Genomic DNA, 57,671 nt, shown 5'->3' on the forward strand with positions numbered 1-57,671 from the left:
CCATTGGAGCAGCCAAAAGCGAAACCACGCTTTGATGTACCTGTGAAACAGGCTTCGGAACAACTTTCTCACGCATATCGGTCACTGGTGCTGTTTGAGCTTGTTCCTGTGTATTAGGCATATACTTCGCTGCAATCGCATAGGATTTTTCAATCAGTTCCAGTTGCTTGTCGGCTTCGGATTTTTCAGCCAGTTGCTTTTCCAATTCCTGAATGCGCCCTTCCATTTCAAGCTGTATTTGGTCGTTCGCTTTCGTTGTCGGTTGCTCGTACCAGTCATTTAACTGTCGGTTTACGTCCTGATAAGCACTTGCCGACGATTGGATTCCCGTTTGTGGAGTGCGATTATTACCCGGTACTTCCTGATTGTCGGACGGAATAGAAGTGTTTACTTCCTGTGCCTTACGGTTTTCTTCCTCTCCGAGCATAAAAGCGAAGTCTTGCAAATTCCGCATTTTTTCATTTTGCTTATTCAGCATGGCTTCCTGCTCATAAGCCGTCCGCTTATCCCCTACGATTGCTTCATCTTTGGGAATAGGCAGTTCGGAGTTGAAACCGTCGGGTTGCTGTTCGTCCTTATCTCCTGAAGGTGCAAAAATGAGCCACATTGACCCGATGAACAGCAAAACAAACAAGGGATAGATAAGCATCTTTTTCCGCTTCTGAATCTCTTGTGGGGTAAGCTCCTTTTTAGGCTTACTCTCTTTCTTTTTTTCGGTAACATCCGGTTTCGGTTCGTTACCTTCATTAGCATTACTCATAATCAAATCTGTTTATTTGGTTTATACTATCTGTTTTTTGCGTATGTTCCAGTTCCAAGCGTTTGATATGTTCTATCTGCATCTGTTCCTGACCGCTTTTCTTCCCCATATTATATATGGAAGAAACTGTCATGTAGATTGAACCCGCACCGAAGACAAAAAGCATTACAAGGATTATGATAATCCGTCCGTCGGGCGTTATCTGCCCTAACAATGACCGCAGACCGTCTTCCACCCAGTCTCTTACGGCTGTAAGTTTATCCTTTATCATGGCTTATCGGTCTATTGTTCGTAAATCCCTGTTTTCGATTATTTCAAAGCGTTCCATAGTGAAACCATGAGGGTTATTGTCACTTCTAACAGAGTTTATCAGCTCACAGCGTGTAACAAGACTCCGCTCTGTTACATTACTAGCCCTGATAATCATTTGCCGGGCATAGGTTATCACCTTATAGGGATAAACATCAAGATTACACGCCACAGAATCGATCTGAATAATTTGATTGATATTACTCGACACAATCCTGTTGTAGTAACCTTTTTCCTGCATATCCTGATAATAACGGAAAGCACTTTTGTCCACAAGAAAGAGTGCCCGGTTGATGTTTGATTCAATGGCACTTTTATCAGGGGATAAAGTGAAGAATAGTTCATGAAACCGCTTGATATGCTCCCTTGCTTCCACTGGACGGTTTTGTGATAAGTCCTGTGAAAGAGCAAGCATAAGCGACTTCCCTTCATCCAAAACATAGATTTTCTGCCGTTGTGCTTCTGCGAAACTGAATGAGTTCCAGACTGCATATCCGGTAATTCCGGCGCACAGTACGACAAACACAATGGCGATAATCCTTATCTGCTTGAAACTTGTTTCAATATTTTTTAATGACTTAAATTCCATTACTTTTTTAGTTTAATAAATTGATTACTTACCAAGCAAGCGACCACCGACATTACCCGCTACCGAGCCAGCAACGCCTCCTGCAATACCGCCTGCCTTAGCTGCTGTTTTATTTACCGCACTTCCGTATGCACCTGCTCCGCCTGATTGGATAATCCAACCCGCAACACTCGGAATAGTGAAGTATCCGATAATTCCAATTATAAGGAATACAATATAGACACCATTTGAGCCGTCAGGGATATAGTTTGGATCTTGCAACAGGGCAATGTCCTGTTGAAGCATCAAAACCTGAATGCGTGCGAGAACCGAAGAAAATATATCCGAAATAGGTAACCACAGATAGACACTTATATAGCGTGCAAGCCATTGGGTCAGCGTTGCCTGAAATCCGTCATAAATGGAAAAGGCAAACGCGATAGGCCCCAGTATGGCAAGCACGACAAGAAAGAATGTCCGTATCGTATCTATGACCAATGCGGAAGCATTGAACAGCAGTTCAAAAAAGTCCCTTATTACCTCCCTGAACCATGCCTTAATATCATACCAAAGCCGTTCGCCCCACATACAAATTATTTCAGGCGTATCGGTAATACCGAGGTCTTTCATTTTTTGGTCGTACACTTCGTCATCAACAAGCCATGCTTTACCCTCACGAACACGAGCTTCATATTCCAACTGGTCTTTTTGCTGCTGATATGCTTTCATGTCGAGTGTCTGGGATTCCAAAATACCATTTGTGCCTTTCACAATGGGACTCATTACCGCATTGATAGTACCTAAAACTATGGTTGGGAAAAACATTATACATAGACCGATTGCAAAAGGACGGAGCAACGGAAATACGTCGATAGGTTCTGCACGGCTTAATGCCTGCCATACTCTGTAAGCCACATAGAACAATGCACCCAGTCCTGCCAACCCTTTTGCAACCCCAATCATGTTGCTGCAAAGAGGTATCATGTCTTGGTACAGATTCGCAAGAATCTGATGTAGATTATCAAAATTCATATCTAACTACATTTATTTGATTACCAATATCTTTCGGCAGGACTGCCATATAACGATAATACTCTGTCTGTATCGTTCTTTTCTTTGGCACGGATATACGAAACAGATATACTCTTTTGGGTATAATACTTCGTCAGGTTACGATAATCCAACATTTTGTTATAAATCTGGTCTATCGCATCCATACGTTCCTTATCAGATAGTGAAAGCCCATTACTTCCGGTAACAATGTTTTTCAAATCCGTTACCAATGCGCCCCCTTCTTCCAGTAGTTTAGCGTAACCTGTTGAGATTGCAGCCAGTTCATTCGGAGTAAAGTTTGGATCACCCACCATTTTGTTAAATCCGGTAACGTAGATATCGGTAATCTCGCTTACCATTTCGATAGTCTTTTTTACCTTTCGGGCATCCTTAACCAGATTGTGAACGGACTTCAAAGCATCGTAATATTCTTTACCCTGTTTGTAGATTTTGATGCTTTCCTGTACGTTGTTTATCATGTTGGTAGCTGTTGTAGTTCCTTGCACTGCACTTACGATATTCTGTACAAGATTGGTCGGATCAGTTACTACCCACTGTGCTTTCGCCTGAAAGGAGAATAGGCTAAGTGCCACTACAAGGCACATAAATATTCGTTTCATACTTTTTACTTTTAAATGATTATTGATTTTGTGTACCTTAATCGTACACTCTTTTGTATTCGCCTTCGGTAGTAAGCAGAAGCATATCCCGCTCATCATCGTAGGCAATGCGTATCATACCGTAGAAATAGAAAAAGGTAATCCCCCAGCTTTGGCATAAAGGGACGGTAAACGCCGTATCGTGTTTGTAAATAAACTGCAACCGGAATCGACTACCGTCATGGAATACTTTAAGTCCGGGGGAACCGCAAAGACTTTCCCATGTTCCGCATATCTCATAGATTGGAAATTGGGTACGCACTTGCAGTGCCGAATATGGCTTACTTGTTTTTCTTTTCATGGCGTTACTCCTGTCGTTTGCTCTCGGCAATTTGTTTAATCGCCAGTTCCATATTTCCGTCCAGTTTTTCGGCAAGTTGCATCACTTCCAGTTTTTCGGATTCTTCCGTCGTGTACGTGTAATATTCTTCCAAACTTACTTCCGTAGCATAGACAGCACTTTGCACACCACCCAAACCGAACCAGACTTCTTTGTATTTACGACTGGGAACATTGGACATATTGATAGAGAGTACCTGCGACTTTTCCTTTTCGGTCAATCCGAGCAACGCTTGTATTGAATCAAATTTGTTCATATACTTGCGTTGGTCTAACAGGATTTTACAATCGCTGTTATTGATAATACTCTCCTTTACGATAGGCGAAGCGATAATATCATCGACCTCCTGCGTAACAACGATTGCCTCGCCAAAGAACTTACGAACAGTCTTAAAGAGGTACTTAATGTACTCTGCCATACCTTCTTTAGCAATCGCCTTCCATGCTTCTTCGATTAATATCATCTTACGGATGCCCTGCAAACGACGCATTTTATTGATGAACACTTCCATGATTATGATCGTAACCACCGGAAATAGGATTTTATGGTCTTTTATCGCGTCTATTTCAAAGACAATGAAGCGTTTAGATAATAAATCCAGTTGCTTATCCGAGTTCAACAGGAAGTCGTATTCGCCCCCACGATAGTACGGCTCAAGCACGTTCAGGAAGTTGGCAATATCGAAATCCTTTTCACGTACGTTCTTTTCTTCCAGTGTTTTCCGGTAGTCATCACGGACGAACTCATAGAATGTATTGAAAGACGGCTCCAACTTGCGGTTGCTTTTCAACTTTTCTATATACTGGCTGACAGCATTGGAAAGGGCAACTTCTTCCGCCCGTGAAGGCGGCTCGTTATCCCTTTTCCACAGGGTAAGGATCAGCGTTTTTATACTCTCACGCTTCTCAATATCGAAGACATTATCGTCGGTGTAAAATGGATTAAATGCAATCGGATTTTGCTCCGTGTACGTAAAATATACCCCGTCCTGACCATTGGTTCGCCTGTTAATGAGGTTACATAAACCCTGATACGAGTTTCCGGTATCAACAAGGACTATGTGCGTTCCCTGCTCATAGTATTGGCGTACCATGTGGTTGGTAAAAAAAGATTTACCGCTTCCGCTCGGCCCAAGAATGAATTTATTACGGTTCGTAATAATTCCTTTTTTCATGGGCAGATCGGAAATGTCCACATGGAGCGGTTTACCCGAAACCCTGTCTGCCATTTTGATACCGAACGGACTGGGCGAACTCCGGTAGTTTGTTTCTTCAGTAAAGAAGCAAAGGGCAGGTTCGATGAATGTATAGAACGCTTCTTCCGCCGGAAAATCCCCACTATTGCCGGGCATTCCTGCCCAGTACAAAGTAGCGGCATCCACTGTATTGTGGCGTGGTTTACATTCCATAAGAGCCAACTGGCTACCCACGTCATTACGGATATGTTTCAGTTCTTCTACATCATCACTCCACGCCAATACGTTGAAGTGCGCCCTGATTGAAGTCAGCCCGAAGCTGTGTGCTTCGTTTAGATATTGGTCAATCCACTCTTTATTTATTTGGTTTCCACGACTATACCTTGATAGCGACTGCATATTCCTTGCACTCTTTTCAAACTTTCGCAGGTTTTCCGCACTATCTTCAATAAACAGATATTGGTTGTAGATATGGTCGCATGACAAGAGCAACCCGACAGGAGAAGCGAACGACAAACGACAGTCGCTTCTATCGGTCGATAGTTTTTCATACCGCATATCCGTTCCGATCCGTCCCGGCAGGTCTTCCGCATCCGAAAGCGTATGCAGGCAAACGTGTTTGTTTCCCACACGAAGCCCGTCAGCTCCCAGTTCCAAATCTTCCAAGCAAGTTGTATCGTCGAGCGACAAGGAGAAATATTTTTCAATAAGTCCCGGCTTTTCGCCTGTTCCCGTAATCTCGTCCGAACTGATACGGGTAAGCGTAACAAATCCGCTATCATTCATTATCCGCTCAAACTGCCCGACGGCTTCCAAAAATTTCACACTGGTATCCTTATTGACTTCTTTGGGAATAATGTTTCCACGACAAAGCGATGAGAAGCTGCTTTGCATTCTCATACGCTCCTTTGTTGTTTTAGTCAGGAACAGGAAACACGAGTGATTCAGGAACGGTCGTTCGTTGAAGTGCTTTTCAAAACTACGGGATAAAAAACTCATATCGTCCTTATCGGTTGCAGGTTTATATGTTTCACGCACAAACCAATCCTGCTTATGCACCACACAGTATTCGGGAAGGACTTTTACCGCTTTCGCCCAAGACGAATGAATCGCTTCGTATTCGGTATTGGTCACGGTAAACAGTTCCGGCAGTTCCACATGGTAGGCTACCGTAATATCCGCATCTTTGGAAATAATGCAGTCATGTTCGACAGCCAGTAATGGGAACTTACTTTCGATAGTCGCCGCTTTCATTATATTACGCATACGCTACCTCCTTTCTTTTTCTTTTGAAAAGGCGGTGCGGAGTTTTCCTGTTAATCAAATAGCGGGGATGCTGTTTGACAGCCATGAGTTTCATTAAGCCATGTTCCCCGTACTTCTGATTCAGGTTAAAGGTCATCCATACCAATACCGATGCAGCAATTACACCGAAGCCAATGCAAATCCACTGGTCAATGCCAACCATATACATGATGACAAAAACCACGAAAACAGCAAGTAAGCCCCCTGCAAAAATGAAAAGGTATTGCGATTTCAAACCCTTGAACTCCACACTCTTGCCTATTCCTTTATTAATATTGAACTCCATAACTTTTTCTGTATGAAGCTGATTAAAGGAAGAAGGAACGTAGAATGGTAGCGGCTACAATCAAGAATATACAAGCACCAAACCAACTGGCAGCGGTTTTGCTTGTGTCGGGATCACCGGAACTGAATTTTCCGTACACCTTTACACCCCCGATTAAGCCTACAACGGCTCCGATTGCGTAAATCAATTTCGTCCCCGGATCGAAATAACTGGTTACCATGTTGGTAGCTTCGGTAATACCGCCAATCCCGTTACCTTGTGCGAATGCGCTTGAAACAGCAGCCAAGATGAAGGCTGCCGACATAAGAATTTTTTTCTTTGTCATAATGAGAAATTGTTTAAAAATGGTATCGGGGTGGATAGTCCCGATACCGGGTTGATAAATCTTGTTACTATTGAATTTTTTTAGTGGTGGCTATCTCCTTTAGCCGTAATCTCTTTCTTTCATTTTTTCTTTGTTTTTACATTATTAATACTCGCTTATGCAAAATCCCTGATATTAAAATTATCGGGAGCTTTCTTTCCGCTTCCGGTTGTTCCGGCTTCTTTATCTTTCCGTTCATAGAAAGCCGAAAGGCTTTCAGCCATAAGGTCGGTAACGATTCTTTTTGCATCGGGCTTACCTGAAACCACCTGTTCAAACATATCGGTCTGTCGTATTTCCAACAGGGTATTTCCCGCCCTTTGCTTTTGTTCGGGAGTTGCTTCGTCCGTTTTATTTACTGTGCGAATAGCATTTCCCAAATCGTCGAACTGAACACCTGATGCGAGTACGGCTTGTGCCGTTCCTTCCACTTCTTCGGTTTCTTCTTCCTCGTCTTCCGGCTCATCTTTGTTTACTTCCGTCGTTTCATATTCGAGCGGATAATCTATATTCATTGGTTCGTTATCTTCATCCGGTGGAGTATCGGAAAACGCTTCGTCCAATTCTTCCTGCGGTACTTCCGGCGACAGATTCACCTCGTTAGGCGGAGCAAATATATCGGGTTTTTCTTCCTGATTCTCAGATTTTGGCGAGGTGGCAGTGTGTGGCTCCGATATGGCAGCAAGTGGCGTCGATGCACTTAAATCAAACCTGCTTTTTCCGACAATATCCGACTTCAATCGCCCTGTTTCTTGGATTGTAGAACCTTGACCGATAATGTTCTTTTTTCGCTTTTTTCCGGCTCTTGCCCATAGAAAATAAATTCCAACGAAAAGGGCGTACAGCACAACTACGGTTATGAATATCTTTTCCATGATTGGTTATAATAAGTCCTTTCGTGATTCCGAATAGATATTGTTTATCTCATCCTTATATTCTTTCAGATGTTCCTTCAGCACGGTATCTACATATCCGCCAATGGTAATGTTATCCAATGCTTTGGTAAGTTTCATTATCTTGGAATGGGTATCATGGCTGATATACACGCAGTCCCGTTTTTTAATTTCATTCCGGCAGATGAATTTTTCTTTGTAACTCAATTTCTTGTTTTCATCATTAGGCACGACAATCATTTGCACTTCCTGTTCTTCGTCCTGAACAGGTTTTTCACTCTCATTTTGTTTCATTTGCTTTCTATGCCTGATTGCTTTGGGTATCATTACCACTGCAAGCACTATCAGGCAACACGCTATAACACCTATCATTATCGTGTTATCGTTGTATAAAATCGGATTGAGTATCATATTTTTTGATTTTAAGGGGTTAAGTAATCGTCGTCTTCAACATCTTTATTATAAATCTCTTTTATCTCATCTTGGTAAGTGTCGAAGTGATGCGACAGCACATTATCAATGTAACTGAATATCGAAACATCTTTCTTACCTAATGCCTGTACAACCTTTGCTATCCGTTTGTGGTATTTCTCACGGATACTGACCAGTTTTCCGCTTCGTGTAGGGATACCTGCATCCGTAAGGAACAGGCTTTCGTAATCGGGCAATTTACTCCGTTTACGCTTTGGTTCCTCACGAGGAGTTTCTTCCTGAACGACTTCCGTTTTTTCAGGTTCCACGCTTTCCGCTTCCTGTTTCTTTTCGTGTTCAGGAACTAATGCTCTGGGTATGGAACTCGGATTGTTCCGGCGTTCCTTATTCTTAAATGAGGATATGACAAAACTTGCGTCAATCTCATTCAGGTTTACTTCTTCTTTCTTCTTCGCCATAACCTATTATTTTAGAGTTTCCAACATTTCATCTATCAGGGCATCGAGGTTACTCCCCCTTACCAGTGCCTTATCCGCAGGGAATAATGTAGAACGGAACAGGGCTTTGTGGTTTACCGACTGCTCCCGACGAAACCGTTTACTGTCGGGCAGGAATGTTTTGAAAAGCGGGAAACCCAATTTATCAATCACATCTTCATAAACTTCGTAGAGTTCGGTTTTCTCCCGACCATCGACGAGATTCCAAAGTAGATATAGCCCTTTGATTTTTGCTTTGCCGGGCGTAATCAGGGCATCATTAACCGTAATTACATATTGCAGGGTGCTTTCCAGTACCAACCTGTCAGCACTGATCGGAGCAATAATGTAATCCATGAGTGAAAGTGTGTGTACAACCGCCGGATTGTTGATTGTTCCGGGCAGGTCGAAGAATACGAAGTCAGGCTTCAATACTTCGATTACTTCCTGTGCATCTTCCATTGCGTTTTCAGGGCTGCTCTCTATAACTTCATAAGCCTTTTTACCCAATGCGGAAAACTGTTCGTAAGCCATGAGCTTGTAATGGTCATCATCCATCGACATTTTTATATCACGCTCACGCATTTCCGCAATCGAGTGTTGCGGGAAGTCGCAGTCAATCACGGCTACGTTATAGCCTTTCACATAGTGCAGGTAAGAAGCTACCAACACAGTCAGGGTTGTTTTTCCGGCTCCGCCCTTTTGGGTGCTGAAAGCCACGTTCAAAGTTTTCTTTTCCATTACTTCAAAATTTTAATTGTTGAACATTGATATATCGTTTTATTAATCATTCGACAGATTGATTGACTGTTTGATTTTCCGCTTAATTGCTAAATCAATCAATCGCTTTATCAGTTTATCAATCTATCAATCGACCGCTCGTTTGATTATTTGCAAAATCAGTCGATTGGAAAATCGCTCGGTCTATTTATTAATCGCTTACTTTTTTGATTGCCCGAATAATTGATTTTACAATCGTCTTATTGCCTGATTACGCTATCGAGTAATAAATCACTGGGCAAATAAACGCCTAAAAATTCTCCCGCACACTACTTTTTCACGAGGTGGCAGCAAGTGGCGTCGGTATGGCAGCAAGTGGCGTCGATGCGTGGAATACAGCACGTTACTTTAGCCTGTAACTTTGCAGCATGAAACGTCGGGAGGTATTCGACCGCCATTTTAGCTCGTTTCCCTCGCATTCATATCTGTCCCTGTTCAGGACAGATTTTATTTGCGACATGGCAAATAGCAAGCTGTATTTTTTGCTGCACGGAAACCGTTTTGCAGCAAAAAATGCTTGCCCCACAAGGGGGACGCAAACCCTCCGAAGTCGGGTTGCTTAAAGAATCATTTCGGGCAATGATTGATTGGCGGCGGATGCCGAAACGACGGATTGTACCACTAAAAAAATCCGACGTATGAATGAAAATGCAAAAAACTCCCCGAAACGGGGAAAAGGGGGGCGTTCCCCCAAGAATGATCCGGCTGCTTACCGTTACTCGGTAAACTTCACGGCTGTCGAACACGCCCGGTTCCTCACTATGTTTGAGCAATCAGGGCTGCAATCTATGGCACGTTTTATCGCTGCCCGTGTATTCGGGGACGAGTTTCGTGTGGTAAAAATAGACCGTTCCGCTATGGAATATGTTACCAAACTCACTTCTTTTTACGCACAATTCCGCTCCGTTGGAACAAATTACAACCAAGTCGTAAAGGAATTGCACAGCAATTTTTCGGAGAAAAAAGCACTCGCACTTCTCTACAAATTGGAGAAAGCGACCATAGAACTGGTCGAAATCGGGAAGAATATTTTGGAATTATCGGAAGAATTTAAGGAAAAATGGTTGCAAAAATAAACATCGGAAGCAACCTGTACGGTGCGTTGGCATACAATCAGGAGAAAGTGGACGAGGGGTTGGGGAAGATACTGGGGAGCAACCTTGTGTTTGAACCTGCCGACGGACAATTCAATGTTTCAGATTGTATGGAAGATTTTATGCAGTTTATTCCGGCTCACTTCCGTACCGAAAAGCCCGTTTTCCATGTATCAATAAACCCGCATCCTGATGACCGCCTGACAAACGACCAACTGGCGGACATCGGACGGGAATACATGGAGAAACTGGGATACGGCAATCAACCCTACCTTATTTTCAAGCATGAGGACATTGGACGGGAACACATACATATCGTATCGCTTCGGGTAGATAGCGAAGGGAAGAAAATCGACGGCTACAAAGAACATGAACGAAGCAAGGAGATAACCGAACAGTTGGAACGTAAATATAATCTGCATCCTGCGGAGGGACAGAAACGTGGGGAGCAATGGGAACTTACCCCTGTTGATGTTTCAAAAGGCGATTTGAAAAAGCAGATTGCTTCGGTTATCAAACCGTTAGCTTCTATGTATCACTTTCAGAGTATGGGAGAATATAAAGCAGTTCTTTCCTTATATAATATTAATGTAGAGGAACTGAAAGGCGAAGCAAAAGGGAAACCGTATCGGGGATTACTGTATTCGGCAATGGACAGCGAGGGCAATAAGGTCGGTAATCCGCTGAAGTCTTCTATTTTCGGCAAATCGGTCGGTTATGACGGGCTTGAAAAACGTATGGAGAAATCAGCCGAACGCATAAAAACTAAAAACCAGAAGGCGCATACGCTGAAAGCGGTGTCGGAAGCTAAACAGGGCAGCCAAAATGAAAGCGAGTTCCGAGCGAAGTTAAGGCAGCAGGGTATTGATGTTCTGTTCAGGCGCAACGACGAAGGTCGGATTTATGGTACTACTTTCATAGACCATACGACACGTACCGTTTTGAACGGTTCACGACTGGGCAAAGACTATTCCGCTAATGTTTTCAACGACCTGTATGGTGGAAAACAAGAACAGGCACAAGAGCCAGTTAAAGACACCCGTCTTTCCGATGTCTACAAAAACACCGAACAGCCAAGTACGCAACATGAGAATAGCCACAATTCCGATAGTATAACGGGAGGACTTTTCTCAATTCTTGCTCCGGAACCGGAAAATCACCCGAAAGATGATATGCCATTACCACGCCGTAAGAAAAAGAAGAAGCGTAGGTATGGTCGGCAGATGTAGAGATAGGTAAATGGGCTTACATTTTAATCTCATTCACTTTCTCTATTACCATTTGTTTTAAAACATCTGGCGTAATTTGAACTCCTTTTGAAAGGAGTTCTTTAATGCATTGCTTTTCTATTTTTTTTATTCTTTGTTTGACGGCTAAATCCCTGATTTTTTCAACAATCTGCATATAACGTTCGTTTGAAATAATTGTAATTATTGCTTTTTCTGGCACGTCATTGATAATCTCATTCAAAATAAATTCATCTTTCAATTCAAAAAAGTCATCATACCAATCTAAAGAATTGTTGAAAAGATAAATTACATACTCATTTAATATTATGTGATATGGATTTTTTGATAAGTTATCAAAAAACTCAAATGTTGCATCTTTGTTTTCAATTTTCTCTGCCTTAATAGTAGCTAATGGAATACAATCAAATATATCTTTGCATGCTTCAATCATCTTAATCCAGTCTTTTTCACTTTGTGAAATCTTGTTATTCATATAGGTAGGCAAGAATAAATCCAAGTTAAATCGTAAGCGTTCTTCCAATTCAGGAGATAATTGGAAATGTGCATATACGGGTTGCTTAGAGATTGAAGCTCGCCAAATATTGGATTGAATTAAAAGTTGAAAAGCAATTGATGATATTTTTTTACAGTTAAGTTTGTAATGTCCATTTTCAAAATCAATCCTCTCAAAATTTTGCTCATATTTTTCATCTTCTATCTTTTGAGTTATCTCTGTTGCATAAATACTTTCAACAACTCCTAATCTTTTTTCACATCCTCTACAAAGAATAAAATCTTCTTTGATTCCAGTGTCTCCTTGATTTTTGCTATAATCCTGTTCAGGGTTAGTCGTTATTAAATAACCATTTTCCTCTCCACGTTTTCCGATTTGTGATGCCAGCAAAAAGGCAGAAGTTATATGTGACCCTGTCTGATCGGCTTCTTTTTCATTACATAATTTACATTTCATATCTATTCTAATTAGAATTTTGGTAGCGTTTATCTATTTCTACCATTATATCAAAGATCTGTTTGAAGTAATCAAATGCCTTTGATTTTGCTATCTCAAACTGATGCGTTTGGGCAAAAGCGAAAGACGGAACACTTATTTTTTGTATTGGAATTGATTCTCCTTTTGTCATAGCTTCTTTTGCATCATTTAGGTTCCCCATAAATCCACTAAATGTAGGTGGGGCATCTTTAATTATTTTTGCTGCTTCTGCATGAGAATAAGGATTGCGAAATTCGTTTTTGAGATTCACCAATTTCTTTCGTTCATCTTCTGTTATGATATTTTTTTTGACAGCGAGATTTATGGTTTCATGTAATACTTTCCCGTCATATAACTTTTTGGCTTCTTCGAGTTTTATCTCAAAATCAGGATTGCCAATATAATATCCTTTCATATAGAAGTCCATTAAAGCAACTTTAATCATCCTTTCCAATAAATGATTGGTAGTAAAAATACTCGATTGATTCAATTCCAATAATAAACAATTTAGATTTTCATAAATTAAAGTATTTAAGTTGCAGAATAAAATAAAATGATATTCATAAAATGGATTCAGTTCAGCCGTGTTTTTAATAATTTTATCATTGAAAAATTTTGCTTTGGAGAGTATTATTTCTTTGATTGTTTCCATGCTTGATCGTATTTCACTTAATTTCTACAAAGATACAACATAGCAGGAACTTAACTGTCGTTTTAAGTATTTAGTTTCCAACATCAACGCCACACACTGCCAAACCGAAGCCACATGCTGCCAGCTTGTTTCAAACTCCCCAATCTTCGGATTATACCCTATAATTTCGCATTTCAAACATTTTAAATTTTATAGAAATGCAACAAGAAGACGATTTAAGAGGACTTGCCAAAGTCATGGAATTTATGCGAGCAATCAGCATAATCTTTGTAGTGATAAACATTTATTGGTTCTGCTATTTCGCATTGCGGGAATGGGGAATAAACATTTCGGTAGTTGATAAGATACTACTGAACTTTGACCGGACTGCCGGACTATTCGGCAATATTCTCTACACGAAATTATTCGCCATTATTTTCCTTGCCCTTTCCTGTTTAGGAACTAAGGGCGTTAAAGAGGAAAAAATCACTTGGCCGAAAATCTATGTTTTTCTGACAATCGGTTTTATCCTGTTCTTTATGAACTGGTGGATACTCGACCTGCCGTTACCCGCATCGGCAACAATAGGTTTTTATATCCTGACAATGGCAGCAGGTTATCTGTTCCTATTGGTTGGCGGATTATGGATGAGCCGTTTGCTAAAAAACAATATGTTCGACGACGTTTTCAATTTGGAGAACGAGAGTTTTATGCAGGAAACACGGTTATTGCAGAGTGAATATTCTGTGAACTTGCCTACAAAGTTTTGGTACAAGAAAAAGGAATGGCGGGGTTGGATAAACGTAGTAAATCCTTTCCGTGCCAGTATCGTGTTAGGTACTCCGGGTAGTGGTAAATCATACGCCGTTGTTAATCAGTATATAAAACAGCAAATTGAAAAAGGATTTTCGATGTACTTGTATGATTTTAAATTTCCAGACCTTTCTACTATCGCCTATAACCATTTATTAAATAATCAATTAGGCTACAAGAAAATTCCAACGTTTTATGTGATAAACTTCGACGATCCGTCCCGCTCGCACAGATGCAATCCTATCAACCCGTCTTTCATGGAAGACATTAGCGATGCTTACGAATCGAGTTATACAATTATGCTTAACCTCAATAAAACGTGGGTGCAGAAGCAGGGAGACTTCTTTGTGGAATCTCCGATTATTTTGTTTGCTTCGATAATTTGGTATCTCCGCATTTATAAGGACGGAAAGTATTGTACTTTTCCTCATGCGATAGAGTTTCTAAACAAACGATATGAAGATATTTTCCCTATTTTGACCTCATATCCCGAACTGGAAAATTATCTAAGTCCTTTCATGGATGCGTGGTTGGGCGGTGCGGCTGACCAATTAATGGGGCAGATAGCCAGCGCCAAAATCCCACTATCCCGTATGATTTCACCCCAGTTGTATTGGGTTATGAGTGGCGATGAATTTACTTTGGATATAAACAATCCTGACGATCCGAAAGTGTTGGTTGTCGGGAACAATCCTGATAGGCAAAATATCTACGGAGCAGCGTTAGGGCTTTATAACTCCCGTATTGTGAAGCTAATAAACAAAAAGGGACAGTTAAAGAGTTCGGTCGTAATTGACGAGCTGCCCACAATCTATTTTAAGGGCTTAGATAATTTGATAGCAACAGCCCGTAGTAATAAAGTAGCGGTACTTTTAGGCTTTCAGGACTTTTCTCAATTAACAAGGGATTACGGCGACAAGGAAGCGAAAGTTGTGATGAACACCGTAGGAAATCTTTTCTCCGGTCAAGTGGTTGGCGAAACTGCAAAAACACTTTCCGACCGTTTCGGTAAAGTATTGCAGAAACGCCAGTCTATGACTATCAACCGTAACGATAAATCGACTTCTATTTCTACACAAATGGATAGCCTGATTCCACCGTCAAAAATCAGCAACTTAACACAAGGGATGTTTGTCGGAGCGATTGCGGACAATTTCGATGAGCGTATCGAGCAGAAGATTTTCCATTGTGAAATTGTTGTGGATAATGCAAAGGTAGCTGCTGAAACAAAGGCTTATCAATCCATTCCAATTATTACCGATTTTACGGACGAAAATGGAGTTAATCAGATGAAAGAACAAATTCAACTCAACTACAATCGTATCAAAGAGGAAACGAAACAGATTGTCGCTGAAGAATTGCAAAGAATTAAGGACGATCCGGCATTGGCTCATTTATTACAGCAGCAGGAATAATCCTATACATATATATAATGTAAGAGAGCCGGAAATTCGGCTCTTTATTTTTATTCCATAACGCCACATGCTGCCATATCGAAGCCACATACTGCCACCCTTATAAAATTCGACTGTCACCCTGCTGATTAGGACTACTTTTATTCTGCATTAATATTGATGCAGAACAAAAAATAGTTTAATCATGGATGAAAAATTAAATCCGAAAGACAAAGTTCTCCTGATGCGGGATGAAGGAGAAGGTAACAAACTCAAAGTAGTGAAAGGCATTGATAAGAAAGGAAAGATTGATGCCGTTGATCCCATGAAGGCGAAAGAAACCGATTTTCTCAAAATTGACAAGCACGCCGATCCTCTCGAAAACTTTTTCAAGAACTTTTTTAATCAGGCAAAGAACCCGTCGCATACAGGCTTTTATGCAGTTACGGTTGATATGCTTGATAAAGTTCTATCGCTTAGTGATAAGGAGTTGGAAAAGTTTCGTATTGATCCGAGAGATTACCTGAATAAAGAACAGGAGCAATCAACAAAGGAAACTCAAAAAGAAGTCGTACCCGAAAAAAAAGAAGAAAAAATGGATTCAACAACCGAGCAGAAGACTGAATTTAAGCAATTCGACACAAGCCGTATTCCTGAAAGTGAATATCAGAAATACGGTATCAAGCCCGAAAATTTGGAGGGCGAACTCAAAGCCATGAGTTACGGATACAAATCCCCGCACTTGGTAGATATTAACCCCAAAATAGAGGGTGTGGACTATCCGATGAAAGCCCGTCTGTCATTGGAAGAACAGCCGGACGGCAGTCTGAAATTTGTTCCCCACCCGCAGCAACAGCAGGTAGATTTGGAGAAACCGTTTCAGGGTATTATGCTCCCGAACGATGTAAAGGAAAACTTATTGGCGACGGGTAACAGTGGTCGTGTGGTCGAACTGGAACCAAGACCGGGCGAAAAAGTACCATCGCTTATTTCTATTGACAAGCTGACTAATCGTTTGGAAGCCGTACCACTTGATAAACTTACAGTTTCCCAAAATCTAAAAGGTGTTGAGTTATCTCCTGAACAACAACAGGCACTAAAAGAGGGAAAGAAAGTATTAGTCGAGGGCATGACCTCTAAAAACACAATCGGTACAGATAATCCCCGAAAGTTTGATGCTTACGTTCAGTTCAATGCTGCCAAAGGCGGTTATGATTTTTCCTATGACGGATTAGACCGCAATAAGTACCAACAGAACAATAAACAGGAACAAAATCAAAATGGGGAGCAACAGAACCAAGTCCGCATTCCTAAAAAACTCTTAGGCGTTGATTTGGATGAAAAGCAGCAGAACTCACTCCGTGAGGGTAAAGCTGTCTATGTTCAGGGCATGATGAAAGACGGACAAGATCAGCCATTCAATGCGTATGTAAAGGTAAACAATGAAAAAGGTAAACTCGACTTTTTCAAATGGAATCCTGATAAAGCTAAAAAGCAAGGTGCGGATGTGAAAGTTGCTGAAGGAAATAAAACACAGGTAGCAGTTAATTCCGAAGGCAAAACCAATGAAGCTACCAAGAATGTAAAGGAACCCCTGAAACAAGGTCAGCAAAAGCCTTCCGAGAGTCAGGATAAAGAACAGAAGCAACAACAAACTGCTAAAAAGCCTGTGAAAAAATCCACAGGACACAAAATGTAATATCAACCACTAAAAAAATCCAATAGTAAATGAAAGTAATAATTGCAGAAAAACCAAGCGTAGCACGTGATATAGCGGCTATCTTTGGTGCGAGTAACCGCAAAGAAGGTTATTTAGAGGGTAACGGGTATTGTGTTACGTGGGCGTTTGGACACCTTATAACATTGGCAATGCCACAGGATTATGGTATCACGGGCTTTCAGACTGAAAACCTACCGATACTTCCCACAGAATTTAAGTTGCTGCCCCGTCAAATCAAAGACGGAAAGGAATACAAACCCGATCCGGGCACAATGAAGCAACTTAAAGTTATCAAAGATTTATTTGGTAAATGCGAGCGTATCGTAGTTGCGACTGATGCAGGGCGCGAGGGAGAGTTAATATTCAGATATATATTTGATTATCTTGAATGTACCAAACCTTTCGACCGTCTTTGGATAAGTTCGCTCACGGATCAGGCTATCCGCAAAGGTTTGGAGAATCTACGTCCGGGAAAAGAATACGACAACCTGTATCGTTCGGCAAAAGCCCGGAGCCAAGCCGATTGGGTTGTCGGAATAAACGCTTCACAAGCCCTTTCTATTTCTGCCGGGTACGGGGTATGGTCGTTAGGACGGGTACAAACTCCCACACTTGCCATGATATGCAGCCGATACCTCGAAAATACAGAGTTCAAACCGCAAACCTATTTTCAGGTAAAACTTCATACGGCAAAAGATGCAACCCAGTTCGCCGCTATTTCTACAGAACGATTTGGCACAAAGCAGGAAGCAGACGAAATAGTAAACCGTGTCCGTTCCGCCGAATCCGTAAACGTGATAAGCGTCGAAAAGAAAGAAGCCAATCAGGAGCCGCCTTTGCTCTACGACCTTACCACATTGCAGAAAGAAGCGAACAGCCGTCATAGTTTTTCGGCAGACAAAACCCTGTCGGTAGCCCAGTCGCTTTACGAAGCGAAGTTCATTTCCTATCCGAGAACGGGAAGCCGTTATATTTCCGATGATGTTTTTGCCGAGATACCTGCCCTTATCGGTCAATTATCCGGTTACGCTCCATTCGGTAACTATGCAAAAACATTGTTAGGAGCAAACCTAAACAATCGTTCGGTAAATGATAAAAAAGTTACTGACCACCATGCCCTGATTATCACGGAAAATATGCCGAACGGTATTTCAGCCGACCAACGTATCATATATGATATGATTGCCGCCCGCCTGTTGGAAGCATTTTCGGGCAAATGCACCAAAGAGAACACAAGTATTACTTTGGATGCTTCGGGCATTTCGTTTTCGGTCAAAGGCAGTATTATCCTTATTCCCGGTTGGCGTGCCGTATTGAACGCTCCCGATGAAGAAAAAGGCGAAGACGATGCTCCGGCACTCCCGTCTTTATCTAATGGCGATGTACTTCCCGTTAACGGAACGGATTTATTGGAGAAACAAACCAAGCCCCGCCCGTTACATACGGAAAGTAGTCTGCTTTCTTCTATGGAAACCTGCGGTAAAGATCTTACCAACGAGGAAGAACGGGAAGCTATCAAAGAATCAGGTATTGGAACACCTGCCACCCGTGCCAGTATCATAGAAACACTGTTTTCCCGTGAATATATTCAGCGTGAAAAGAAATCTCTTGTTCCCACCAATAAAGGATTGGTTGTCTATTTGGCTGTCCGTAATAAAAAGATTGCGGATATCAGCATGACAGGCGAATGGGAAAACGCTTTGAATAAAATAGCAGAGGGGAAAATGGATGCCGATACGTTCCACAAGGGTATTGAAGTATATGCAGCACAAATAACGACTGAATTACTGGAAAGTAAAATCGAAGGGGGTAATCAGCGTGAGAGCTGCCCATGTCCTAAATGCAAAAACGGTCAGGTTGTTTTCTTTCAGAAGGTAGCCAAATGTAATAAGGAAGATTGCGGATTAACCGTGTTCCGGAATAAGTCGGGTAAAGACCTGACCGACGGGCAACTCAAAGACTTGCTTACCAAAGGTAAAACGGGAACTATCAAAGGTTTTAAGAGTAAAGAAAACAAGCCTTTCGATGCTGCCGTAGCTTTTGATGCAGAATATAAAACGATATTTCAATTTGATAATTCTAAAAAGAGGAAGAAATGAAAGTAAATCTGATAGTCTATTTCGCTTATAACGAGAAGCAAGAGAGTGAACATGAAAAGACAACTTCCGATATATTAGATTGTTTTTCGGAATTTTGTGATGATAATGTTTTTGAGTTCCAATGTATTCCCAGAATAGGGGAAGAAATCGTTGCAGAAGACTTGATTAAGAAATGGCTTGAAAATAAAGATTACAAAAAGCCTTGTTCCGAAAGTGAAGTGTGGAATAAAATCTATTCCGTTTTAAAAACCGGAACTTTTAAAGTCACAGGAGTAAGTCATTGTCTTAAAAGCTGTACCGTTGAATGTTCCGAAGTGCAAATGAAAAAATAAGATAAAGTGCTATCTTTGCCACTAAGAAAGTTCATACGCCACAGGTTTGATGAGAAATTGTTAAATCAGGTGCTATTGAATTTTTTTAGTGGTGGCACTGGGGAGGGATACCCCAGTGCCTTTTACATTTCCATATCAATAATTTTACCACTAAAAATTCATAGTATGAAATACAATTCAAATTTAGAGCCTGCGGAAATGTCGTACTTCCGGCTCAATCTATTATCTTATTTACGAGATTCCCACCCCAACAAAGCCAATGATCTTTCATTTATTGCCGGACGTGGGGATATGGCAGCCGAAGCGTACAGCGAAGCCGTTAAAAGCGGCTTAGACCATATTCAGGCAGCCGAAATCGCAAACGAAGCCTTATTCAAAGGCTTACATTTTTCTCCTTATAATGTGATTGTAGAAATTCTTTGGAATGAGTTTTTCGACGAAGTTTCTCCGGGCGAAGCCCAAACAAAGGCGAAAGAATTACTACCTGAATGTCAGGCGGTATTTGCCAAATACAACCTGAATGATGATTATGCCGAAACGACCGAGTACCAGTCGCTCTATACGGAGCTTGTCGGCACAATCCTGATATTGCTCGAAAATGAGTTACAATAAGCGAACTCATTTGCGTCAGAATATTGATGCAATAAAGTTAGCGTTAAGGCTCGACAAGGAACAAAAAAAGGCAACTCCTGAAGAACGGGAAATACTCGCCAAATATTCAGGCTTCGGAGGAATTAAAGCAATCCTTAACCCTGCCGACAAACCCGAAGATATTCAGCGGTGGTCTAAATCCGAAGTCGAGCTTTTTCCGTTGGTGCAGGAACTCCACGAGGTACTCCGTGAAAGTTCGCCCACACCGGAAGTCTACAAACGCTATGTCAGTTCCCTGAAAACTTCTATCCTTACAGCATTCTACACACCTAAGCCTGTTATTGATGCGTTGGCGGATGCACTAAAAGATAGCGGCATAACACCGACACGTTTTTTAGAACCCAGTGCCGGAACAGGTGCTTTTATTTCTTCTTTCAAAGAAACTGCACCCGAAGCCAAAGTAACCAGTTTTGAAAAAGATTTATTGACAGGTAAAATCCTCTCACACCTCTATCCCGATGACAAAGTTCGGATTGAGGGTTATGAAAAAATGGAAGGACGGTACTCACAGCATTTTGATGTGGTTGCATCCAATATACCTTTTGGCGATGTTTCGGTATTCGATCCGTTATTATCCAACCATGAAATACCCGCCGTCAAGCAATCGACACAGGCGATACACAACTACTTTTTTGTAAAAAGTGTTATGTCGGCCAGAGAGGGCGGGATAATCGCCTTTATTACCAGTCAGGGCGTACTTAATTCGGAACAAAACAAACCGATACGGGAATACCTGATGAACACCTGCGATGTTGTTTCAGCCATACGCCTGCCCAATAACCTGTTTTCCGACCATGCCGGAACAGAAGTCGGTAGCGACCTTATTATCCTGCAACGGAATAATAAAAATATCGTTCCGAGCCAAAGGCAACAGGATTTTATCGAATCACGCAAGTTATCTAATGGAATATCCATTAATAACCTATTTCGTGATTTTGACAGGGTTGTGCAGACCAGTTCAAAGATAGATACTGATCCATACGGTAAACCCGCTATTGTTTTTACTCACGAGGGTGGAGTGGACGGTATCGCCAAAGACCTACGGCAAATGCTGAAAGAAGACTTCTCCCAACATTTAGACTTACAGCGTTATCAAAGCTATGCACAAGAATCGGACATATCCCGAAAAAGTACAGCTCAACTCGATTGGGAAGAAAATGCACTGGGTTTTGAAGATGTTCTTTCGGATGAACAACTGGCTGATATTAAGGAACAGGAACAACCAAAACAGTTTTCAGGTACTCTTTTCGATATGGATGATCCTGCCATTAAAAAAGAGCCGACTACGAAGGCGAAAACCCAGTCCGTAACGCAGGAGCCGTTAATAACACTCTATGACCTTTTCGGGTTTACCCAAGAAGAACGCAGTCAGGTAAGCAAACCTAAAAAACGAGGTAAAAAGTCTAAATCACAAGCAAGCAAACCCAAAGAACTGCCATTTATGGACTGGCGGGAAGAAATGGCGCACAACACCGCACAAGAACGGGAAAAGCTACAACAGGAAACTGCCGAAGCCTATCCCGTATTCGATGCCCGTCGGGAAGAACAACTGGAACGGCTGAAAGAAGAAGCCGAACGGGAACAGCAGGAACGCATGAAACCTGTTCCTTTCCTATTGGAAGATATACCGCCCCATTATCGGGAAGGCTCACTGGTAACGGACGAAAATAATCGTATCGGTTATTTACGTGATTTGAACGGATTTCAGCCGATGTTCCATCCGCTTCAGCTCACCGGAACACAGCAGGCGAAAGCGTCCCTTTACATTGAAATACGGGACACTTATCACCACCTGTATAGCAACGAAGCGACAAGGTTGGAAGCCAATCCCGCATTAAGGGAAATGCTTAACCGACTATATGATGATTTTACCCGTCGTTTCGGAAATATCAACGATGCGAAAAATCTAAGCCTTATTAAAATGGATGCCGGAGGAACGGAAATTCTTTCTCTGGAACGCTATGTAAACGGCAAAGCTGTCAAAGCTGATATATTCCAACAACCGGTTGCTTTCAATCCGAATGAAATAACGTCCGCTGAAAATGCACGGGAAGCCCTGACCGCTTCGCTCAATAAGTATGCAACGGTAAACCTTGAATATATGGCAGGGCTAACGGGTGGTACTTCGGATAAAATACTGGAGGAACTAAAAGGGCAGGTATTCTTCAATCCGATGATAGGCGCTTATGAAATCAAAGACAAGTTCATAAGCGGCAACGTTATTTCCAAAGCAGAATACGTCGAGCAATATTTGGAGAACCACTCCGACCATGAAGCGGCAACAGAATCATTAAAAGCTCTGAAAGAAGCAATACCCCGTCCGATAGCATTTGAGGATTTGGATTTTAATTTCGGGGAACGGTGGATTCCGTCGGGCATTTACAGCAAATACGCTTCACATTTGTTTGATACGAATGTATCGGTGCATTATGCTCAAAGCCGTGATGAGTACACCTTGAAAGCCGACAGCAAAAATATCAAAATATGGGATCAGTACGCTGTTAAGGCAACAAGCCGGACTTTCGACGGCATTGCCCTTATGAAACACGCACTGCATAATACCTCGCCCGATATTACCAAGAAAGTCAATAAGCTGATTGACGGGGAAATAAAAGAGGTCAAGGTGCGTGATTCCGAATCTATACAGCTCGCCAATTCAAAGATTGACGAGATACGGAACGGTTTCGTTGAATGGCTTAACGAACAATCGCCGGAGTTCAAAGACAGACTGGCGGATAAATATAACCGCACGTTTAATTGTTTCGTCCGTCCGGAGTATGACGGAAGCCACCAAGAATTTCCCGGACTTGATTTGAAAGGGTTGGGTATTCCCGACCTGTACAAGAGCCAAAAGGATGCTGTTTGGCTTGATAAACTCAATGGCGGGGGCATAATCGACCATGAGGTTGGCGGTGGTAAAACCTTGATAATGTGCGTAAGCGCCTACGAGAAAAAACGTTTGGGATTGGTAAACAAACCGCTTATTATGGCTCTCAAAGCCAATGTACACGAAATAGCCCAAACTTTCTGTACGGCTTACCCCAATGCGAAAGTGCTGTATCCGGGCAAAGAAGATTTTACACCCACTAAACGGGCGAAGATCTTCAACGAAATGAAGAATAACAACTGGGACGCTATTATTTTAACACACGAACAGTTCGGCATGATACCCCAGTCGCCCGAAATACAGCAACGTATATTACAGGCGGAACTGGATAGCGTTGAAGAAAATCTGGAAGTATTACGGGCACAGGGCAAGGAGATTTCCCGTGCTATGGAAAAAGGCTTAGTTAAAAGACAATTAAACCTTGAAGCCAAACTGGAAAATATTACCTATCAGATTGAGAACCGAAAAGATGATACAGTAGATTTTCGTCTAATGGGTATCGACCACCTGTACGTCGATGAGAGCCACCGATTCAAGAACCTTACCTTTACAACCCGACACGACAGGGTTGCAGGTTTGGGTAATGCCGAAGGCTCACAACGTGCCTTGAATATGCTTTTTGCCCTGCGTACCATTCAGGACAGGACGGGCAAAGATTTGGGAGCAACTTTTCTTTCAGGTACAACCATTTCCAATTCGCTGACGGAGTTATACTTGCTTTTCAAGTATCTCCGGCCAAACGAACTGGAACGACAAGGCATTAATACATTTGATGCGTGGGCAGCCATTTTCGCCAAAAAGTCGATAGACTACGAATTTTCTGTTACCAATGAGATAGTTCAGAAAGAACGCTTCCGGTATTTTATCAAAGTACCCGAATTAGCGGCTTTTTATGCTGAAATCACCGACTATCGTTCTGCGGAGGATATTGGTATCGACCGACCTGTTAAAAACGAAATTCTGCATAATATTCCACCTACTCCCGACCAACAGGAGTTTATTCAGAAGTTAGTAGAGTTCGCCAAAACAGGCAAAGGCGAAATATTGGAACGTGCGCCATTGTCAGAAAAGGAAGAAAAAGCAAAAATGTTGATTGCAACCGACTACGCTCGTAAAATGTCGCTCGATATGCGGCTCATTGATCCCGTTAAATATGGCGATCATGTGGACAACAAGGCTTCGCACGTTGCTAAAATGGTATCGGACTACTACACAAAATTCAAAGACCACAAAGCAACCCAGTTCGTTTTCTCCGATTTAGGAACTTACAAGCCCGGAGAATGGAATCCATGCTCCGAGATAAAGCGTAAACTGGTGGATGACTATGGAATCCCCGCTCACGAAATACGCTTTATTCAGGAAGCCAAAACGGATAAGGCTCGTAAAACCATGATTAAAGACATGAACGAAGGCAAAATCCGTGTACTGTTCGGCTCTACCGAAATGTTAGGAACAGGCGTAAACGCTCAAAAACGATGCGTTGCAATCCACCATTTAGATGCACCTTGGCGACCGTCAGATTTGGAGCAACGGGACGGTCGGGGCATTCGTAAAGGCAACGATATTGCAAAGCTGTATGCTGATAATAAAGTAGATGTTCTTATCTATGCGGTTGAAAAATCATTGGATGCGTACAAGTTTGGTTTACTCCATAACAAACAGCTTTTCATTCGCCAGTTGAAAAACAATTCACTGGGCAGCCGTACCATTGACGAGGGCAGTATGGACGAAAAAGGCGGCATGAACTTTTCCGAGTATGTGGCAATTCTTTCAGGTAATACCGAACTATTGGAGAAAGCACGTTTAGAAAAGAAAATCGCTTCTTTGGAATCCGAACGGCAGGCGTTCATGCGTGGCAAGTCTTCATCTCGTTACAAATTGGAGAGTGTTGTGGCTGATGTAGAGAAAAACAACGGATTTATTAGCCGCATATCTAAGGATATTGAAGCGTTTAACTCCCGTGTTCAGTATCAGCCGGACGGAATTACCCGCCTGAATCCTGTTCAGTTGGACGGATTGCAGGGTAGCAACCCTAAAGAAGTCGGGCTGAAGCTGAATGAAATAGCCGATAAAGCCCGTACACATGGAGCGCATGAGAAAATCGGTACGCTTTACGGTTTTGATTTAATGGTAAAGTCCGAAACCACAGCTAAAGACGGTTTCGATGTGATACAAAACCGCTTCTTTATTAAGGGAGAAGGCGATATTCTTTACAATTATAATCATGGAGTAATGGCTTCCGATCCAAAAACGGCGGCACAAAATTTCCTGAACGCACTTGATACCATGCCTAAACTTTTAGAGAGGTATCAGGCGGATAACGAGAAATTGCAAAAGGATATTCCCGTTCTTAAAGAAGTGGTTGAAGGTACTTGGCGAAAAGAACCAGAACTGAAAGCCCTGAAAGACGATTTAATTAAGTTAGACCGTGAAATTCAACTATCACTTAAACCAATTGAGGAAACCGAAGGAAAGGAGAGCGTGCAGGACAATTCCGTTTCGGTAGGCAATCAAATTCAATCACAAGGGAAAACCGAAACTTCTTTTGTCCAGGACACTCCGTTACCGAACACAATACAGGGAGTGAAAGAAATCATGGGCGATAGGCTTGTTATTGCTTCGGTGGGCAGTAGTCCGCCAAAAGTAGAAAAGAAAGATAGTTCTAAAGGGATTAAACTCTAAGAAAAAAGCGGCTAATGTAATTAGTCGCTTTTTTATATGCGTTTATTTATCAAACAATTCATGAAGTTTCCGTTGAAGTATTTTCTTATCAGGCAACTGGGTTTTATATTCGGATACCATTGTTGGAGATAAATACCTGCTTAAAGCATATTCTACGACTTCGGTATCCTTATCCTTACATAATAAAATCCCAATACTCGGATTCTCGTTAGGCTTTTTTACATCCCGATCTAATGCTTCCAAATAGAAATTTAATTGACCTAAATGTTCCGGTTTGAACTTATCTGCCTTTAATTCAAACGCTATCAAACATTGCAATCCTCTGTGAAAAAAGAGCAAATCAATGTAAAAATCACTATTTCCAACCTGCACTCTGTATTCTTCGCCAACAAATAAAAAGTCTTTACCTAATTCAAGGATAAAATTTCTCATTTGACTAATTAGCCCTTTTTGCAGTTCACTTTCGTTGTGAGATTCTGGCAAACCTAAAAATTCCAGTATGTAACTATCTTTGAAACTGTTTGTTATGTCGGGATGAATTTCTCTCAACACTGTTGAGAGTTTTGCGTTTCCTATCATCGTTCTTTCAAAAAGTCCCGATGATATTTGGCGGTCTAATTCCCTAAAACTATATGATTCTTTTTTGCTGATATTTAGGTAAAACTCTCTTTCTTCAACGGTTTTGCATCTTGAAAAAATGGCTAAATTATGCGACCAACTAATTTCTCTCAACAGTGTTGAGAGTTTTGGATAATCCTTATATGTTTCGTAGAATTGCTTCATTCTCCAAAGGTTCTTATCAGAGAAGCCTTTCAAATCAGGCTCATGCTTGGATAGATAAACAGCCAATTCTTTAACAACTGATTCGCCCCATTTGGAACTATCCAACTGTTTACTTATATATTCCCCGACATTCCAATATAGGTTTATCATTTCCGCATTTACGGTTTTCATAGCGTTGTATTGTGCCTGCCGGATCATCAATACAATTTCGGAAAAATTTTGTTGTTGGCTTAACTGCATATCATTCTAATTAAAGTGCAAAAATACAAATAAATATCTGTAACTCATTATAATTACATTTTCAATAAATTAAAGCCCGTGCCTGTCATCACGACGGTACGGACTTTTGTACAATAATAAAAATTACAAAATGGAAATAGTACAGCTCTCACGGGGTTTCTGAATTTTTATCGTTTTTCCCTTTGTTGAAATTCTCCCTGATAAACTTATGGACATCACTCTCTTTGTAGTAGGTTTTTTTGTAAACTGTTTGAAAAGGCAGTTCGCCTGTACTGCGATAGCGTTGCAACGTTCGTTTACTTATATGGAGTAACTGACACAAATCCTGATTGTCAAGCAATATCTCTCCGTCTAACATATTTCTCCGTTTACTCATTTTATCAAGAGTTTTCTCCTGTTTATCGAAGCGGTACATGATTCGTTCCATCCACGCTTCAAAGTCTTCTTTACTTATATACATAACTATTCGGGTTTTAGATGATATGCCCTATCATGAAGTAATTCTGATTGGACGGATCTTTTATGATTATTTCTTTCTCTCGCATATATTTAATGTAACTTTTGGCGGTGCGTTCCTTTACATCCATTATTTGTTGAATGCGGTCGCATAGGTCGATATAGGTCTGATGTTTTTGTGAATCAAATAATTCACGGGCAACATTTGTCAGTTCTTTTTCTTTCCGTTTCTCTTTTTCTTCTCTCGGTTTTTCGCCTATGTAGATGTGCATTCCCAGTTCCTTATCCCATGAGAATTGCATTAATGGAACATCGAGAGGACTACCGTCCCTTACTTTGAGTGCTTTTACTACTGATATTGAAGGATCACCGTCAAGCTCTATACTTAGAATGGCAGCAGCTTTGCGTTGCAGTTCTGAACCAAGATGTCCTCGTAATTTCAAGCCATTAGGTACATAATGAAGTACGCATACTATACAGGTACGGTATATTCCTGCCAATCTGTATAGTTCGTCCATAATTCTGATACTTTCCACTTCATCATTTGCCGATGATACTAAATCCGCTATTCCGTCAATGACAACCAGACGAATACCCTCATATTCGTAATGGTATTTATCCATACTCTGAACAATGGCTTGCAACCGTTCTTTCCGAGACATTCCCGTAAGGGAGAAAGCTCGTAGTTCTTCCGGCTTTTCGTTCAGTTTGGCACGTTTTAAGAGATTTGATACGTTTTTGAAAAGTTGTACTTCGGATTGTTCCGTATCATAGAGTAGGACAGCCTTGTTATCGGAGTTATCCCGGACATTTACGCCTAATGTATCTATGGTACGATTGTCTTTGATTATCGAACCTGCAATGAGGGCTGCAACATAGTTGCTTTTCCCTGTACCTTCTCCGCCCGTAATACAAAGAATATTTCCTTGCGTTCCCAGTGGTACATCGCCTGCCGATATAACTTCTTCTGCTTTTGCCGGAGGATTGTTGAAATCAATTTCACAGGATTTTAGCATGGTCATTGTTTCGTTATATAGATTATCAAGAAAATCAATGAATAGTTGGCGGAACTCTTTCCGGTTATTTCCTTTACTGAAATAGTCCGTAATATCTTTATCCCTTTTTTCTCCTGAAAGGGGCAGGATAAGTCGTTTTACGCCATATTCCGTCAATGATTTTTCGTGCTTTATCGCTGCATCTATACCTGTTTTATCTGCATCATAGAGCAATACGATATGTTTAAAGCGGAATGTTAGTTTGTAGATTATTCCTGAAGGAATTGTAGAAGTTTCACTATTAAAGCAAATAGCATGAAATCCATGTGCAGCCAGTGTCATTACGTCTTTTTCTCCGCCTGTGATGAACAACGTATCTCCTTTGGCGGGTAATTGTTCCAGTCCGAAACAGTAGCTATCTCCAATGTTACCACCGTATAGAAAACGAACGTCCGAAAATGGGCGGTAGATTTTCATATACCGTTTGCCCATATATCCGAAAATCGGCTCACTTTCTGATGAAGTATAGTAAAATGGTTTATTTTCTTTATTTTCACTTCTAAATTCTTTCAGGGAAACTGTTTTGTAGAATTTCAATATTTCGGACGTAATACCTGATTGCATCCAAAAATCCAGTTCTTTCTGCGTGAATTTTTGTTGTATGATATTATAGGGCTTGTTTTTTTGTGGTTCGGGGTTAGTAGGATTGTTCTTTTGCGGAGTGGACTGTGGAGCATGACTTGTATAATCTGAACTGTCTAATCCTAAAGACATATCCCTATTTATGGTTTTCAGTATTTCAACAAAATCCGCTCCATTGCTACAATCCAATCCTTTTAGTCTACCTACATAGAAAAAGCAATCTCCGCTATAATCATCATTACCGAAGTCTTTTATTTTGTAAACACCATTACGGCGGTCAAAATACACATTGCATGATGCTTTACGGTCTTCGTACAAGGGATTGAGAAAATTACGTCCTATTTTCCATTGTACCGATGAAATATAGTGTTTGAATACGTCCAAACCATTATTTGTCCGTCTTAATAGTTCGTCTTTGTTCAGCATGGAGTTTATGATTGTTTATAAGATCATTCATACATTCATCTGTACTGCGGATTTTCTTTTCATTGAGCATCCGTTTAATTTCAGCAATGGTATAATATGATTTGCCGGAGATAATAGAATAGGATATTAACCGCTTACTGCGTAAACGTTGGAGTGTGCGTTCGCTGATTTTAAGGAATGTGCAAACTTCGTAACTGTCCACCCACATTTCGTCCGGATTGGCAGTATCATCGTCCTGATGATCTATGACGAATTTTGCTATTGCATTGATTTTAGATACCAGTTCTTTGTATGCCTGACTATCTATTGTTATCACTTCCATACTTGCAACTATTTGATTCGCTGCAAAGTTCGGGTGTTTCTTGGCTGTTGATAAAGAGGTCGGTATAAGTTTTTTTGAATATTTTTTTAAAATCGCTTATATACAATGTATTACAAGTGTATTTTTCTCCTTAAAACAGAAAGAAAAAAACAAAAAAGGTCGGTATAGGGTAAATTCCGACTCAAATAAGCATCAAAATCGGATATTTTAGAGTATATACAGAGTAGTATCAACTCAATACCGACCTCTGTATAACTCTTTTTTACATTTTACCCAAACTGCTTATTTGTAATGTGTTACGATTGTGTTTTTCTTTGGAGAACAAGAGGGAAAAATATATAAAGGTCGGTATAGAGTGAATTATAAACTAAAACACCCGATTTGACCTAATTAAGCATCAAATTCGGGTGTTCAACCTTCAATATTATTATTTCCGTCCCATGCGCCGCAACAGGGTGTCTTTTAATTTATCAAGAAATGGTGTAGGAGATACTCGTATTTTTAATTCACTAAAACTACGAGATAAGTTGCTGTCTAATTGAATATTAAAAACATTCTGAATATAGCTGTAAAGTTGTGTCAATGGCACATCTCCGAATATTCCGGCACTGTCCCATGAAATAATTTGTTCCTGTAATTCTACTTTTGTTCCTTTCCATGTTAGTTTGGTGGCAGGAAACCCAAAAGAACCAATTTTTAAGCCGTTATCATTCAAAAGTTCCATTTCGTGCATCAAATAAGCGGAAAGCATATCATTTGCTAAAATTTTAGCTACTTTGAAATCGCAATTTGTTGAAAAATTGGAATCAAATTCATAATTAAATGTTTCGAGGTATTGCTCCATATCGGGCTTATTTCGCAGAAAATAAATAGTATCTAAGCGAGAGGAGCCTGAACGGTAATAACGGATAAAGTCGAGCCGTTTATTGTTGTATTTGTTTATGTCATTTAGTAATTCACACAAATATTCTCGTTGTTTGTCTATACCCGCAGGTCGATTCATTTCAAAGTTATAAACTTTTCGATAGTATATTAAGTGAGAACCCAATCTGGGTTTTACTTCCTTAAAAAACAAGATTTCTTCATCCTCATCTTTAAAATTGTATGATAAGAAAAATGCTTTTAATTGATTAAATGCTTCGAGAAGTACACGGGAAGCCTCTAAAGACTTCGTTATCATACTGACTTCCGAACATTCTATTTGTTCAATCTTTGCATCTACTTCTTTTTTTAGACGGGTAGTAAATTGAATCATATTTTTTCTCTTCCTCTTTTCTTTATACCTTTTTTGGCAACTGATTCACTTGAAAAGCTATCATTTCTTTACCAGAAAACTACACGATAATAGAACATCAAATGCACCTTGTATTTAATTGTATATAAATAAATTGACTTCGTTTTTTACGATTAAGATTTCCGTATCCTTTAATTGCTCTTCATATTCTTTCAGAAAACCATAGATTTTTTCTTCACTATCTGTTAGCTCGATACATTGCGGATGCCGGATAGGGGTTACTTCTGAATGTCCCCATTGTATGTTTTTATGGGTAGATAAATAACCTGCCGAGATATTAAAGCATATAGCCTGTTTTATTTCTGCCAGTTTTGCTTTTTTCAGCATATAATAAGAAAAACCGCTATGAAATAACTTTTGTCTAAAAGTAAGTCCTTTTACTCTTCTACCATGTTCAAAATATATTCGTACTGTAATATTGCTGTTCATTGTTTATCTATTTTAAATGTTGCCCTTTGATTTTTCCATAAATGAGGTGTTTGGGACTTCCGACTATCTGCGAAGCATAAATACCTGTATGCCCTGAAAACAAGTAAGAAACGACACAGGCAATGCCAATATAAATACCACTTTCTGCCCCAAACAATTCTATTCCCATAAGTGTACAGGCAATAGGTGTATTTGTGGCTCCGGCAAACACGGCAACAAATCCCATTCCCGCCAATAATGCCATTGGCAAGGGTATTATACCGAATAATGCGCTGCCTAATGTTGCTCCGATAAAGAACAATGGGGTAACTTCCCCTCCTTTGAATCCTACGCCGATAGTAAATGTTGTGAAAAGAATTTTAGCAAGGAAGTCATACCAACCTTGCTGTATAGAAAAAGATTCGACAATGGTAGGAATTCCAAGTCCAATATACTTTGTTGTGCCTAATCCCCAAACGGCAAGGGCTATTATTGCTCCACCTATAAACGGACGAAGCGGAGCATATTTTATTTTGTTTTTTGCCAGTTTACTCCAAAGGTGTACTGAACGGGAAAACAGCATTGCTGTAAGTCCAAACAAGATACCAACGGCTATTACAAGCAGTATATTTACTACATTCAGTTCGGGGACGAAAGGAATACTGTAATGTGTATGAGCCACTCCCCACAGGTGGCAAGTCAAATGAGCGAAAGCTGCTGCTAAAAAACTCGGTAATATAGCTTCGTATCTCATTCTTCCTACGATAATTACTTCCAATGCAAAGACCGCTCCGGCTAATGGTGTTCCAAATACCGACGCAAATCCCGCACTGATACCAACCATAACCATTATTTTATGGTCACGTTGTTTTAGTTTGAATACGCGGGAAAACTGGTCGGCTATCGCTCCCCCCATTTGTACGGCTGTCCCTTCACGACCTGCCGACCCGCCAAAGAGGTGTGTTATAACTGTTCCGATGTAGATAAGCGGAGCCATCTTAAACGGAATAATATCTTTTGGGGCGTGTATTTCTTCAATCAGGTAATTATTCCCTTTTACAACACTGCTTCCCCAATAATGATACATCAATCCGATAAGCAAACCCGCAATCGGTAACAGGGCAATTATCCATAAATGCGATTCTCTGTAATTTGTTACTAAATCGAGTGATACAAGTAACAGGGCGGATGCCGAACCAATTAACGCCCCTGCTATGATTGTAATTAAAAGCCATTTCAAAAGATAAAACAGTAGTGGAATTTGCTCCACTTTGACCATTAATCTTTTGTAAGAATTGATTTTGTGCATAGATAGTTATTAAACAGAAAGAAAGGCGATTAGCTGATAATCGCCTTTCAATGTGAGATCCTTAATTGTTTTTGAATGTTTTTTTGCCCGCAAATAAAGAGTTCTTGCCTAACTCATGTTCGATACGCATGAACTGGTTGAACTTCTCAATACGCTCACCACGACAACCGCTACCTGTCTTTATATGTCCGGCATTAAGCCCTACGGTCAGGTCTGCAATGAAAGTATCTACCGTTTCGCCACTACGGTGCGAGATAAATGTATTGTAGCCATTCTTATTAGCCAGTTCCATCGTTTCCAATGTTTCACTTACTGTTCCTATCTGATTCAACTTTATCAGTATCGAATTGGCAACACCTTTGTCGATGCCTTCCTGAAGAATGGTTTTGTTCGTGCAAAAGATATCATCGCCCACAAGTTCTATTTTGTTGCCAAGTGTTTTAGTAAGGTTTTGCCAGCCCGTCCAGTCGTTTTCTGCCAGTCCGTCCTCTAATAAGACTATCGGATACTGGCGTACCCACGATTCCCATAGCTTTATCATATCATCGCTTGTGAGTAGCTTGCCTGTACTTTTAAACATTTTGTATTTGCCGTCATCCCACAATTCGCTTGTAGCAGGATCAAGGCAGATACTAATATCGTCGCCGGGCTTGTATCCTGCTTTTGTTATAGCTTCGAGGATAACTTCGACGGCTTCTTCATTCGATTTCAAATCGGGAGCAAAACCGCCTTCATCTCCCACACCTGTACTTAATCCTTTCTTGTTCAGTACAGATTTTAAAGAATGGAATACTTCCTCGCCCATACGGATAGCTTCACGGAATGAAGGGGCATTGTGTGGAGCTATCATGAATTCCTGAAAATCGACATTATTATCGGCGTGTTTACCCCCGTTTATTACATTCATACAGGGGACAGGTAGCAAATAAGCGTTACTGCCACCTAAGTATTGATATAAAGGTGTTTGGGTGCTTAATGCTTTTACCCGTGCATACGCCATTGAAACGGCTAAAATGGCATTTGCTCCAAGTTTTGATTTATTGTTTGTGCCGTCCAAATCAATCATCAAATAATCCAATTCACGTTGAGAGTGAAAACTCTTTCCGACAATTTCATTTGCGATAATTGAATTTACATTATCGACAGCTTTTAGTACGCCTTTGCCCCCATAACGTTTTTTGTCGCCATCACGCAATTCAGTTGCTTCTCTTTCGCCTGTGGATGCTCCACTGGGAACCATCGCACGAGCTTGTGTGCCATCTTCCAGTGTGATACTGGCTTCAACTGTGGGATTACCTCTTGAATCGAGAATTTCCAATGCTTCTACTTTTACAATTTTCATAACATTAATTCTTTATATGTGAATACTTATTGAACATAAACAGATTTAGCCCATACAGAAACTGCATGAGCGATGATGTATATCTATCCTTAGGGAAAATATTTGCTGATAGTAGATATATAAATATAAAAATCCTGCTCATAACCATTGTTGATTAAGTTAAGCAGGAACTATCAGCTACTTTATTAGCGGTTTATAACAGGGGAGTTCCATCCCCTTTGTTGAATAACGGTACAAAGATAAGTAAAAGTTATCAATATATTTAAGGTTGAATAATATATTTATATTTGAAGTGCTAAGAGATATTATCTTATTATTTGGTATTTGACTATCATAACTCCTAAATTGTAGATTTTATTTTCCGTAAGTTCCCATTGTGATTCTTTGGACTGTTCCGGAAATAACGGAACTCCTTTACCGAGAATAACAGGAATGTAAGTTATATACATTTCATCAATCAAGTTCGAAGTAAGAAGTTTTGAAGTCAATTCACCACCACCTACCAATAATATATCTTTACCTTCTTGATTACGAAGTTCGGAAATTCTTTCAATAGTGTTTTCTGTTATGAATTTTATATTTTCTTTTTCACCCCAATTATGGTGCGAAACAACATAAGTCATTTGGCGTGAATACGGCCAAATTATATCCATATTCAGAAACTCACGGTAAGTACGTCCACCCATAATAACAATATCAGTTGAAGCTAATAGTTTCTTGAAACCGTAATCTGTCTTTTCTGGATTTGGAAATTCAATAAGCCACTCCAAGCTACCGTCCGGCTCGGCAATACGTTGGTCAAGCGATGCAGCAATGTAGAGAATAATTTTTTTCATGTTGCTAATATTTACGTGTTATTAACTTCTTTCCAGTTCGCAGATAACACGCAAAAAAGCGTGGAACTTACACAATTCCAATGTAGAGGTACTGGTATACCCTTGAAAGAAACAGGCAAGCCCACGCCATACTTTCGTATAGCATGAACATTGCGCTATCAGTCTCTTTCAAATGAAAATTACCAGTTTTCTACATTGAGACGTTCAGCGAACGCTATGTTATATCTAAACGGACAAATCCGTCAAAATTCTATTTATCTGCCGCAAAGATAGCGAATATGTTTAAGGTAATAAAACTTAGGACAAGTCAATCTTTAGTGCAAGGTGCAAGTATCTATATAATAGATAGACTTGCACCTTGCACTAATCCTAAATGATTCTTATTCAGAATAGTTGTATATTAAAAAATAGTTGTATCTTTGAACCCAAGAGATAGGCAGACAAATAGCAGCCAAGAGCGGTCATAAAAGGGAATCAACAACCTTTTGCTAATTCGTAACCTATGACCTCTTATCCTTATGTAAATAATTGATTTGCAAGACATACCGAGAAAGGTTCATGTACCTCTCTCTCCGCTGGGAAGCAAAGACTTCTAACAGACAAAAGGAGACAAGTCCTGTAAAATCAAGGTTTTACAGGACTTTTTCTTTTATAACTAAGTCACCTGAAAGACCCGAAAAGGACAAAAATAGACACCGTCGGGTTACTAAAAGGTTACTCAAAATCAGGTCGAAAAAATAGTAACCAATTTCCGCATAAGTCCTTGAACTGTCGCGTATTGTCCGCGATTCAACAGCTTGTAATTTTATTATTCACCCTACCTTTGTCTCGATGAGATTTAGGTGCAAAAATTAGAAAATTATGAGTAGTTCATTTAAGATTCTTTTCTACATCAAGAAAAATCAAGTAAACAAGAATGGAAAATGTACCATTATGGTACGCCTTTCCATTAACGGAACAAGGACACAATTCAGTTCTAAACTGGAAATTGAGCCTGAATTATGGGATACAAATGCTGGAAGGGGAAAAGGTAAATCAACGACTATCCTAAGGCTAAATCATCTGTTGAATGATATCCGAACTTCCCTCACAACCACTTATTATGATGTCGAGAAAAAAGAACATGTTACCGGAGAGAAGATCCGTAATATTTTTCTTGGCTACACTACCGAGCAACAAACCTTACTGACCGTTTTTGCCGAACACAATGTCGAAGTAAAAAAGATGGTTGGTATAGGTAAGACCAAAGCTACTTTGGAGAAATACGAGCGAACATACAACCGATTGAAAGATTATCTGGAAACTCGTCATCGGGTTTCTGATATTAGTCTCAGGGAAATCAATCATAGTTTCATTACAGGCTTTGAAACGTATCTTCGGGTTGATTGTAGATGCAACGAAAACACGACGGCGAAATTTATGCAGTTCTTTAAACGAATTGTAATTATAGCACGAAACAATGGATGGATTGTTGGCGATCCGTTTGCAAACTATAAAATTCGGATAAAGAGAGTTGATCGCGGATATCTGACAGAAGATGAACTTCACGAAATCATAAAGAAGAATATGACTTCCGAAAGACTTGAACATGTACGGGATATCTTCATTTTTAGCTGCTACACTGGACTTGCTTATATAGATGTAAAGAATCTCAAAGAAGAAAATATCCGTAAATCGTTTGATGGCTCTCTATGGATTATGACTAAACGCCAAAAGACAAGTACAACGGTTAATGTACCTCTCTTGAAAATTCCATCAATGATATTGAAAAAGTATAGAGGCAAACTAAAGAACGGACAATTACTCCCTGTTTTGAGTAACCAAAAGACAAATTCTTATCTGAAGGAAATTGCCGATTTATGTGGTATTGAAAAGAATCTGACATTTCATCAAGGAAGGCACATGAATTTTCCTTTCCGGCTGATAACAAATAACTTACAAGCGAAATTTCCCTAACAGGTAACGGTTTAGAAATGAGCGAACCCTTATTGTTTACCTTATTTTGCATAATGTACAAAGAACGTCTTTCACCAGCAAATATATAAAAGATTCTTTAGTGGAGAAAAGTATCCGAAATTTTTTTATGATGAAATTTGCGTCCAACTCACTTTAATATCATTTTCACTTATCTTCTGTTTTTATATCCGGCTCCTGCTCGATTATCTCTTTATCAGAACCAAACCAGCGGTAGTGTTGTTACCTTTGTCATTCGAGAATGAACACCATTAAACGAATAAAAAACAAAGTAACCGCCTATGTCCACACTGACCTTTTATCTACGGGCCTCGAGTCTGGGAAATGACACCCCCGGCCGCCTGTGCCTTCGCCTTGTCCACAGGCGCAAGAGTAAAAGTATCTCCACCCCTTACCGCCTGTATCCCTATCAATGGGATATCCTGTCACAGGAAGTGGTCACGGGCAGGGATAATCCACATTCCGACGCTCTGGAAGAAGCGGCGGAGTATATCCACCGGATGCGGGAACGCTTCGAAGCCGTTGCGGATGAGTTTTCCTCCCGCGCCTTCTATACGGCGGAAGAAGTCCTGCATGAACTCTGTCCTCCCCGGCGAAGCAAGGATAGCCTGGCAGGGTATGCTTTACGGTTGTCACGCGGATTGAACAATACAGGACATGAACGTACCGCCCGGGCTTACCTGTCAGCCGTGAACAAACTGCTGGGCTTCGTCCGTGCAGAAGACGTCCGTTTTCGGGATATAACCCCCTCCCTGGTACAGGCCTTTGAGGAAAACCTCAAAAAGAGCGGTAAAAGCCTGAATACCATTTCCTTTTATATGCGTAACCTGCGTGCCCTCTGTTACAAGGCGCAGGATGAAGGACTGGTGCTGTACAGGATGAATCCCTTTAAAGGAGCGTTCACAGGCTTCCATAAGACTGCCAAACGTGCCCTTAATACCGAGCAAATGGGCAAACTGCAAAACCTACCTTACAACCGGTACCTCGAACAAGGCAGGCAGCCTGCGGATGAATCCGAACAAAAGCTGTACACTGCCTGGCGGTATTTTATCTTCTGCTTCCATGCACGGGGCATGTGCTTCGTGGATCTGGCTTACCTACGTAAGGACAACATACGCGGGAACATTATCCGCTATTACCGCAAAAAGACGGGAGGACTGATCGAAGTAAAGATCACCCCGGTGATGCAGTCCGTACTGGACAGCTTTTCGGACGATGTGAAGAACTCCCCTTACCTGTTCCCCGTTATTACGGATACGGGCAAGAAAGAACGCCTGCAATACGAAACAGGCCTTCGCACGCAGAACCTGCGCCTAAAGGAACTGGCACGCAAGGCGGGCATCACTTCTGTACTGACCACCCATGTATCGCGTCACAGCTGGGCCTCGATAGCCAAAGGCGAGAACCTGCCCCTGTGGGTCATCAGCGAAGGGCTGGGACATAACAACCAAAAGACCACCTATACCTACCTGGCGCAACTAGAACGCTCCCGCCTGGATATAGCCAACGAACTGATATGCGCCGCCGTCTGCTCAAGGGCAAGCCCCGTAACAAACGCAATGTATGAACGGAGGAATTATGAGTGAAGAATGAAGAACTAAAAACTAAAAACTAAAAATTAAAAATGATGAGGTGTAAAATGCAAAAAGATACATGATTATGTTAAAGTGTTGGTATGTGGAAGGTTATAACAGCGGATTTTTCCTATCTTTGAGATTCGGTAATAAGGACAAAAAAAATCCGTCACTATACAAGTGACGGAGAGGTGCACCCCGGTAACGTATTCCCTTATATCATACCGTATAGGGGTGTATATAAAATAAAAAGATAAAAGCTTGTGCAACATTTGTCAAACAAGATGAGCGGTAAACAGGGGGAAAAGAAAGGGGAAAGTATTTTAAGCAGAGGCAATTACACCTGCCCGCAGGCAGGCGTTGCGGCCACAGGCAATTTACCCTGTTGTCAAACATTTGTAAAGCGTTTGATAAACAGGGGTATAAGTAAAAACAAGCGGATACAGATCAAACAACACTTAAACAATCACGATTATGGCAAAATTATTGTATGCAGGAGAACACCTGGATTGTCCCAACTACGACAACAGGCATCGTCCTGCCATAGAGGAGAAATTCATGGGACAAGGCCAAAGACAGGAAGTACAGCCCTGGGTCAATAAGATCATGTTCGTGCTGGAAGGGGAAATCGAATATTCAATGGGAGACTCCGGCTACCACATTGCCCGCAGGGGACAATTCCTTTTCCTCCCGGCCAACCGCAGCCTGTGGGTGCGTGCCGTGCAGGAAACGCACCTGGGCATTGTCCGCCTGTACGACAAGATACAGTTGTGCGACTGCTTCCGCCTGGAGAACCTGCTGGCCATAGGACAGGCTAAGTCGGGGCAGAAGAAAGGCAACTCAAAACAGGTTGCCGGAGATCCCGGACCGGGCTTCCTGCTGGAAGTAAACCCGGTAATGGAAAGTTACCTGGAGATGCTGGGCCTGTGCCACCGGGCGGGCCTTAAATGCCGTTACTACAACGAAGGCAAGATACGCGAGCTGATGTTCATCCTTAGGGCTTTCTATCCCAAGGAAGACCTTTACCGCTTCTTTTCTCCCACCCTGAGTACCGATACCTGGTTCTCGCAGTTCATCATGAGTAATTACAACAAGTACGACAATCTCTCCGAACTGGCAGCGGTCATGAAGTACACGGTGTCCGGTTTCGAGAAGAAGTTCCGCAAGGTTTTCGCTGAGGCTCCCTATGCATGGATGCGCCGTCAACGGGCAAGGGAGGCCTATCACTGCATCAATACCAGTAATATGACCCTCAAGGAGATAAGCTCCATGTTCGGGTTTAATTCTCATCCGGCTTTCATCAGATTCATACGTCAGCACTACGGGCTTACTCCCGGCCAGATCAGAAAAAACAGCACGAAAGGCGGAAACGGATAAAATTTATGCGGAAACGGATACCCCTTTAACGAAGAAAAAGATATAATTTTGCCTGCGGTAAGAGAGGTAATTATTTTCTGTTTTCCGTCACTTGTATAGTGACGGAAAACAAAAGCCTTTAAGGGACAAGTTAAGAAGAGAATGAATTTTTTAAGTAAACAACTACCAAGACAACAGCGAGAATCAGTAAGGGCAGAGTCTTCCGCCCGGGGCAGTACGCGTGTGCAGGTTGTTCCTGTGGGTATAACAAATAACCCGGGCAAAAGATTTGTTAAATTTGTTAAATTTGTTAAACAGGTAAAACCTGTCAATCATAAAGTACATATAAAAAATTATTACCCTGTCTGTACTTTCCCCTTTTTCCCTGAATGTGGAATATGCCCCTCCGGTTGTTGTTTTAATGTATTGCGCATTCCCTTTTACAAGCCCCCTGTAATCCCCCAAGGGGGATATGATATATGCCTTTTCACTCCTCCCCTTGGGGGAGGCCGGGAGGGGTCCTACTTCCGGGGAGGAAGAATATATTACATTGTCTTGTTGTCTTCAATGTTGTCTTATTTGTCTTCACTTTGCCTGCCATTGCTTGGGAAAGTAGTCGGCCGGCGCCTCCCCGTTTTTTCAGTCAACAGTCATCAGTTAACAGTCATCAGTCATCAGTCATCAGTTAACAGGCAGATACGGGTTGTAAGATTTAAAGATTGGCTGCCCGCCGATTGTAGGGGCAGGGTTTGCCTGCCCGAATGCGGGCGAACCACCCCTCCCGGCCTCCCCAAAAGGGAGGTGTCGCGATGCGGTCAGCATATACCAAAATTCAATATATTATTTATTCACTTTTCCATCTCTCTGTCCTCCCCCCCTTTTGGGGAGGGTCGGGGTGGGGTGGCATTTTCAAATTCTCAAATTAATATCGTATGAAACCAACCAAGACACAGAAAACAACGCAACACAAGGCCTACTGGCGGCAAACAGCTGCTATGATGGCTTTCCTGCTTTTTGCGGCAGGGATAAACGCCCAGGTAACCGTAGGCAGTAACAAAGAACCGGAAACCTTTTCGGCGCTCGAACTGATCTCCAACCAACAGGCAGGCCTGCGCATGCCGCACCTGACTACCAAAGAGCGTAACTATATGACGGCTACCTTCGGCACTCAGAAAGAAGTGCTGGCCAAAGGGCTGACCATATACAACACATCAAATGACTGCCTTGAGTTTTGGAGCGGTACCAAATGGATATCGCAATGTGAGGGGGAAATGCCTCCTTATATACCAGCTACACCGAGTGCCAGCGCTACGGTAACGGCTTGCGCCGTATCTTCTGCTCCGGCTTCCGTACTTGCCAGTACCGGTTTTTACATGTTTACCTACCAGACGATGAACCTGTATGCCAATTCTACGGGTGATACCCCTACATCGTACCAGTGGGTGGTAGATGGCAAGCTAATAAAAGGAGCAAATAGCGCAACCTTTGCTTATACCCCCCCTGCGGATATTGCCCTTGAAGCAGATTACCCCGACGACCTGGCATTAAGCAATTATAAAAAGACGGTGACTATTACCTGCCAGATGACGGTTAAGGGTAACGATATAGAGCCTGTAGACAAATTCGATATACTGGTGGTAAAGGCTACCAAAGGAACACTGTCGCCTATTTATGTATGGGGATGGAAAGACGGTGTTGCCGGCGATCCGGCCACTGATCAGGTAAAGGTTGCCTTTGCCCATGTCAACCTCGGGGCTGAGAATGATACTGATCCTTGTAATTGTCTGGGTGACCTTTACCAGTGGGGACGTGAAAAGGACGGCAATGGTACTACTACCGGACATTTCAGGCGTAACCTGACTGATGCGGATGTATGGCCTAACGGGATCGGTACTTCCGATGCTACTACCTCTACTATTGCCCAGGCAGCCGACCTGGATGCTACTACCGGACAGGTGTTATCTTCCGTTACTGACAAATACGGTAAGTTTATCAAGAGCCTCTCTACATCGCCTGCTTATTACGACTGGCGCAACTCTCGTAAACATGACCTTTGGGGTGACGGCTCACAGGATTATAATCCTACCTGGGCAATACCTTCAAACAATCCTTGTCCTACAGGTTGGAAGGTTCCCAGCCAGAAACAGTGGTCTGCTATCTATCAGGGTGGTACTACCAACGGTGCACCCGGCGCTTCCACTTCAGGTAGCACATGGACTGGTCTTGGAAAATTCTCAAGTGGTAGTACCAGTGGTTACAGAGTTGCTGAAGCACTTTATTTGCCCGCCGCCGGCACCCGTAACTACACCAATGGTTCGCTGAGCGGCGTCGGCAACAACGGCGGCTACTGGAGTAGTACGAGGAATAGCAGTGGCAGCTTCAGCTCGTACATCCTGTACTTCTACAGTAGCTTTGTTAACCCGGGCAACTCCACCTATCGCGCAGACGGCTTCTCTGTGCGCTGTATTCCAGAATGAAAGCGAGCGCAGGCGACTCAATAAAAGCCACCTCCCCCTGCCCCTCCGAAAGGAGGGGAGAGGCGCAAGGCGAAGATTGACAGAGGCGATTCCGCCCGGCAGGCACTCTACCCTTTTCTTCTCCTCCCTCCCTCTTGGGGAGGCCGGGGAGGGGCCGGAAGTACCCGAAGGGGGAAGGGTTAGAGATAATTGCCACGCCTTAAAAGGCGTGGATAAAAGGACTCCCGGAGAAAGACTTTAGTCGAAAAATAGTTTGGCTAAAGCCCTTACTGATTAGCAATTTATTCCTCCACTTAAAAGTGGAGGCAACTGATAAACAATAAATATAAATTTTCGTGCCATTGCCACATTTTCACATTGGCATATTAACTCATTAATATTTTTTATGAAAACAACTGAGACACGAACAAAAAACCGGTGGAGACAAGCAGTAGCTGTTTTCGCCTTCCTTGTATTTTCAACGGGCGCATATGCCCAGGTAACGATGGGTAGCAATAAGAAACCCGAAGCATTCTCGGTGCTGGAAATAATCTCGAACCAACAGGCAGGCATGCGCATGCCGCACCTGACTACCAAAGAGCGTAACGATATGACGGCTACCTTTGGCACTCAGAAAGAAGTGCTGGCTAAAGGTTTGACTATCTTTAACACTACTACCAACTGCCTTGAGTTCTGGAACGGGGCGAAATGGATTTCCTCCTGCGAGGGTGAGATGCCTCCGTATATTCCTGTTACACCGAGTGCCAATGCCTCGGTAACGGCTTGTGCCGTAACGAGCAATGTAGCTTCCGTACTTGCCAGTACCGGTTTTTACATGTTTACCTACCAGACGATGAACCTGTATGCCAATTCTACGGGTGATACCCCTACATCGTACCAGTGGGTGGTAGATGGCAAGCTAATAAAAGGAGCAAATAGCGCAACCTTTGCTTATACCCCCCCTGCGGATATTGCCCTTGAAGCAGATTACCCCGACGACCTGGCATTAAGCAATTATAAAAAGACGGTGACTATTACCTGCCAGATGACGGTTAAGGGTAACGATATAGAGCCTGTAGACAAATTCGATATACTGGTGGTAAAGGCTACCAAAGGAACACTGTCGCCTATCTATGTATGGGGATGGAAAGACGGTGTTGCCGGCGATCCGGCCACTGATCAGGTAAAGGTTGCCTTTGCCCATGTCAACCTCGGAGCTGAGAATGATACTGATCCTTGTAATTGTCTGGGTGACCTGTACCAGTGGGGACGCGAAAAAGACGGCAATGGTACTACCACAGGGCATTTCAGACGCAAACTCACCGGAACAGATGTATGGCCGAATGGCATCGGTACTTCCGATGCTACTATCACTACTATTGCCCAGGCAGCCGAATTGGATGCTGCTACCGGACAGGTATTATCTTCCGTTACTGACAAATACGGTAAGTATATCAAGAGCCTCTCTACATCGCCTGCTTATTACGACTGGCGCAACTCTCGTAAACATGACCTTTGGGGTGACGGCTCACAGGATTATAATCCTACCTGGGCAATACCTTCAAACAATCCTTGTCCTACAGGTTGGAAGGTTCCCAGCCAGAAACAGTGGTCTGCTATCTATCAGGGTGGTACTACCAACGGTGCACCCGGCGCTTCCACTTCAGGTAGCACATGGACTGGTCTTGGAAAATTCTCAAGTGGTAGTACCAGTGGTTACAGAGTTGCTGAAGCACTTTATTTGCCCGCCGCCGGCCTCCGCGTCAACCTTACCGGCTCGCTGGACCCCGTCGGCAGCATCGGCCGCTATTGGAGTAGTACGGTCAACACCAGTTTCTCCTCGTACGGCCTGAACTTCGACAGTGGTAACGTCTACTCGGGCTTCGACAGCATTCGCGGGACCGGTCGTTCGGTTCGCTGTATTCCAGAATGAAAGCGACCATAGGGAGCGTGTTAGACTATTTACCTATTTATCTATTTACCTCCTTGCATTAAAAGCAAGGAGGTATAAATACCGCGTTAGCGGTCGGAAAAAATTTTGAAAAAATGACAATCACCGAAAAACTGGCATTACATGGCGACAAAGAACTGCACCTGTATAAAGAAGGCGTCTTTTGGGTGGCCTACGAAGAAGATGCCTATCTGGTTTCGCAAATAAAGAAGCTGAAACCCACCAAAAAATATATCAAGTCCATACAGCGGGAAGTGATAAGTGTGGGATTCCCCCAGTCGTCACTCGAAGAGGTGCTGACGCATTTTAGACTCAAAGTGCAGGAACACACAGCCATCGTACTGGAAACAGATGTGCCTGCCGACCCTCTGTTGTTCGATAAATGGAAAAAGGAAGCAGAGATAAAAGAGCAGGCAGGACTTACAAATCCGGCTGTGCATGGTGGAAGTGTAAATGTGCTGGTAGAGAGGCTTTCTTCATTCAAACTGCATACGGCAAGTCCTATGGACTGTATGCGTTTTGTAGAAAAGCTTCAACAGGAATTTTGCTGAGATACCGCGATAAATGGCTACATACGACAATCTGCCGGTCTACAAAGTGTGTTACGACCTGATTTTGTTGATTTTTGCTTCGGGCAGGCATATGCAACGCGACTACCGCTTCACCCTGGGCGAAACCATGAAGAAGGAACTGGTCATGCTAATGGCAAATATCTACAGGGCAAATTGCCGGTACCGGAAGAAGGAACTGATTAGCCAGGCCAGGGAAAACCTCGAAATCGTACGCCTGCTGCTCAGGCTTTCGATGGAACTTAAGCAGGTACCGCTAAAGACATTTGCCACGGCCAATGAGAAAATAGAAAATATAAGCAGGCAACTCGCCGCATGGGAAAAGAGTTGTAAAGAATAAAACAGTAAACAAGTAGACGAGTTACAAGTTACGAGTGAATAAAGTCTTTCTATTCCTGACTACTGACTACTGACTACCAGCTACTGACTACTGAAAAAAGGTTTATAATGAGTGAGAGTTTTATCGGTATCCTTTCGGAAAGGCCTGTAAGAGAGGCTCGTTTAATTCAGCAGGCTGCCTGTATTTCCGCTATAGGGAAACGGGTTACGTCATCAAGCGCCTGCTTTTATTTGCCCGCCGCCGGCAACCGTAACAACAACAATGGTTCGCTGAACAACGTCGGCAACAACGGCAACTACTGGAGTAGTACAAGGAATAGCAGTAACAGCAACAACTCGTACAACCTGAACTTCAACAGTAGCAATGTTAACCCGGGCAACAACAACAATCGCGCAAACGGATTCTCTGTGCGCTGTATTTCAGAACTAAACATAAACCTTATCCTCTGGGGCATTGGATTACCCCGGAGGAACACTAAAGACGTACAGGATGAAGGATGACAACTTATTGACGGATTTGTTCATGGCCTATTTCGATGCTCGTAAGAATAAGCGGAACACCATAAACCAGGTTCGCTTCGAAATCGATTATGAGAAAAATGTCCTCGCCCTGTACAGGGATATAACCGGCAGGACTTACAAAGTAAGCCCCGGCATCTGCTTTATTATAGACGAACCCGTCAAGAGGGAGATATTCGCCGCCGATTTCCGCGACAGGGTTATCCATCACCTGCTGTTCAATTATATCAACCCGGTTTTCGATAAAGTATTTATTGACGACAGCTATAGTTGCCGTAAGGGGAAGGGCACCTTATATGGTATCCGCCGGATAGAAAGCTTTATCCGCGAATGCAGCGGCAATTATATGCGCGACTGCTACATACTCAAACTCGACATACGCGGGTATTTTATGAATATCGACAAGAATATATTACACATGCAACTCTTCTCGATGTTACACAAAGCCGGGGAAAACGGAGATACTCCATTCGGAGCCGACCAAGAATTAATAATGTACCTGATAAAAGCGATACTGGATGATAATCCGGTGGATAATTGCAGGATAAAAGGCAGGAAATCGGACTGGAATGGCCTGCCACCGTCAAAAAGCCTGTTCAATTCGCTTGCCGGCAGCGGCTTGCCGATAGGCAACCTGACCTCGCAATTATTCAGCAATGTGTACCTGCACCCATTGGATTGCTTTGTAAAAGAGACTTTGGGCTTCCGGTATTACGGAAGATACGTCGATGACCTTGCAATCATCCATACGGACAAGGAGCTATTAAAGCAGGCCATAATACAAATCAGGGATTTCCTGTCCGAAAACCTGAACCTGGAACTGCACCCGCACAAGATATACCTGCAACATTATACCAAAGGGGTTAATTTTCTGGGAGCTACCCTGAAACCCCATCGCAGCTATATAGCGAACCGCACCAAAAAGAAATTCAGGCAATGTGTCAATGATTGGAACCGCAGGCTGTCGTCCCGGAATGAGCCTGACAGATGCGAACTGGAAAAAATGAGGGCTTCGGTCAACTCCTATCTGGGCATAATGGTACACCACCGCACCTATAACATACGCAAAAAGATGTTGCTTGAAAAAGAGAATCATTTTTTCAGGTATGGCTACCTGAGCGGAGGACTGCGGCACTTTGTTTTGAAGAAAATGACAATAACCGGAATAAATGTGTAATGTGTAATAATATTATGATACGATTAATATTACCGGCTCTTTTTTTTATGGTTGTTGCAGGACTGAATGCGCAGACCATAAGCGTGGACTTCGCTTTCTACCCGGACAGTGATATCTCCCTCTGTCTGAAAAGAGCCATGGTATGCGATACGGTTTTCCGCGGCAGGCTGGACGATAAAGGACGGACGCAGATTGCTATTCCCGATGCTTACAGCGATTACCGGGGCATGGCAAGCATTACGGCAGGACAGGGACAACTCGATTTCATTGTTTCTCCGGGCGAGAACCCTGTTATCCGTTGTGCGGAAGAATACCCGTATGGAGGCAACACCCTCTTTTCATCTTCCCCCGAAAACGAAGCCCTGCAAGGCTGGTTCGTCCCGCAGGTCAAACGGCAGCAAAAGATAATGCTGCTCACAGGACTGGAGGATATATATGACAGGGAGGATGCTTTCCTGTCCCTGCTGGCAAAGGAAAAGGCTTTGCAGGAAGCAGGACAGCAGTCTTTCGAAGGGGAACTGGAAGCAAGCCCTTTATATGCAGCGCGGTTTATCCGTTTATACAACTTCCTGAGCAGGGATGTACAGGCACTGGTAATGGCGGATTCTGTACAAATGCAGACAGTCAGGAAGTATGTCCAAAACAATCTGGATATCGAAGCGCTCTATACCTCGGGATTGTGGTATAATGTATTGAACGGCCTGCTGGCTTTATACGACAAGGGCACGCCCTACCATATGGACTTTATTGGTGATATGTCGCTGTTGCTGAAAAGGACAAAGCAGGACAAGATATATACCACACTGAGCGAGAATCTGTTTGCTATCTGCGAGTCCATGGGTTGGAACGACCTGGAAGAGCATCTGACCAACTTCCTGACCAATGACGGACGCATCAAAGAGCCGACAGGCAAGCTCAAACTGTTGATGAACCTCTATAAGCTGAATGTAGGTAGTAAAGCTCCCGCACTCTCGCAGGGCGTACTTCCCGAAGGCAATGTCCTGCTGGTATTTCATGAGACGGGATGCGGCAACTGCACCACCGAGCTACAGCAATTAAAGGATAATTATCCATTACTGAAAGAAAAAGGTTATGAAGTGGTATCGGTAGCGGCCGATATGAACCGGGAGACTTTCGACAATATATCTGCTTCTTTTCCATGGAAACAGAAGTATTGCGATTTACAGGGTATATCGGGAACGGATTTCAGGAACTTCGGGATTCTCGGCACGCCGACCATTTATCTGATAGGCCAAAACGGTATCGTACAGGGCAGGTATGCGAGGCTACAAGACACGAAAATAATTAAAAACTAAAAATGAAAAATATTGATAACTGTTAACTACAAACTGCTAACCGAATACATGGCGGGAGCAAGTAAGCTTCGGTTTTGTTTGTGAAGGCTTCCCGGTAATATCCCCCAGGCTATGTTTTAATCCTAGTGCATGGTTTTAAACAGTAACAGCCGGGGGATACCGGAAGCTGTCCCGCCGAAAAGCAAGACAAGCCGGGCAAAATTAACAAAAATATGAGTAACGGCAATTAACAATCATAAAATAACAAACCAATGATGATAAAAAAAAGGATGAAGAAGATAAGGACTCCCGGCAGCTGGTGGTTAAGCTAATATTACCAAAAGTGAGATGAAGCAAAGAAAAAGACCGGGATGCACCCCCAGGCTATTCACAAACAAAAAGATGAGACTCACGGATGATTTTGCTGCCCGCTAAAAAAGCAAAAAGATGAACACCATAATTTATGGTATAAAAGTAGCAATCATAAAATATCTACCGACAGTAAATAAGAAAATGATAATTATTAAAACATACAGGATATGACAAAAATGAACCCACCCGATGATTAGCGAATAACACGGTTGCAATTATCCGAAAAGCGAAGCAAAAACGTCCGGGAGAACGAATTCCCGGATAATACAATAATATTCACAAACAAAACCATGAAATGTATGGAAAATTTTGTAGCTCGCTTGAGACAAGAAATGAACAGCTCCCTTCACGCCATTGAAGGCAAATGCACAGCCGACAACGAAAAAACACGTGAAGCCATCCTCTTACTGGAAGATATCCTGGAAAAGCTCAGGGTATTTATGAGTGATTATGAATTTAAGGACAAGCAGCAGGAAATCGACTTTTTCCGTATCCACAAGCCTTCCCTGCTATGTTATTTACTTCTTTACCGTAAGATGTACGACATCGTGATAAACCGCCCGCAGGGTGGCAGCAAAGTACAGAAGCAGTACCTGCATAAGGAGCAGGGACAGATATCGGCTTTTTTCTTCCGCCACCGGGAGTTTTACAGGTACTACCGTTCGGGTGATACCCATTTCGATTGTTACTACTTCCTTCGTGGTAAACCGCAGAAGAATAACATTGTGTACAATCTTTGTTACAGGCCTGACCCGCAGTTTTCGAGCGGCGGCGACCTTTTGGTAGCGCAGATACTGGCAAACGACATACTGGACGTATATCTGGAGAAGGAACTGGAAAAACTCGAAAAGCCTGCGGAGGCTAAAAAGGACGGTTACGGACCACCTGCGGTATGGACCGCCAAAAAGATTGATTTGCTGGAAATGATCTACGGACAGTATTGCACCTGCTCGGTCAATAACGGGAGAATCAGCCTTAAACAGTTAGTCATCCATTACGAAAGGACATTTAACATCGAATTGTTGTCGCTTCTCCCCAAAGCCTGGTTCAATCTGACCAACCGGAAGAATCCGACTGCTTTTCTGGATAAGATGAGAAAAAGATTCAGGGACAGGATGGACGAAGAAGACAACAATGATATTGAAAAAGAATAAATTATTATTTTGCCGCCGGTTGATTGAACAACAGTAGGTTGCCCGGCATACAAGATTAGTACAGACATATCAGAATCCACTCTGATTCTCTCTTTGTAGAAAACTGGTAATTTTTTAGGATAAAGAAGAATAAGGAGTTGGAATTCGCGTCGCGTAAGCATAAGGCGTGGATTGCAGCTTTTATTTTATCCGGGCATACCAGTGCCTCTACAATATAAAGGTAAAGCGATTCACGCTTTTCTTTTGTTCCCGATACATCCATGCAGGCAAATCTAGGAAAGTATATTTTCGATACCGAACGAAAACAATACTAATATACTACAGATAAGCAACATACAAAATGTCCGGAAAATAAAAATCGGGAGCCTGCCATTTTTGATATTTTTCCTTTGCAGACTACTTTTTCCCTTTTTCAGTTAAATATTCTTGCTCTGAAAATATTTATGCGACATCATTCTTGCTGTTGTTTATTTGCTTTATTATCAGTAATATACTATTAATACAGCATAAGAATCTACCTGTTTTACGAAAACTTCAATACCCTTTACTTATATCCGAACTCGATTTATCTCTCATTCTACCGGAAAACAGGCAGGTATACGGATATTTTTTGCATGAGCAGACCCTGGAATATGGTCAGGTAATTGGTAGGGATACAGACTGTTGCGGATTATTTTCAAAAATAGTTGTAGCAGCCTGCCAACCGGAATGATAAATATTGCGGAACTTTGCCTGTGTCTAAATGATATACGATATACAGATCAGAATGGAAATAAACGACAATAAATTCGACGAAAGCATGGATAAAATCCTAAAGCTGCTGGAAGAACTCAGAAAGCTGATGAAAGCCAAAAACCGCCTGAACGGGGAAACCCTGCTCGACAATCAGGATTTGTGTCTGCTGCTTCACCTGAGCAAACGCAGCCTGCAACGTTACCGCAGCTCGGGGATATTACCCTTCATACAGATTGGGAGCAAAACGTTCTATCTGGAATCCGAAGTAGAGAAGTTTATCCGGCAGTATATAGATAAAGAAAGTCCGTGAGGACTTATAAACGGCTGTTTGCGGCCAATAATGTTTTCTTTTTTCACCGGTAAGCCCTCTTGTATTATTACAGGAGGGCTTTTTTATACCTGTTTACTCAATAATTACTATCTTTATTTCATACAAGCACTAAAACAAAAACACCGTATGAAAAAAGAATTTAAGAAGAAAGAGGTAACCATTGAAGTAGCACCTGAAATGGCAGTAACGACCATTGGCCTGCTCAGGGGATTCTTCCCGTCCATAATGGAGCAGGTTAAAGAAAATGAGCTTATGCGCTCCGCTTATCTGCATCAGATGATGGATGCGGATGTCATAAAGGCCATGCAGGAAGTCCTCGATGAGATTTATGAAAAGTGCATAGCGCAAACCTCTATCCGGGAAGACCTCGCCGGTTTAATGGAATTGCTGAAAGACAAGGAGTCATCCCAGGATGATACGGCAAACTAAGACAAACAGACGAGCCCCAACAATAAAATTTTTCCTTTTTAACGAATGGCCCTTCACAAAACACATGAGGGTCTTCGTTCAAGAGGGGAAATTTTGTTTCATCGGAAATCAATATATCCTGTTATCGCAATAACAGCATTTGCTATTTATACATTGCACAGTAGACAATTACCTGACTGTATATATTTATTACATACTCCGTCCCCGTCTTTTCTTTTTCACCAGCCGAAGTTTCTCTTCCTGCTCTTTCTGCCGGACAAAGCTTTCATTTTCATAATCAGTCCCGTGTTGTTCAAACAGTCCGACACCTACATTAAAGCTATCGTCGCCAACGGGTGGCTGAACTCCGGAGGATTCAGTAAATCGGTTGGAGCGATCCGTTTGTTGGAAGATTTGCTTTTCTGCCGTGGGTTCCATGTTTCTCGTGGGAGAATCTTGGAACAGGTCGTTAAAGACATTTGCCGAAAATTCTTTGCCTAAGCGTGAACCGTTGAGGATGGTTCGATTTTGATAGTCGATAAAAGTCGCTCCATATATCCGTCCCTGTTCATTCTGCCGGAACACACAACCTATGCCTGACTGCAATAACGACTGTTTAAAATCGTCCATACTACGGTTATGCTTCATGGATTCGGAGACTTTCTGTTTTAATCTGTCTTTTATATCCGTAGTATCAATTGCTATTTTCGACTTTTCAAAATGCTTTTGCAGTGCTTCCATATTGACCGATTTGCCGAATAACGATGATTTGAAGGGCTTGGAAACCTTTTCTCCATTCTCATCCAATACCGAATAAACCAATCCCCGATAAGGTTTTTCTTTATATTCACCCTTAACTTCCTCGACCGTTACATTAAACATTTCCAGCAAAGTGCGGTATTCTCCTAATGATTGGAAATTATAATTGGCTATTATGGACTTAGTGATATTGCCTACCTGATGCTTTAAATCACCTGCTTTATAGTCTATTTTCATTGTCGGAGCTTGGTCTTCCCGCTGTTCTTTCTTTGTAGGGATATGCAGCTTGTGTCTGAGTTCCAGCTCCCGACAGATAGCCATAGACCGCCTGTTTTCAAAGGTATCGGGTATTTTCCTGCCGTTCTCATCTATACGCAAGGATATAATATGGGCATGTGTCCTGTCAATGTCGGAATGTTTGACAACAATATAGGGTTGGCCACCATAGCCCATTTTTTCCATATACTCCCGACACAAAATAGATAGCTGTTCATCCGGTAGCCTGTCTTTGGGGTCGGGATTAATCGAGGCATGGAAGACAACATTCTTCGTCCGGCTATTCATAGCTAAATATGGATAAAACGAGTCCATGCAATCCCGAATGGAGAACTTCCCGTCAATCGAATCGAATATCTTTTGACTGTACAATACTCCGGCTGTATTATCATCCACTTTGATTTTGTTATACGCCAGTACCCCGAAAACCGATTTTCCCGAACTTATTTTGGCAACCATTTGATTAAATGAAGAAACAGCGTTCGACATAGCGAAGCGGAGTCAATTAAAAATGAAAAACTAAAAATTGGATATTTGTTCTCTGAGCTTGGTTACCATTTCTTCAAAATCTTTCATGGTTTGTATAAATTCAAGGGTTGATTTTTCCAAAACCTTCATCATCAAACGGGCTTTTTCTTCGCCTGAATTTCGATTCAGGACAGTAAAAAGCCGGTTGTAATTATTCTTTACTCCCCTGAATTGAGCGAAGAACTGACTTAATAACATTACAAAATCAATCGCCGTTTTATTGATTTCGATAACTTTTAGCTTGTGATTCAGTATCTTTTCCGCCAGGAATCCGGACATTGATTTCTTTCCCGACTGCCTGTACATAGCAAGCAATCGTTTGTTGTCAGCATCATTCAGGCGAAACATATGCCTGTAATTTTTCACATCTTCCTTTGTGGGGCGGCCCCGGCCCCGTTTTTTCTCATTTTCTTGTCTTTTGGGAGCTTGCTCCCCATTTTCAACATTCATGTTCATTGTAGTTTTTGGTTTCTAAAAGGTTCAACTTTGGCGAACCGTCCTCCGGCTCAGGCCGGAGCAAGTTGGCTTTTGGAGGACAGGAAAAGTATTTTTCTGTTGACAAAAGCACAACTTGCTATTGTCTATCGACAATAAAATCCGCCTGCATAGGCGGACATTGGCTGTAGCCGGGACGGTTACTCATTAAAATCGAGAATAGCATCCGAAACATTTCGGGTGTTTCCGTTGCCGGATAGCTGTTGTCAGATATTTCAGTATGCTTCCGGCATCTTCTTTTCACAAAGTTCGCCATTTATATTCGACTGTAAATCAACAAATACCCGGACATAGCCGGACAAAGGCTGCCACACGGTGCTGTAGTGATACAAGCTATACTTATTTGGTTTTTATTTGCAGGGGAATTGCAAAAAAGCAGTATTTCAATTGGGTAGATAAGCCTGTATTGAAATAACCAGAAAAGCCGATAAGAATAAATAAAAATATGAATAACCGATTAAACCCAATTACGCATGGATAAAGAAAAGAACAAGAGCAAAAATGACGGACAGGATATATCAACGGATGCCAGCTCAAAAGCAGGAGTGAAGATAAACCCCGGTGCTTTTATCCGCAATATCGCCATTGCAGGTAACAATACACGCTCATCTGCATATCTGCCTATAAGCGATGAAGCAAATAATATGGTGCCGGAGAATGATAATCCTATCCATGCAGAATCTGAAAATACAGGAGAGCCTAAAACAAAAGAACAACCTAAACGCCGGAAAGGACAGGCGACCGCTATCGACTATGAAAATATATTTCTTGCCCGTAATGAGTTGAGCAACCGGCAGGGCTTATATATCGACAAGGAAAATTATGAAGTTCTGCAAACCCTGGTTCGTGCTATCCGCTCCGAGCGACTAAGCGTCAGCGGTCTGGTAGACAATATTATCAAACACCATATTGAACTGTATGGCGATGAGATAAACCGCATTTTTGAAGAGAATATCAGAAAACCAATCAAATAAAAAAATAATAACCATCTAACAAAAACGATATGACAACAGACGAACGAATTATTGATTATACGAGAAACTTCCTGAACCGCAACGAACTGGAAAGCCGGCAGGGAATTTATATCGAAAAAGAAACCAATGAAACCATTAAGCAGATTGTCCACACTATCGGAGATGCCCGCCTGACGGTCAGCGGATTTATTGAGAATGTGTTACAACGTCATTTTGAAACCTATAAAGAAGAAATCAATACGTTGTATGTACTAAAAGCAAGAAAACCAATCAGATAAAATGGAAAATGAAAAATAAAGAATGAAGAATAAAATAATAACTAATTAAAAATTAAACGATTATGAATTCAACCCATCAGAACAAACAGCCTTTGTACATCTCAATCTGTACACAGAAAGGCGGAGCCGGTAAATCCGTGTTTACAACACTTGTGGCCAGTTTTTTACATTATGTAAAGAACTACAATGTCGCCGTTATCGATTGCGACTATCCGCAATGGAGCATTTACAAGATGCGCCAACGGGAGGCGGAGCAAACCGGGAGTAGTCCCTTCTATGGGAATAAGGCGGAAGTATTTTTCGCCAAACTGGGCAAACCGACCTATCCGATAGTTCCCGCACAGCCCGAAACGGGACTGATACAGGCAATGGAGTTCCTGTCGGCAGAAGAACAATCCTATGATGTTGTGTTGTTCGACCTTCCCGGGACAGTCAATAATGAAAATATCGTACAGACTTACTTTGCAATGGATTACCTGTTTGTCCCTATAACTACCTCCCGCATCAATATGGAAAGCACCCTGCCCTTTATCATATTGGTCAATGAAACCATGATAGTCAATCAGGGCAATGTGAAATTGAAAGGGCTCTATCCGTTCTGGAATAAAATCACCGGCAGGGAGAAAAAGGAACTATTCGACTATTACCAAAAAGCAATCATGGAACTGGGTATCCCCATTATGCAGACCCGTATCCCTAAAAGCGTGCGCTATGATAAGGAGCAATCTATCGAAGGAAATGACTACCTGTTCCTGTCCACCATATTCCCGCCGGATAAGCCCCTGTTGAAAGGAAGCAACCTGGATTTGCTGGTCGATGAAATAATCACGATTATATCCCAACCCGAATAACAAAAAACGATATAAAAAATGGAAAAATTTAAAATGGCGTTACTGGCTGTCGCCTGCCTGTTTATGGCAGGGCTGAACCTGTGGCTGGAATTTAAGGACTGGTTTGATAAGAATTATCAGAAAAAAAACAGCAGCAAACAATCTAATGAACAGGGAAAAGACAGGGATAAATTACCTAGTGTTATCGGTCAGTCGAAAACCGTTTTTTATAACAAAAAAGAACAAGAGCCGAAACAGGACAGAGCGGAAGAGAAAAAAACAGAAACAGAAGAAAATACGCCTGTCCACAGCATGGATTTGGAGAAAGAGAAAAATCCATTGTCGGGATATGAAGGGCCTGTCAGTTCGGAAGATGATATTATCCTGTATGCCGGTAATGACAGAACAGATGTTGTCCACGCTAAAGGTCAGTCTTTCACGGTAGATGAATTCGGGTTGCTGGCTAAAACCCTGCAAGGAAAACCTGTAACAAAAGATGAACAAATACAGGTCGCCGGTACTATACTCAAAGCACAGGGAACGGACTTATACAACCAATTTATAAAACAGGTTGACGGAGCGGAGAACCGTGCGGCAGCTATCCTGCGCAAAGCCAATGAAGTGGAAGAGAATGGAAACACATCTTCTGTAACCATACCTAATAACTTATCAAAATTTATACGCAGATGAATACTAAAAACAATCCAATTACTATGACCGGGAGCCAGTTTATAAAACTGAAATCATTGATTAAAAGCCTTCACACGTTTTTCCTGTCCGTAGACGGGAGCAAGCCGGAGACTAAGCTCTACTGGTCGGGTTCGAAATGCGATTTTGTAGAACTGGCTTACGGCCTACTGGAAGCCAAGTGTTTCAATGACGGGGAGATAGATATACAGGAGGCAATCAACTGCCTGAGTGAAATGCTCTCGTTTCCCGTGCCGGATTTTTACGATACATTCCGCTCGATACGCATGAGAACCAACAGCCGGACCCATTTCCTTAATGAGTTGAAAGACAAGTTAGACCAGCGGATGGAGGATATGGATAACGGTATTTTTAAGAAAAAGAGGAAATAATCATGGAGATAATAGCTATTGAAAAGAGAAGCTTCGAACAGATGAAGCTGCAATTCGAAGCTTTTACCCGGCAGGTGAAGGAACTGTGTAAAGACAATGAAACGGACGAAAAGTGGCTTGGTAACGAAGAAGTATGCAGGCTTTTACAGATTTCGAAACGAACCTTGCAGTACTACCGTGACACGGGTAAACTGCCTTTCTCGCAGATAAACTATAAATGTTATTACAAGGTACCGGATGTGGAAAAACTAATAAATGAATCAACAATCAAAAACGGATAAGAATATAAAAATGGAAATACTGGATAGGAAATCACCGGAAATCATGTTGTTCACCAAAACGCTGGACCAGCTGTTGGAAACCATAAGTAAAGCCTTTGAGAATTGTACCCCGAGCCTGAACGGAGAAAAATTCCTGACCAACAGGGATGTCGGCAAATTACTCGGATTAAGCCTACGCACTCTCCAGGACTGGCGGGATAAGGGAGTTATCGGCTATATACAGATTTCGGGGAAGATACTCTACCGCCAGTCGGATATACTTAAACTGCTGGAGGATGGATACCGGGACAGCACAGCCTGACAGGTCATTTGCCGTAAAAGTTATTCCATTCTGCGGGCTTGCAGCCCCTCCAAACGGCTGACAAGCCATAAGCGGAAATAACTTTTGTGCATTAATATAACTGTATAAATAGACGGCAGGTTATCACCGGGGATAGCCTGCCGTTAGTGTCCTATTTTAAACTATTCTTCTTCGGATTCGCTCTCCAGGAAGTTACGGACATATATTTCCAGTTGCTGTTGTTTAAAAGCAAACCAATCCTGACGATACGGGCTGGTCTCTACCAGAAACTTGAAATTGTGAAAAGGATGTCTTCCGTATATGGACATACTTAGAATATCTTTGAATATGTCACTCGCAGGAATAACATCTTCTATAAAGTCTTCCATGATTTTAAAAAATTCCCGGGCCCCCAAAGGCTCTATACGAATACAATGCTCCCACTGGTCGATTTTGTCATATACCTCCCGATAAATGTCGTCCGGCCCCCCGTTGCAATAAGTATCATAGGATTCGCACGGAACACTGCCGGTCTCAATCGTATCGACATTCAGGAAACAAATCATCCCCATGCCAATCTCTCCGGCTATGCTTTTTATTATTTCCTGCGGATAGTCCATTTGTCAGAGTAATTTCAGGTTTGTATTGACCGCATCCAAATTGAAAAGGTGGGCATCCCAGGTTT

At 42.0% G+C, this 57,671-nt stretch carries 56 protein-coding genes and 1 riboswitch (2 of these 57 cut by a window edge); of the genes, 28 read left to right on the forward strand and 28 right to left on the reverse strand.

Annotated features, from left to right (window positions below):
* From traM to D0T84_RS00370, 13 genes are all read right to left on the reverse strand, one after another.
* Positions 1-760 carry the 5' portion of a conjugative transposon protein TraM gene (traM, locus tag D0T84_RS00310; RefSeq protein WP_163304735.1) on the reverse strand. Its footprint begins 554 nt before the window's first position, so the window shows 760 of its 1,314 coding nt (coding positions 1-760); its start codon is at positions 758-760; its stop codon lies beyond the left edge, outside the window.
* On the reverse strand, positions 753-1,031 hold the full coding sequence (locus D0T84_RS00315; RefSeq protein WP_163304737.1) for a TraL conjugative transposon family protein: 279 nt from the start codon (positions 1,029-1,031) through the stop codon (positions 753-755). Before D0T84_RS00315 ends, traM begins: the two co-directional genes overlap by 8 nt.
* 3 nt (positions 1,032-1,034) lie before the next feature.
* Positions 1,035-1,658 (reverse strand): conjugative transposon protein TraK, encoded by a 624-nt coding sequence (gene traK, locus D0T84_RS00320; RefSeq protein WP_163304739.1) that lies wholly within the window; start codon positions 1,656-1,658, stop codon positions 1,035-1,037.
* A gap of 24 nt (positions 1,659-1,682) precedes the next feature.
* Positions 1,683-2,669 carry a conjugative transposon protein TraJ gene (gene traJ / locus D0T84_RS00325; protein ID WP_163304741.1) on the reverse strand — a complete coding sequence of 329 codons (987 nt, stop codon included), beginning with the start codon at positions 2,667-2,669 and terminating at the stop codon, positions 1,683-1,685.
* A gap of 20 nt (positions 2,670-2,689) precedes the next feature.
* On the reverse strand, positions 2,690-3,310 hold the full coding sequence (locus tag D0T84_RS00330; protein WP_163304743.1) for a DUF4141 domain-containing protein: 621 nt from the start codon (positions 3,308-3,310) through the stop codon (positions 2,690-2,692).
* Positions 3,311-3,347: 37 nt separating this feature from the next.
* The gene (locus D0T84_RS00335; RefSeq protein WP_163304745.1) at positions 3,348-3,650 is read right to left on the reverse strand and encodes a DUF3876 domain-containing protein; all 303 of its coding nucleotides are present in this window, start codon (positions 3,648-3,650) and stop codon (positions 3,348-3,350) included.
* 4 nt (positions 3,651-3,654) lie between these two features.
* Complete coding sequence (locus tag D0T84_RS00340; protein WP_163304747.1) at positions 3,655-6,150, reverse strand: TraG family conjugative transposon ATPase; 2,496 nt, start codon at positions 6,148-6,150, stop codon at positions 3,655-3,657.
* Positions 6,143-6,475 (reverse strand): DUF4133 domain-containing protein, encoded by a 333-nt coding sequence (locus D0T84_RS00345; RefSeq protein ID WP_146266202.1) that lies wholly within the window; start codon positions 6,473-6,475, stop codon positions 6,143-6,145. Before D0T84_RS00345 ends, D0T84_RS00340 begins: the two co-directional genes overlap by 8 nt.
* 22 nt (positions 6,476-6,497) lie before the next feature.
* Positions 6,498-6,800 (reverse strand): DUF4134 domain-containing protein, encoded by a 303-nt coding sequence (locus D0T84_RS00350; RefSeq protein ID WP_163304749.1) that lies wholly within the window; start codon positions 6,798-6,800, stop codon positions 6,498-6,500.
* Between the two features lie 155 nt (positions 6,801-6,955).
* Entirely contained in the window at positions 6,956-7,714 is a 759-nt protein-coding gene (locus tag D0T84_RS00355; protein WP_163304751.1) for a DUF4122 family protein, read from the reverse strand.
* 6 nt (positions 7,715-7,720) lie between these two features.
* Positions 7,721-8,143 carry a DUF3408 domain-containing protein gene (locus tag D0T84_RS00360; RefSeq protein ID WP_163304753.1) on the reverse strand — a complete coding sequence of 141 codons (423 nt, stop codon included), beginning with the start codon at positions 8,141-8,143 and terminating at the stop codon, positions 7,721-7,723.
* 11 nt (positions 8,144-8,154) lie between these two features.
* Positions 8,155-8,622 (reverse strand): DUF3408 domain-containing protein, encoded by a 468-nt coding sequence (locus tag D0T84_RS00365; protein WP_163304755.1) that lies wholly within the window; start codon positions 8,620-8,622, stop codon positions 8,155-8,157.
* A gap of 6 nt (positions 8,623-8,628) precedes the next feature.
* Complete coding sequence (locus D0T84_RS00370) at positions 8,629-9,381, reverse strand: ParA family protein (protein ID WP_163304757.1); 753 nt, start codon at positions 9,379-9,381, stop codon at positions 8,629-8,631.
* Between the two features lie 677 nt (positions 9,382-10,058).
* Between D0T84_RS00370 and mobA the strand changes: the two genes are divergently transcribed.
* Together mobA and mobB (D0T84_RS00380) are read left to right on the forward strand one after the other, a co-directional pair.
* The gene (gene mobA, locus D0T84_RS00375; protein ID WP_163304759.1) at positions 10,059-10,496 is read left to right on the forward strand and encodes a conjugal transfer protein MobA; all 438 of its coding nucleotides are present in this window, start codon (positions 10,059-10,061) and stop codon (positions 10,494-10,496) included.
* Positions 10,481-11,743, forward strand: a complete 1,263-nt coding sequence (gene mobB / locus D0T84_RS00380) for a conjugal transfer protein MobB (protein ID WP_163304761.1) — start codon at positions 10,481-10,483, stop codon at positions 11,741-11,743. Before mobA ends, mobB (D0T84_RS00380) begins: the two co-directional genes overlap by 16 nt.
* 16 nt (positions 11,744-11,759) lie before the next feature.
* On the opposite strand, the gene D0T84_RS00385 is transcribed toward mobB (D0T84_RS00380), so the two are convergent.
* Positions 11,760-12,713 carry a hypothetical protein gene (locus tag D0T84_RS00385; RefSeq protein ID WP_163304763.1) on the reverse strand — a complete coding sequence of 318 codons (954 nt, stop codon included), beginning with the start codon at positions 12,711-12,713 and terminating at the stop codon, positions 11,760-11,762.
* A 7-nt stretch (positions 12,714-12,720) separates the two neighbouring features.
* Positions 12,721-13,386 carry a hypothetical protein gene (locus tag D0T84_RS00390; protein WP_163304765.1) on the reverse strand — a complete coding sequence of 222 codons (666 nt, stop codon included), beginning with the start codon at positions 13,384-13,386 and terminating at the stop codon, positions 12,721-12,723.
* A gap of 197 nt (positions 13,387-13,583) precedes the next feature.
* Between D0T84_RS00390 and mobC the strand changes: the two genes are divergently transcribed.
* From mobC to D0T84_RS00420, 6 genes are all read left to right on the forward strand, one after another.
* Complete coding sequence (gene mobC, locus D0T84_RS00395; RefSeq protein WP_163304772.1) at positions 13,584-15,593, forward strand: conjugal transfer protein MobC; 2,010 nt, start codon at positions 13,584-13,586, stop codon at positions 15,591-15,593.
* Between the two features lie 184 nt (positions 15,594-15,777).
* Positions 15,778-17,271, forward strand: a complete 1,494-nt coding sequence (locus D0T84_RS00400; protein ID WP_163304774.1) for a DUF3945 domain-containing protein — start codon at positions 15,778-15,780, stop codon at positions 17,269-17,271.
* A gap of 29 nt (positions 17,272-17,300) precedes the next feature.
* Complete coding sequence (locus tag D0T84_RS00405) at positions 17,301-19,391, forward strand: type IA DNA topoisomerase (RefSeq protein WP_163304777.1); 2,091 nt, start codon at positions 17,301-17,303, stop codon at positions 19,389-19,391.
* Positions 19,388-19,723 carry a hypothetical protein gene (locus tag D0T84_RS00410; protein WP_163304778.1) on the forward strand — a complete coding sequence of 112 codons (336 nt, stop codon included), beginning with the start codon at positions 19,388-19,390 and terminating at the stop codon, positions 19,721-19,723. Before D0T84_RS00405 ends, D0T84_RS00410 begins: the two co-directional genes overlap by 4 nt.
* A gap of 165 nt (positions 19,724-19,888) precedes the next feature.
* The gene (locus D0T84_RS00415; protein ID WP_163304780.1) at positions 19,889-20,335 is read left to right on the forward strand and encodes a DUF1896 family protein; all 447 of its coding nucleotides are present in this window, start codon (positions 19,889-19,891) and stop codon (positions 20,333-20,335) included.
* On the forward strand, positions 20,322-25,943 hold the full coding sequence (locus D0T84_RS00420) for an N-6 DNA methylase (protein WP_163304782.1): 5,622 nt from the start codon (positions 20,322-20,324) through the stop codon (positions 25,941-25,943). Before D0T84_RS00415 ends, D0T84_RS00420 begins: the two co-directional genes overlap by 14 nt.
* Before the next feature lie 42 nt (positions 25,944-25,985).
* Here the strand turns inward: D0T84_RS00420 and D0T84_RS00425 are convergent, their stop codons facing one another.
* The 9 genes from D0T84_RS00425 to D0T84_RS00465 all read right to left on the reverse strand — a co-directional run bounded on the left by D0T84_RS00425 (position 25,986) and on the right by D0T84_RS00465 (position 34,996).
* Positions 25,986-26,966 carry a YhcG family protein gene (locus D0T84_RS00425; protein ID WP_163304784.1) on the reverse strand — a complete coding sequence of 327 codons (981 nt, stop codon included), beginning with the start codon at positions 26,964-26,966 and terminating at the stop codon, positions 25,986-25,988.
* Positions 26,967-27,114: 148 nt separating this feature from the next.
* On the reverse strand, positions 27,115-27,426 hold the full coding sequence (locus D0T84_RS00430) for a helix-turn-helix domain-containing protein (protein WP_163304786.1): 312 nt from the start codon (positions 27,424-27,426) through the stop codon (positions 27,115-27,117).
* A gap of 13 nt (positions 27,427-27,439) precedes the next feature.
* Positions 27,440-29,485 carry a bifunctional DNA primase/helicase gene (locus D0T84_RS00435; RefSeq protein WP_163304788.1) on the reverse strand — a complete coding sequence of 682 codons (2,046 nt, stop codon included), beginning with the start codon at positions 29,483-29,485 and terminating at the stop codon, positions 27,440-27,442.
* The gene (locus D0T84_RS00440) at positions 29,448-29,807 is read right to left on the reverse strand and encodes a helix-turn-helix domain-containing protein (protein WP_163304790.1); all 360 of its coding nucleotides are present in this window, start codon (positions 29,805-29,807) and stop codon (positions 29,448-29,450) included. Before D0T84_RS00440 ends, D0T84_RS00435 begins: the two co-directional genes overlap by 38 nt.
* Positions 29,808-30,234: 427 nt before the next feature.
* Entirely contained in the window at positions 30,235-31,062 is an 828-nt protein-coding gene (locus tag D0T84_RS00445; protein WP_163304792.1) for an RteC domain-containing protein, read from the reverse strand.
* Between the two features lie 114 nt (positions 31,063-31,176).
* Entirely contained in the window at positions 31,177-31,530 is a 354-nt protein-coding gene (locus D0T84_RS00450) for a DUF190 domain-containing protein (protein ID WP_163304794.1), read from the reverse strand.
* Between the two features lie 7 nt (positions 31,531-31,537).
* On the reverse strand, positions 31,538-32,788 hold the full coding sequence (locus D0T84_RS00455; protein WP_163304882.1) for a voltage-gated chloride channel family protein: 1,251 nt from the start codon (positions 32,786-32,788) through the stop codon (positions 31,538-31,540).
* A 91-nt stretch (positions 32,789-32,879) separates the two neighbouring features.
* Entirely contained in the window at positions 32,880-34,160 is a 1,281-nt protein-coding gene (gene eno / locus D0T84_RS00460; protein ID WP_163304796.1) for a phosphopyruvate hydratase, read from the reverse strand.
* A 157-nt stretch (positions 34,161-34,317) separates the two neighbouring features.
* A riboswitch (Fluoride riboswitch) is annotated at positions 34,318-34,386 on the reverse strand.
* Positions 34,387-34,465: 79 nt separating this feature from the next.
* A complete protein-coding gene (locus D0T84_RS00465; RefSeq protein WP_163304798.1) occupies positions 34,466-34,996 on the reverse strand; it encodes a dihydrofolate reductase family protein in 531 nt (176 codons plus the stop codon).
* Positions 34,997-35,854: 858 nt separating this feature from the next.
* Here D0T84_RS00465 and D0T84_RS00470 point away from each other — a divergent pair.
* The 13 genes from D0T84_RS00470 (at position 35,855) to D0T84_RS00530 (ending at position 51,227) form a co-directional block, all read left to right on the forward strand.
* Positions 35,855-36,952, forward strand: coding sequence for a site-specific integrase (locus D0T84_RS00470; protein WP_163304883.1), 1,098 nt, complete (start codon positions 35,855-35,857; stop codon positions 36,950-36,952).
* A 299-nt stretch (positions 36,953-37,251) separates the two neighbouring features.
* Positions 37,252-38,556, forward strand: a complete 1,305-nt coding sequence (locus D0T84_RS00475) for a site-specific integrase (RefSeq protein ID WP_163304800.1) — start codon at positions 37,252-37,254, stop codon at positions 38,554-38,556.
* Between the two features lie 462 nt (positions 38,557-39,018).
* Positions 39,019-39,921: an AraC family transcriptional regulator gene (locus tag D0T84_RS00480; RefSeq protein WP_163304802.1), complete on the forward strand. Its 903-nt coding sequence runs from the start codon at positions 39,019-39,021 to the stop codon at positions 39,919-39,921.
* A gap of 911 nt (positions 39,922-40,832) precedes the next feature.
* Entirely contained in the window at positions 40,833-42,377 is a 1,545-nt protein-coding gene (locus tag D0T84_RS00485) for an FISUMP domain-containing protein (RefSeq protein WP_163304804.1), read from the forward strand.
* Between the two features lie 385 nt (positions 42,378-42,762).
* Positions 42,763-44,289 (forward strand): FISUMP domain-containing protein, encoded by a 1,527-nt coding sequence (locus D0T84_RS00490; protein WP_163304806.1) that lies wholly within the window; start codon positions 42,763-42,765, stop codon positions 44,287-44,289.
* 113 nt (positions 44,290-44,402) lie between these two features.
* The gene (locus tag D0T84_RS00495; RefSeq protein WP_163304808.1) at positions 44,403-44,858 is read left to right on the forward strand and encodes a hypothetical protein; all 456 of its coding nucleotides are present in this window, start codon (positions 44,403-44,405) and stop codon (positions 44,856-44,858) included.
* A gap of 13 nt (positions 44,859-44,871) precedes the next feature.
* On the forward strand, positions 44,872-45,216 hold the full coding sequence (locus tag D0T84_RS00500) for a four helix bundle protein (RefSeq protein ID WP_163304810.1): 345 nt from the start codon (positions 44,872-44,874) through the stop codon (positions 45,214-45,216).
* A 107-nt stretch (positions 45,217-45,323) separates the two neighbouring features.
* Positions 45,324-45,716: an FISUMP domain-containing protein gene (locus tag D0T84_RS00505; RefSeq protein ID WP_163304812.1), complete on the forward strand. Its 393-nt coding sequence runs from the start codon at positions 45,324-45,326 to the stop codon at positions 45,714-45,716.
* On the forward strand, positions 45,706-46,911 hold the full coding sequence (locus tag D0T84_RS00510; protein WP_163304814.1) for a reverse transcriptase/maturase family protein: 1,206 nt from the start codon (positions 45,706-45,708) through the stop codon (positions 46,909-46,911). Before D0T84_RS00505 ends, D0T84_RS00510 begins: the two co-directional genes overlap by 11 nt.
* Before the next feature lie 14 nt (positions 46,912-46,925).
* Positions 46,926-48,227 carry a peroxiredoxin gene (locus D0T84_RS00515; protein ID WP_163304816.1) on the forward strand — a complete coding sequence of 434 codons (1,302 nt, stop codon included), beginning with the start codon at positions 46,926-46,928 and terminating at the stop codon, positions 48,225-48,227.
* 650 nt (positions 48,228-48,877) lie between these two features.
* Positions 48,878-49,732 carry an RteC domain-containing protein gene (locus D0T84_RS00520; protein WP_163304818.1) on the forward strand — a complete coding sequence of 285 codons (855 nt, stop codon included), beginning with the start codon at positions 48,878-48,880 and terminating at the stop codon, positions 49,730-49,732.
* A 766-nt stretch (positions 49,733-50,498) separates the two neighbouring features.
* Entirely contained in the window at positions 50,499-50,777 is a 279-nt protein-coding gene (locus D0T84_RS00525; protein WP_185155666.1) for a helix-turn-helix domain-containing protein, read from the forward strand.
* A 147-nt stretch (positions 50,778-50,924) separates the two neighbouring features.
* Positions 50,925-51,227, forward strand: coding sequence for a hypothetical protein (locus D0T84_RS00530; RefSeq protein ID WP_255495095.1), 303 nt, complete (start codon positions 50,925-50,927; stop codon positions 51,225-51,227).
* Between the two features lie 189 nt (positions 51,228-51,416).
* Here the strand turns inward: D0T84_RS00530 and mobB (D0T84_RS00535) are convergent, their stop codons facing one another.
* Both mobB (D0T84_RS00535) and D0T84_RS00540 read right to left on the reverse strand, forming a co-directional pair.
* Positions 51,417-52,700 carry a conjugal transfer protein MobB gene (gene mobB, locus D0T84_RS00535; protein ID WP_163304820.1) on the reverse strand — a complete coding sequence of 428 codons (1,284 nt, stop codon included), beginning with the start codon at positions 52,698-52,700 and terminating at the stop codon, positions 51,417-51,419.
* Between the two features lie 60 nt (positions 52,701-52,760).
* The gene (locus D0T84_RS00540) at positions 52,761-53,219 is read right to left on the reverse strand and encodes a hypothetical protein (protein WP_163304822.1); all 459 of its coding nucleotides are present in this window, start codon (positions 53,217-53,219) and stop codon (positions 52,761-52,763) included.
* A 518-nt stretch (positions 53,220-53,737) separates the two neighbouring features.
* On the opposite strand from D0T84_RS00540, the gene D0T84_RS00545 reads away from it, so the two are divergent.
* From D0T84_RS00545 to D0T84_RS00575, 7 genes are all read left to right on the forward strand, one after another.
* The gene (locus D0T84_RS00545; RefSeq protein WP_163304824.1) at positions 53,738-54,238 is read left to right on the forward strand and encodes a DUF3408 domain-containing protein; all 501 of its coding nucleotides are present in this window, start codon (positions 53,738-53,740) and stop codon (positions 54,236-54,238) included.
* A 29-nt stretch (positions 54,239-54,267) separates the two neighbouring features.
* A complete protein-coding gene (locus D0T84_RS00550) occupies positions 54,268-54,516 on the forward strand; it encodes a DUF3408 domain-containing protein (protein WP_163304826.1) in 249 nt (82 codons plus the stop codon).
* Between the two features lie 62 nt (positions 54,517-54,578).
* Positions 54,579-55,367, forward strand: a complete 789-nt coding sequence (locus tag D0T84_RS00555) for a ParA family protein (RefSeq protein ID WP_163304827.1) — start codon at positions 54,579-54,581, stop codon at positions 55,365-55,367.
* Positions 55,368-55,385: 18 nt separating this feature from the next.
* The gene (locus D0T84_RS00560) at positions 55,386-56,036 is read left to right on the forward strand and encodes a hypothetical protein (RefSeq protein WP_163304829.1); all 651 of its coding nucleotides are present in this window, start codon (positions 55,386-55,388) and stop codon (positions 56,034-56,036) included.
* The gene (locus D0T84_RS00565; RefSeq protein WP_163304831.1) at positions 56,033-56,425 is read left to right on the forward strand and encodes an RteC domain-containing protein; all 393 of its coding nucleotides are present in this window, start codon (positions 56,033-56,035) and stop codon (positions 56,423-56,425) included. Before D0T84_RS00560 ends, D0T84_RS00565 begins: the two co-directional genes overlap by 4 nt.
* 2 nt (positions 56,426-56,427) lie before the next feature.
* Positions 56,428-56,706: a helix-turn-helix domain-containing protein gene (locus D0T84_RS00570; protein WP_163304833.1), complete on the forward strand. Its 279-nt coding sequence runs from the start codon at positions 56,428-56,430 to the stop codon at positions 56,704-56,706.
* Positions 56,681-57,007, forward strand: a complete 327-nt coding sequence (locus tag D0T84_RS00575) for a helix-turn-helix domain-containing protein (protein WP_370525379.1) — start codon at positions 56,681-56,683, stop codon at positions 57,005-57,007. Before D0T84_RS00570 ends, D0T84_RS00575 begins: the two co-directional genes overlap by 26 nt.
* Before the next feature lie 161 nt (positions 57,008-57,168).
* Here D0T84_RS00575 and D0T84_RS00580 read toward each other — a convergent pair whose 3' ends face one another.
* Positions 57,169-57,606, reverse strand: coding sequence for a UPF0158 family protein (locus tag D0T84_RS00580; protein WP_163304835.1), 438 nt, complete (start codon positions 57,604-57,606; stop codon positions 57,169-57,171).
* A 3-nt stretch (positions 57,607-57,609) separates the two neighbouring features.
* Positions 57,610-57,671, reverse strand: partial view of a plasmid pRiA4b ORF-3 family protein gene (locus D0T84_RS00585; RefSeq protein WP_163304837.1) — the 3' end only. The gene runs 517 nt beyond the window's last position; 62 of the gene's 579 nt are visible here — the last part of the coding sequence; the start codon falls outside the window, past its right edge; the stop codon is at positions 57,610-57,612.

Source organism: Dysgonomonas sp. 521 (assembly GCF_010501055.1).
Classification (GTDB): Bacteria; Bacteroidota; Bacteroidia; order Bacteroidales; family Dysgonomonadaceae; genus Dysgonomonas.

Excerpts from the sequence above, each read along its gene's own strand:
- D0T84_RS00315 (WP_163304737.1), bottom strand. The coding sequence starts at position 1,031 with ATGATAAAGGATAAACTTACAGCCGTAAGAGACTGGGTGGAAGACGGT.
- traK (WP_163304739.1), bottom strand. The coding sequence starts at position 1,658 with ATGGAATTTAAGTCATTAAAAAATATTGAAACAAGTTTCAAGCAGATA.
- traJ (WP_163304741.1), bottom strand. The coding sequence starts at position 2,669 with ATGAATTTTGATAATCTACATCAGATTCTTGCGAATCTGTACCAAGAC.
- D0T84_RS00330 (WP_163304743.1), bottom strand. The coding sequence starts at position 3,310 with ATGAAACGAATATTTATGTGCCTTGTAGTGGCACTTAGCCTATTCTCC.
- D0T84_RS00335 (WP_163304745.1), bottom strand. The coding sequence starts at position 3,650 with ATGAAAAGAAAAACAAGTAAGCCATATTCGGCACTGCAAGTGCGTACC.
- D0T84_RS00340 (WP_163304747.1), bottom strand. The coding sequence starts at position 6,150 with ATGCGTAATATAATGAAAGCGGCGACTATCGAAAGTAAGTTCCCATTA.
- D0T84_RS00345 (WP_146266202.1), bottom strand. The coding sequence starts at position 6,475 with ATGGAGTTCAATATTAATAAAGGAATAGGCAAGAGTGTGGAGTTCAAG.
- D0T84_RS00350 (WP_163304749.1), bottom strand. The coding sequence starts at position 6,800 with ATGACAAAGAAAAAAATTCTTATGTCGGCAGCCTTCATCTTGGCTGCT.
- D0T84_RS00355 (WP_163304751.1), bottom strand. The coding sequence starts at position 7,714 with ATGGAAAAGATATTCATAACCGTAGTTGTGCTGTACGCCCTTTTCGTT.
- D0T84_RS00360 (WP_163304753.1), bottom strand. The coding sequence starts at position 8,143 with ATGATACTCAATCCGATTTTATACAACGATAACACGATAATGATAGGT.
- D0T84_RS00365 (WP_163304755.1), bottom strand. The coding sequence starts at position 8,622 with ATGGCGAAGAAGAAAGAAGAAGTAAACCTGAATGAGATTGACGCAAGT.
- D0T84_RS00370 (WP_163304757.1), bottom strand. The coding sequence starts at position 9,381 with ATGGAAAAGAAAACTTTGAACGTGGCTTTCAGCACCCAAAAGGGCGGA.
- mobA (WP_163304759.1), top strand. The coding sequence starts at position 10,059 with ATGAATGAAAATGCAAAAAACTCCCCGAAACGGGGAAAAGGGGGGCGT.
- mobB (WP_163304761.1), top strand. The coding sequence starts at position 10,481 with ATGGTTGCAAAAATAAACATCGGAAGCAACCTGTACGGTGCGTTGGCA.
- D0T84_RS00385 (WP_163304763.1), bottom strand. The coding sequence starts at position 12,713 with ATGAAATGTAAATTATGTAATGAAAAAGAAGCCGATCAGACAGGGTCA.
- D0T84_RS00390 (WP_163304765.1), bottom strand. The coding sequence starts at position 13,386 with ATGGAAACAATCAAAGAAATAATACTCTCCAAAGCAAAATTTTTCAAT.
- mobC (WP_163304772.1), top strand. The coding sequence starts at position 13,584 with ATGCAACAAGAAGACGATTTAAGAGGACTTGCCAAAGTCATGGAATTT.
- D0T84_RS00400 (WP_163304774.1), top strand. The coding sequence starts at position 15,778 with ATGGATGAAAAATTAAATCCGAAAGACAAAGTTCTCCTGATGCGGGAT.
- D0T84_RS00405 (WP_163304777.1), top strand. The coding sequence starts at position 17,301 with ATGAAAGTAATAATTGCAGAAAAACCAAGCGTAGCACGTGATATAGCG.
- D0T84_RS00410 (WP_163304778.1), top strand. The coding sequence starts at position 19,388 with ATGAAAGTAAATCTGATAGTCTATTTCGCTTATAACGAGAAGCAAGAG.
- D0T84_RS00415 (WP_163304780.1), top strand. The coding sequence starts at position 19,889 with ATGAAATACAATTCAAATTTAGAGCCTGCGGAAATGTCGTACTTCCGG.
- D0T84_RS00420 (WP_163304782.1), top strand. The coding sequence starts at position 20,322 with ATGAGTTACAATAAGCGAACTCATTTGCGTCAGAATATTGATGCAATA.
- D0T84_RS00425 (WP_163304784.1), bottom strand. The coding sequence starts at position 26,966 with ATGCAGTTAAGCCAACAACAAAATTTTTCCGAAATTGTATTGATGATC.
- D0T84_RS00430 (WP_163304786.1), bottom strand. The coding sequence starts at position 27,426 with ATGTATATAAGTAAAGAAGACTTTGAAGCGTGGATGGAACGAATCATG.
- D0T84_RS00435 (WP_163304788.1), bottom strand. The coding sequence starts at position 29,485 with ATGCTGAACAAAGACGAACTATTAAGACGGACAAATAATGGTTTGGAC.
- D0T84_RS00440 (WP_163304790.1), bottom strand. The coding sequence starts at position 29,807 with ATGGAAGTGATAACAATAGATAGTCAGGCATACAAAGAACTGGTATCT.
- D0T84_RS00445 (WP_163304792.1), bottom strand. The coding sequence starts at position 31,062 with ATGATTCAATTTACTACCCGTCTAAAAAAAGAAGTAGATGCAAAGATT.
- D0T84_RS00450 (WP_163304794.1), bottom strand. The coding sequence starts at position 31,530 with ATGAACAGCAATATTACAGTACGAATATATTTTGAACATGGTAGAAGA.
- D0T84_RS00455 (WP_163304882.1), bottom strand. The coding sequence starts at position 32,788 with ATGGTCAAAGTGGAGCAAATTCCACTACTGTTTTATCTTTTGAAATGG.
- eno (WP_163304796.1), bottom strand. The coding sequence starts at position 34,160 with ATGAAAATTGTAAAAGTAGAAGCATTGGAAATTCTCGATTCAAGAGGT.
- D0T84_RS00465 (WP_163304798.1), bottom strand. The coding sequence starts at position 34,996 with ATGAAAAAAATTATTCTCTACATTGCTGCATCGCTTGACCAACGTATT.
- D0T84_RS00475 (WP_163304800.1), top strand. The coding sequence starts at position 37,252 with ATGTCCACACTGACCTTTTATCTACGGGCCTCGAGTCTGGGAAATGAC.
- D0T84_RS00480 (WP_163304802.1), top strand. The coding sequence starts at position 39,019 with ATGGCAAAATTATTGTATGCAGGAGAACACCTGGATTGTCCCAACTAC.
- D0T84_RS00485 (WP_163304804.1), top strand. The coding sequence starts at position 40,833 with ATGAAACCAACCAAGACACAGAAAACAACGCAACACAAGGCCTACTGG.
- D0T84_RS00490 (WP_163304806.1), top strand. The coding sequence starts at position 42,763 with ATGAAAACAACTGAGACACGAACAAAAAACCGGTGGAGACAAGCAGTA.
- D0T84_RS00495 (WP_163304808.1), top strand. The coding sequence starts at position 44,403 with ATGACAATCACCGAAAAACTGGCATTACATGGCGACAAAGAACTGCAC.
- D0T84_RS00500 (WP_163304810.1), top strand. The coding sequence starts at position 44,872 with ATGGCTACATACGACAATCTGCCGGTCTACAAAGTGTGTTACGACCTG.
- D0T84_RS00505 (WP_163304812.1), top strand. The coding sequence starts at position 45,324 with ATGAGTGAGAGTTTTATCGGTATCCTTTCGGAAAGGCCTGTAAGAGAG.
- D0T84_RS00510 (WP_163304814.1), top strand. The coding sequence starts at position 45,706 with ATGAAGGATGACAACTTATTGACGGATTTGTTCATGGCCTATTTCGAT.
- D0T84_RS00515 (WP_163304816.1), top strand. The coding sequence starts at position 46,926 with ATGATACGATTAATATTACCGGCTCTTTTTTTTATGGTTGTTGCAGGA.
- D0T84_RS00520 (WP_163304818.1), top strand. The coding sequence starts at position 48,878 with ATGGAAAATTTTGTAGCTCGCTTGAGACAAGAAATGAACAGCTCCCTT.
- D0T84_RS00525 (WP_185155666.1), top strand. The coding sequence starts at position 50,499 with ATGGAAATAAACGACAATAAATTCGACGAAAGCATGGATAAAATCCTA.
- D0T84_RS00530 (WP_255495095.1), top strand. The coding sequence starts at position 50,925 with ATGAAAAAAGAATTTAAGAAGAAAGAGGTAACCATTGAAGTAGCACCT.
- mobB (WP_163304820.1), bottom strand. The coding sequence starts at position 52,700 with ATGGTTGCCAAAATAAGTTCGGGAAAATCGGTTTTCGGGGTACTGGCG.
- D0T84_RS00540 (WP_163304822.1), bottom strand. The coding sequence starts at position 53,219 with ATGAATGTTGAAAATGGGGAGCAAGCTCCCAAAAGACAAGAAAATGAG.
- D0T84_RS00545 (WP_163304824.1), top strand. The coding sequence starts at position 53,738 with ATGGATAAAGAAAAGAACAAGAGCAAAAATGACGGACAGGATATATCA.
- D0T84_RS00550 (WP_163304826.1), top strand. The coding sequence starts at position 54,268 with ATGACAACAGACGAACGAATTATTGATTATACGAGAAACTTCCTGAAC.
- D0T84_RS00555 (WP_163304827.1), top strand. The coding sequence starts at position 54,579 with ATGAATTCAACCCATCAGAACAAACAGCCTTTGTACATCTCAATCTGT.
- D0T84_RS00560 (WP_163304829.1), top strand. The coding sequence starts at position 55,386 with ATGGAAAAATTTAAAATGGCGTTACTGGCTGTCGCCTGCCTGTTTATG.
- D0T84_RS00565 (WP_163304831.1), top strand. The coding sequence starts at position 56,033 with ATGAATACTAAAAACAATCCAATTACTATGACCGGGAGCCAGTTTATA.
- D0T84_RS00570 (WP_163304833.1), top strand. The coding sequence starts at position 56,428 with ATGGAGATAATAGCTATTGAAAAGAGAAGCTTCGAACAGATGAAGCTG.
- D0T84_RS00575 (WP_370525379.1), top strand. The coding sequence starts at position 56,681 with ATGAATCAACAATCAAAAACGGATAAGAATATAAAAATGGAAATACTG.
- D0T84_RS00580 (WP_163304835.1), bottom strand. The coding sequence starts at position 57,606 with ATGGACTATCCGCAGGAAATAATAAAAAGCATAGCCGGAGAGATTGGC.